This is a genomic window from Streptomyces sp. NPDC055632 (assembly GCF_053618675.1).
In genome coordinates this window covers 1-55,301 of the sequence record NZ_JBSHHY010000031.1, presented here as the reverse complement: position 1 = coordinate 55,301, position 55,301 = coordinate 1, and the positions used below count along the sequence as shown (strand labels likewise).

The 55,301-nt window shown below is 73.9% G+C and carries 51 protein-coding genes and 1 riboswitch (1 of these 52 running past the window's edge); of the genes, 18 read left to right on the top strand and 33 right to left on the bottom strand.

From position 1 onward, the window contains the following. Positions 1–1,602, top strand: the 3' portion of a protein-coding gene (locus tag ACWGSR_RS29690) for a hypothetical protein (protein WP_453570927.1). Its footprint begins 51 nt before the window's first position; the window shows 1,602 of its 1,653 coding nt (coding positions 52–1,653); its start codon lies beyond the left edge, outside the window; the stop codon is at positions 1,600–1,602. 84 nt (positions 1,603–1,686) lie between these two features. On the opposite strand, the gene ACWGSR_RS29685 is transcribed toward ACWGSR_RS29690, so the two are convergent. Next, positions 1,687–3,189 (bottom strand): SCO1417 family MocR-like transcription factor, encoded by a 1,503-nt coding sequence (locus ACWGSR_RS29685; RefSeq protein ID WP_376240934.1) that lies wholly within the window; start codon positions 3,187–3,189, stop codon positions 1,687–1,689. A gap of 103 nt (positions 3,190–3,292) precedes the next feature. On the opposite strand from ACWGSR_RS29685, the gene yczE reads away from it, so the two are divergent. The 4 genes from yczE (at position 3,293) to ACWGSR_RS29665 (ending at position 6,895) form a co-directional block, all read left to right on the top strand. After that, entirely contained in the window at positions 3,293–4,060 is a 768-nt protein-coding gene (yczE, locus tag ACWGSR_RS29680) for a membrane protein YczE (RefSeq protein WP_453570925.1), read from the top strand. Continuing rightward, positions 4,057–4,821: a glycerophosphodiester phosphodiesterase gene (locus tag ACWGSR_RS29675; RefSeq protein ID WP_376240930.1), complete on the top strand. Its 765-nt coding sequence runs from the start codon at positions 4,057–4,059 to the stop codon at positions 4,819–4,821. Before yczE ends, ACWGSR_RS29675 begins: the two co-directional genes overlap by 4 nt. 73 nt (positions 4,822–4,894) lie before the next feature. Then, on the top strand, positions 4,895–6,265 hold the full coding sequence (locus tag ACWGSR_RS29670; RefSeq protein WP_432127610.1) for an MFS transporter: 1,371 nt from the start codon (positions 4,895–4,897) through the stop codon (positions 6,263–6,265). A 255-nt stretch (positions 6,266–6,520) separates the two neighbouring features. Then, positions 6,521–6,895, top strand: coding sequence for an RNA polymerase-binding protein RbpA (locus tag ACWGSR_RS29665; protein WP_026278069.1), 375 nt, complete (start codon positions 6,521–6,523; stop codon positions 6,893–6,895). A 93-nt stretch (positions 6,896–6,988) separates the two neighbouring features. Here ACWGSR_RS29665 and fxsA read toward each other — a convergent pair whose 3' ends face one another. The 4 genes from fxsA to ACWGSR_RS29645 all read right to left on the bottom strand — a co-directional run bounded on the left by fxsA (position 6,989) and on the right by ACWGSR_RS29645 (position 11,113). Then, complete coding sequence (gene fxsA / locus ACWGSR_RS29660; protein ID WP_453570920.1) at positions 6,989–7,585, bottom strand: FxsA family membrane protein; 597 nt, start codon at positions 7,583–7,585, stop codon at positions 6,989–6,991. A 127-nt stretch (positions 7,586–7,712) separates the two neighbouring features. Next, the gene (locus ACWGSR_RS29655; RefSeq protein WP_366378855.1) at positions 7,713–8,489 is read right to left on the bottom strand and encodes a polyprenol monophosphomannose synthase; all 777 of its coding nucleotides are present in this window, start codon (positions 8,487–8,489) and stop codon (positions 7,713–7,715) included. A gap of 426 nt (positions 8,490–8,915) precedes the next feature. After that, complete coding sequence (locus ACWGSR_RS29650) at positions 8,916–10,559, bottom strand: amidohydrolase (RefSeq protein WP_453570917.1); 1,644 nt, start codon at positions 10,557–10,559, stop codon at positions 8,916–8,918. Positions 10,560–10,672: 113 nt separating this feature from the next. Continuing rightward, positions 10,673–11,113: an Lrp/AsnC family transcriptional regulator gene (locus ACWGSR_RS29645; protein WP_030691308.1), complete on the bottom strand. Its 441-nt coding sequence runs from the start codon at positions 11,111–11,113 to the stop codon at positions 10,673–10,675. A 226-nt stretch (positions 11,114–11,339) separates the two neighbouring features. On the opposite strand from ACWGSR_RS29645, the gene ACWGSR_RS29640 reads away from it, so the two are divergent. Further along, on the top strand, positions 11,340–11,708 hold the full coding sequence (locus tag ACWGSR_RS29640; RefSeq protein ID WP_376240920.1) for a hypothetical protein: 369 nt from the start codon (positions 11,340–11,342) through the stop codon (positions 11,706–11,708). Positions 11,709–12,140: 432 nt separating this feature from the next. Further along, entirely contained in the window at positions 12,141–12,386 is a 246-nt protein-coding gene (locus ACWGSR_RS29635; RefSeq protein WP_453570914.1) for a hypothetical protein, read from the top strand. On the opposite strand, the gene ACWGSR_RS29630 is transcribed toward ACWGSR_RS29635, so the two are convergent. The 5 genes from ACWGSR_RS29630 to ACWGSR_RS29610 form a co-directional block, all read right to left on the bottom strand. Then, on the bottom strand, positions 12,349–13,521 hold the full coding sequence (locus ACWGSR_RS29630; RefSeq protein WP_453570911.1) for an acyl-CoA dehydrogenase family protein: 1,173 nt from the start codon (positions 13,519–13,521) through the stop codon (positions 12,349–12,351). The two genes, ACWGSR_RS29635 and ACWGSR_RS29630, sit on opposite strands and share 38 nt — an antisense overlap. A gap of 120 nt (positions 13,522–13,641) precedes the next feature. Continuing rightward, positions 13,642–13,791, bottom strand: coding sequence for an SCO1431 family membrane protein (locus tag ACWGSR_RS29625; protein ID WP_376240914.1), 150 nt, complete (start codon positions 13,789–13,791; stop codon positions 13,642–13,644). Between the two features lie 384 nt (positions 13,792–14,175). Further along, a complete protein-coding gene (locus tag ACWGSR_RS29620) occupies positions 14,176–14,958 on the bottom strand; it encodes an SAM-dependent methyltransferase (RefSeq protein ID WP_376240912.1) in 783 nt (260 codons plus the stop codon). 76 nt (positions 14,959–15,034) lie between these two features. Continuing rightward, positions 15,035–15,448 (bottom strand): cytidine/deoxycytidylate deaminase family protein, encoded by a 414-nt coding sequence (locus ACWGSR_RS29615; RefSeq protein WP_376240910.1) that lies wholly within the window; start codon positions 15,446–15,448, stop codon positions 15,035–15,037. A 143-nt stretch (positions 15,449–15,591) separates the two neighbouring features. Then, positions 15,592–16,956, bottom strand: coding sequence for a peptidase C39 family protein (locus ACWGSR_RS29610; protein WP_453570906.1), 1,365 nt, complete (start codon positions 16,954–16,956; stop codon positions 15,592–15,594). Between the two features lie 393 nt (positions 16,957–17,349). Between ACWGSR_RS29610 and ACWGSR_RS29605 the strand changes: the two genes are divergently transcribed. Then, positions 17,350–17,979, top strand: coding sequence for a uridine kinase family protein (locus ACWGSR_RS29605; protein WP_453570903.1), 630 nt, complete (start codon positions 17,350–17,352; stop codon positions 17,977–17,979). 320 nt (positions 17,980–18,299) lie between these two features. Further along, entirely contained in the window at positions 18,300–20,219 is a 1,920-nt protein-coding gene (locus ACWGSR_RS29600) for an AAA family ATPase (protein ID WP_453570980.1), read from the top strand. Positions 20,220–20,291: 72 nt separating this feature from the next. Here ACWGSR_RS29600 and ACWGSR_RS29595 read toward each other — a convergent pair whose 3' ends face one another. The 10 genes from ACWGSR_RS29595 to ribD all read right to left on the bottom strand — a co-directional run bounded on the left by ACWGSR_RS29595 (position 20,292) and on the right by ribD (position 28,967). After that, positions 20,292–21,434: a hemolysin family protein gene (locus ACWGSR_RS29595; RefSeq protein ID WP_453570900.1), complete on the bottom strand. Its 1,143-nt coding sequence runs from the start codon at positions 21,432–21,434 to the stop codon at positions 20,292–20,294. Further along, complete coding sequence (locus tag ACWGSR_RS29590; RefSeq protein WP_376240902.1) at positions 21,431–22,819, bottom strand: hemolysin family protein; 1,389 nt, start codon at positions 22,817–22,819, stop codon at positions 21,431–21,433. The genes ACWGSR_RS29595 and ACWGSR_RS29590 overlap by 4 nt, the downstream gene beginning before the upstream one ends. A gap of 288 nt (positions 22,820–23,107) precedes the next feature. Beyond that, positions 23,108–23,560, bottom strand: a complete 453-nt coding sequence (locus tag ACWGSR_RS29585) for a PH domain-containing protein (protein ID WP_376240900.1) — start codon at positions 23,558–23,560, stop codon at positions 23,108–23,110. Positions 23,561–23,610: 50 nt separating this feature from the next. Continuing rightward, positions 23,611–24,459, bottom strand: coding sequence for an ATP phosphoribosyltransferase (gene hisG, locus ACWGSR_RS29580; RefSeq protein WP_121828835.1), 849 nt, complete (start codon positions 24,457–24,459; stop codon positions 23,611–23,613). Positions 24,460–24,510: 51 nt separating this feature from the next. Beyond that, entirely contained in the window at positions 24,511–24,783 is a 273-nt protein-coding gene (locus ACWGSR_RS29575) for a phosphoribosyl-ATP diphosphatase (RefSeq protein ID WP_053643769.1), read from the bottom strand. 35 nt (positions 24,784–24,818) lie between these two features. Next, a complete protein-coding gene (gene ribH, locus ACWGSR_RS29570; RefSeq protein WP_030691287.1) occupies positions 24,819–25,304 on the bottom strand; it encodes a 6,7-dimethyl-8-ribityllumazine synthase in 486 nt (161 codons plus the stop codon). Positions 25,305–25,370: 66 nt separating this feature from the next. Beyond that, positions 25,371–26,648, bottom strand: coding sequence for a bifunctional 3,4-dihydroxy-2-butanone-4-phosphate synthase/GTP cyclohydrolase II (locus ACWGSR_RS29565; protein WP_376240896.1), 1,278 nt, complete (start codon positions 26,646–26,648; stop codon positions 25,371–25,373). Then, positions 26,645–27,280, bottom strand: a complete 636-nt coding sequence (locus ACWGSR_RS29560) for a nicotinamide mononucleotide transporter family protein (protein ID WP_376240894.1) — start codon at positions 27,278–27,280, stop codon at positions 26,645–26,647. The genes ACWGSR_RS29565 and ACWGSR_RS29560 overlap by 4 nt, the downstream gene beginning before the upstream one ends. Next, entirely contained in the window at positions 27,277–27,885 is a 609-nt protein-coding gene (locus tag ACWGSR_RS29555) for a riboflavin synthase (protein ID WP_453570894.1), read from the bottom strand. Before ACWGSR_RS29555 ends, ACWGSR_RS29560 begins: the two co-directional genes overlap by 4 nt. A 2-nt stretch (positions 27,886–27,887) precedes the next feature. Next, positions 27,888–28,967, bottom strand: coding sequence for a bifunctional diaminohydroxyphosphoribosylaminopyrimidine deaminase/5-amino-6-(5-phosphoribosylamino)uracil reductase RibD (ribD, locus tag ACWGSR_RS29550; RefSeq protein ID WP_453570891.1), 1,080 nt, complete (start codon positions 28,965–28,967; stop codon positions 27,888–27,890). A gap of 167 nt (positions 28,968–29,134) precedes the next feature. After that, a riboswitch (FMN riboswitch) is annotated at positions 29,135–29,264 on the bottom strand. A 242-nt stretch (positions 29,265–29,506) separates the two neighbouring features. Here ribD and ACWGSR_RS29545 point away from each other — a divergent pair. Continuing rightward, positions 29,507–31,831 (top strand): chitinase C-terminal domain-containing protein, encoded by a 2,325-nt coding sequence (locus ACWGSR_RS29545; RefSeq protein WP_376240888.1) that lies wholly within the window; start codon positions 29,507–29,509, stop codon positions 31,829–31,831. Positions 31,832–31,999: 168 nt separating this feature from the next. Here ACWGSR_RS29545 and ACWGSR_RS29540 read toward each other — a convergent pair whose 3' ends face one another. Then, complete coding sequence (locus ACWGSR_RS29540; RefSeq protein WP_376240886.1) at positions 32,000–33,124, bottom strand: ROK family transcriptional regulator; 1,125 nt, start codon at positions 33,122–33,124, stop codon at positions 32,000–32,002. Positions 33,125–33,263: 139 nt separating this feature from the next. Here ACWGSR_RS29540 and ACWGSR_RS29535 point away from each other — a divergent pair, with 139 nt between their 5' ends. From ACWGSR_RS29535 to ACWGSR_RS29525, 3 genes are all read left to right on the top strand, one after another. Then, on the top strand, positions 33,264–34,487 hold the full coding sequence (locus tag ACWGSR_RS29535) for an MFS transporter (RefSeq protein ID WP_453570887.1): 1,224 nt from the start codon (positions 33,264–33,266) through the stop codon (positions 34,485–34,487). Between the two features lie 122 nt (positions 34,488–34,609). Further along, on the top strand, positions 34,610–36,004 hold the full coding sequence (locus tag ACWGSR_RS29530) for a uracil-xanthine permease family protein (RefSeq protein WP_453570884.1): 1,395 nt from the start codon (positions 34,610–34,612) through the stop codon (positions 36,002–36,004). Between the two features lie 73 nt (positions 36,005–36,077). Further along, positions 36,078–36,785: a DUF5995 family protein gene (locus tag ACWGSR_RS29525; RefSeq protein ID WP_376240880.1), complete on the top strand. Its 708-nt coding sequence runs from the start codon at positions 36,078–36,080 to the stop codon at positions 36,783–36,785. 33 nt (positions 36,786–36,818) lie between these two features. On the opposite strand, the gene ACWGSR_RS29520 is transcribed toward ACWGSR_RS29525, so the two are convergent. Both ACWGSR_RS29520 and ACWGSR_RS29515 read right to left on the bottom strand, forming a co-directional pair. Next, the gene (locus ACWGSR_RS29520; protein ID WP_453570881.1) at positions 36,819–38,510 is read right to left on the bottom strand and encodes a flavin monoamine oxidase family protein; all 1,692 of its coding nucleotides are present in this window, start codon (positions 38,508–38,510) and stop codon (positions 36,819–36,821) included. 56 nt (positions 38,511–38,566) lie between these two features. Continuing rightward, positions 38,567–39,373, bottom strand: a complete 807-nt coding sequence (locus ACWGSR_RS29515; RefSeq protein ID WP_053643746.1) for a carbon-nitrogen hydrolase family protein — start codon at positions 39,371–39,373, stop codon at positions 38,567–38,569. A gap of 313 nt (positions 39,374–39,686) precedes the next feature. On the opposite strand from ACWGSR_RS29515, the gene ACWGSR_RS29510 reads away from it, so the two are divergent. Next, a complete protein-coding gene (locus tag ACWGSR_RS29510) occupies positions 39,687–40,244 on the top strand; it encodes a Repetin (RefSeq protein ID WP_453570877.1) in 558 nt (185 codons plus the stop codon). 3 nt (positions 40,245–40,247) lie between these two features. On the opposite strand, the gene ACWGSR_RS29505 is transcribed toward ACWGSR_RS29510, so the two are convergent. After that, positions 40,248–40,703 (bottom strand): Lrp/AsnC family transcriptional regulator, encoded by a 456-nt coding sequence (locus ACWGSR_RS29505; RefSeq protein ID WP_376240873.1) that lies wholly within the window; start codon positions 40,701–40,703, stop codon positions 40,248–40,250. A 10-nt stretch (positions 40,704–40,713) separates the two neighbouring features. Then, positions 40,714–42,189, bottom strand: coding sequence for an amino acid permease (locus tag ACWGSR_RS29500; protein ID WP_376240871.1), 1,476 nt, complete (start codon positions 42,187–42,189; stop codon positions 40,714–40,716). A gap of 341 nt (positions 42,190–42,530) precedes the next feature. Here ACWGSR_RS29500 and ACWGSR_RS29495 point away from each other — a divergent pair, with 341 nt between their 5' ends. Next, the gene (locus ACWGSR_RS29495) at positions 42,531–43,541 is read left to right on the top strand and encodes a GDSL-type esterase/lipase family protein (protein ID WP_376240869.1); all 1,011 of its coding nucleotides are present in this window, start codon (positions 42,531–42,533) and stop codon (positions 43,539–43,541) included. Positions 43,542–43,647: 106 nt separating this feature from the next. Here the strand turns inward: ACWGSR_RS29495 and ACWGSR_RS29490 are convergent, their stop codons facing one another. From ACWGSR_RS29490 to ACWGSR_RS29465, 6 genes are all read right to left on the bottom strand, one after another. Next, positions 43,648–45,090: a GuaB1 family IMP dehydrogenase-related protein gene (locus ACWGSR_RS29490; RefSeq protein ID WP_376243740.1), complete on the bottom strand. Its 1,443-nt coding sequence runs from the start codon at positions 45,088–45,090 to the stop codon at positions 43,648–43,650. 129 nt (positions 45,091–45,219) lie between these two features. After that, on the bottom strand, positions 45,220–45,528 hold the full coding sequence (locus ACWGSR_RS29485; protein ID WP_376243737.1) for a barstar family protein: 309 nt from the start codon (positions 45,526–45,528) through the stop codon (positions 45,220–45,222). Then, entirely contained in the window at positions 45,518–45,955 is a 438-nt protein-coding gene (locus ACWGSR_RS29480) for a ribonuclease domain-containing protein (protein ID WP_453570873.1), read from the bottom strand. The genes ACWGSR_RS29485 and ACWGSR_RS29480 overlap by 11 nt, the downstream gene beginning before the upstream one ends. Before the next feature lie 52 nt (positions 45,956–46,007). Continuing rightward, the gene (locus ACWGSR_RS29475) at positions 46,008–47,024 is read right to left on the bottom strand and encodes a sugar-binding transcriptional regulator (RefSeq protein ID WP_033209824.1); all 1,017 of its coding nucleotides are present in this window, start codon (positions 47,022–47,024) and stop codon (positions 46,008–46,010) included. A gap of 168 nt (positions 47,025–47,192) precedes the next feature. Further along, positions 47,193–47,876 (bottom strand): ribulose-phosphate 3-epimerase, encoded by a 684-nt coding sequence (rpe, locus tag ACWGSR_RS29470; protein WP_453570870.1) that lies wholly within the window; start codon positions 47,874–47,876, stop codon positions 47,193–47,195. Positions 47,877–48,026: 150 nt separating this feature from the next. Further along, entirely contained in the window at positions 48,027–49,439 is a 1,413-nt protein-coding gene (locus tag ACWGSR_RS29465; protein WP_453570867.1) for an RsmB/NOP family class I SAM-dependent RNA methyltransferase, read from the bottom strand. Between the two features lie 247 nt (positions 49,440–49,686). Here ACWGSR_RS29465 and ACWGSR_RS29460 point away from each other — a divergent pair, with 247 nt between their 5' ends. Together ACWGSR_RS29460 and ACWGSR_RS29455 are read left to right on the top strand one after the other, a co-directional pair. Then, the gene (locus ACWGSR_RS29460) at positions 49,687–50,301 is read left to right on the top strand and encodes an HdeD family acid-resistance protein (RefSeq protein ID WP_376243724.1); all 615 of its coding nucleotides are present in this window, start codon (positions 49,687–49,689) and stop codon (positions 50,299–50,301) included. 2 nt (positions 50,302–50,303) lie between these two features. Next, positions 50,304–50,693: an amphi-Trp domain-containing protein gene (locus ACWGSR_RS29455; RefSeq protein WP_376243721.1), complete on the top strand. Its 390-nt coding sequence runs from the start codon at positions 50,304–50,306 to the stop codon at positions 50,691–50,693. Between the two features lie 53 nt (positions 50,694–50,746). Here ACWGSR_RS29455 and fmt read toward each other — a convergent pair whose 3' ends face one another. Next, positions 50,747–51,679: a methionyl-tRNA formyltransferase gene (fmt, locus tag ACWGSR_RS29450; RefSeq protein WP_376243718.1), complete on the bottom strand. Its 933-nt coding sequence runs from the start codon at positions 51,677–51,679 to the stop codon at positions 50,747–50,749. Between the two features lie 324 nt (positions 51,680–52,003). Between fmt and ACWGSR_RS29445 the strand changes: the two genes are divergently transcribed. Then, positions 52,004–52,522 (top strand): hypothetical protein, encoded by a 519-nt coding sequence (locus ACWGSR_RS29445; protein ID WP_366378817.1) that lies wholly within the window; start codon positions 52,004–52,006, stop codon positions 52,520–52,522. A 435-nt stretch (positions 52,523–52,957) separates the two neighbouring features. Here the strand turns inward: ACWGSR_RS29445 and ACWGSR_RS29440 are convergent, their stop codons facing one another. Then, positions 52,958–55,090: a primosomal protein N' gene (locus tag ACWGSR_RS29440; protein WP_453570862.1), complete on the bottom strand. Its 2,133-nt coding sequence runs from the start codon at positions 55,088–55,090 to the stop codon at positions 52,958–52,960. Between the last annotated feature and the right edge of the window lie 211 nt (positions 55,091–55,301).

Here is a 55,301-nt window from a genome sequence, read left to right as displayed (position 1 = left end):
GCCCGCAGTCGAGAGATCGCGCGCACGGCCGCCGACAGCGCCACCGACGTGCTCCATCCGCTGATCACGGTCTCCCGCGGTCTGCGGAAGCTGGCCGCGTCCGCGCGCGCCAGGTGGGCCGCGACCCCCAAGGAACGGCGTGGTCCCACGCTGTTCCTGGTCGCGGCCTGCGTCCTGGTCGTCGCCCTCCTGCCGTACGGGCCGCTCCTCGCGCTCGTCACGCTGATGGGCGCCGCCGCGTGGAAGGGGCGCGAGCGTCCGGTCGTCAAGACCGGGCCCGACGAGGCGGAGACCGCCCGCCTCAAGGGCCTGTACGAGGCGCTCGTACCGCACTTCTCCGTCCCCGAGGACCCCTCCCCGCTCTTCTCCCACGGGGGCGACTGGAGCGAGGCCTTCGGGGAGCACGCCTTCGACGCGGACGGGCGTCTCACCCGGCTGCGGATCGCGTACCCCCCGTACTTCGCCGACGGCGAGCCGGCCGCGCGCGCCCGCGTCGAGCAGGTGCTGCACGCCAAGTCGGGGCGCGGCCGCGAGTACCGCTTCGACTGGGACGAGGAGGACAACACGCTCGTCCTGAGCGTGCTGCCCGCCCTGCCCACCACCATCGCCGCCCAGCGCTTCGTCACCGTGCCGGGCGAGACCGTCCTCGGCTTCACCGACGCCGACGCCGTGCAGCGGACCGTGCCGGTGGTCGCGGCGGACGGCACGGAGGACGCCCCGGCCGTGGTCTGGCGCACCGGTCCCCGCTCCACCGAGCCGCACCTGCTGGCCGTGGGCCGGCCGGGCAGCGGCACCACCTCCCTGCTGCGCTCGATCGCGCTCCAGGCGCTCCCCCACGGCGACGTCCTGATCGTCGAGGGCGGCGGCACCGGCGAGTACGCGTGCCTGACCGGCCGCGCCGGGGTCCTCGCCGTCGAGTGCGGGCTCTCCGGGGCCCTGGCGAGCCTGGAGTGGGCGGCGCACGAGACCGAGCGGCGCCTGATCGCCGCGAACCGGGCCCGGCAGTCCGGTCTGCCCGCCCCGGAGGACACCCGGCGGCCGCTGTGGATCCTGCTCGACCGGCCGAGCGTCCTCGGCCACCTGGCCGCCGCCGACGGCCGCCCCGACCCGCAGGAGCTGCTCCAGGTGCCGCTGCGGCACGGGCGGGCGGCGCAGGTCACGGTGGTGGTGGCCGAGCAGTTCGACGACATGGACACGCTGAGCGAGGCGGTACGGACCCACACCAGGGCCCGGATCGCCCTCGGCCCCGCCGCACCCGGACAGATCGCGGCCGTCCTCGGCGCCGAGCCGCACACCACGCCGACGCCCGACGTCCCCGCGGGCCGCGGCTACGCGCGCCTGGGCACCGGCCCGGTCCTGCGGCTCCAGGTGCCGGCGACGCCCGACCCGTACGACGACGCGACGAGCGACGCGCACCGCCGGGCGGTCCTGGACCTCCTGCCGGAGCGGGGCCCGGGCGCGCCGGCGACGGCACCCGCGCCGACGGTGGTGATCGAGAAGATCCCCGTCACCGCCCCCGACCCGGCCCCGGTGCCCCGCGCCGAGCCGGCCCCGGCACCCGGCCCGGCGCCGCTCCACGCCCCGGTCCCGGCGGAGGGCTGAGCATCCGGGAAGCGCCGAGGGGCGGGTACGGACACCACGGTCCGTACCCGCCCCTCGGCACGTTCACGGGAGACACCGGCGGAACTACGCCACGAACGACCGCGGCGGCTCCGTCCCGCCGCCCGCCGCGCCCGACTCGACCAGGCGGGCCGCGGCGGCGAGGCGGGCGGCCGCCTCGTCCGCGACCGGGCCGCCGACCGTGAAGGGCAGCCGGACGAAGCCCTCGAAGGCCCCGTCGACGCCGAAGCGCGGGCCGGACGGCACCCGGACGCCGACCCGCTCGCCCGCCTCGGCGAGCCGGGAGCCGGAGAGGCCGCCGGTGCGCACCCAGAGGGTCAGGCCGCCGCGCGGGACCGTGAACTCCCACTCCGGGAGCTCCCTGCGGACCGCGGTCACCAGCGCGTCCCGGTTCTCCCTGGCCTGGGCGCGCCGCAGGCTCACGGCCTCCTCCCAGCCGCCCGTCCGCATGAGCCAGTTCACGCCGAGCTGCTCCAGGACGGGGGTGCCGAGGTCCGCGTAGGCGCGGGCGGCCACCAGGGAGCGGATGACGTCGGGCGCGGCCCGGACCCAGCCGATGCGCATGCCCGCCCAGAAGGCCTTGCTGGCCGAGCCGACGGTCAGGACGGTGGAGCCGGCCGGGTCGAAGGCGCAGACCGGGCGGGGCATCTCCAGGTCGTCCTCGAGGTGCAGCTCGGTCATGGTCTCGTCGACGACGAGCACCGTGCCGGCCGAGCGGGCCGCCTCCACGAGCTGCCGCCGCTGGTCCTCGTCCGCGAGCGCGCCGGTCGGGTTGTGGAAGTCGGCGACGACGTACGCGAGGCGGGGCGCCGCGTCCCGCAGGACCTGGCGCCAGCGGCCCAGGTCCCAGCTGCCGAGCCCCTCGGACATGGCGACGGGCACGAGCCGGGCCCCGGCCTCGCGCATCAGCTGGAGGATGTTGGCGTACGAGGGGGACTCGACGGCGATGCGCTCGCCGCGCCCGGCGAAGAGGTGGCAGATCGCGTCCATGGCGCCCATCGCGCCGGTCGTGACCATGATCTGCTCGGGCATGGTGGGGATGCCGCGGGCGGTGTACCGGTCGGCGAGCATCTGCCGCAGCGCGGGCAGGCCCGCCGGGTAGTCCCCGTGCGTGTGGGCGTACGGCGGCAGCTCCTCCAGGGCGCCCTGGAAGCCCCGGGACAGCCAGGGCTCGGGGGCGGGGAGGGCGGCGCAGCCGAGGTCGATCATCGAGCCGAGGGACTCGGGCGGCAGCGGTTCGAGGCCGCGCGCGGGCAGCGGGTTCCCGGCGGGGACGGCGGTCCAGCTCCCGGCGCCGCGCCGGGACTCCAGGAAGCCCTCGGTGCGGAGGGCCTCGTAGGCGGCGGCCACCGTCGTCCGGCTGACGGCGAGCGCGAGGGCGAGCTCCCGCTCGGCGGGCAGGCGGGCGGCGACCGGGACGCGTCCCTCCAGGACGAGCAGCCGGATGCCGTCGGCGAGGGCGCGGTAGGCGGGCGGCTTGCGGGCGCCGGACACGGCGGGCCGGGGCTGTTGCGCCCCGAGCTGCCGGGCGAGCTGTGCCGGTCCCACCGCCGAGGTCCACTGAGCCATGGAAATCAGTCCACCTTCCTCGAATTGGCCATGGTTGGCCTTCGATCCCCTGCCACAGAGTGGCACGAGTCAGTCCACTACCACCACCCTGGGGGGCAGCACCTTGTCCATCGCCTCCGGCCTCCGCGGCCGGCACCTCACCCGTCGACTGGTCCAGCTCTACGTGGGGCTGACGCTGTACGGCGTCAGCTCGGCACTGCTCGTGCGCAGCGCGCTCGGCCTGGAGCCCTGGGGCGTCCTCCACCAGGGCCTCGCCGGGAAGACCGGGCTGACGATCGGCGTGGTGTCGATCGTGGTGGGGGCGGTGGTGCTGCTGCTGTGGATCCCGATCCGGCAGCGGCCCGGACTCGGCACGGTCTCCAACGTCTTCGTGATCGGCCTGGCGATGGACGGCACCCTGGCCCTGGTCCCGGAGTCCGACGGCCTGGCCGTGCGGGTGCCGCTGCTCGCGCTGGGGATCGTCCTCAACGGGGTCGCGACCGGCCTGTACATCGCGGCGCGGTTCGGCCCCGGCCCGCGCGACGGCCTGATGACCGGTCTGCACCGGCTCACCGGCCGCTCCCTCCGCCTGGTGCGGACGTTCCTCGAAGTGGCCGTGGTGGCGACCGGCTTCCTGCTCGGCGGCTCGGTGGGCATCGGCACGGTCCTGTACGCGCTCTCGATCGGCCCGCTGGCCCAGTTCTTCCTGCGCCGGTTCGCGGTCCCGGAGCGGGAGGGCGCCATCACCATGGCCTCCTCGGGCCCCGCCCCGGCGGAGGACGCCGGCCCGGCCGGGGACCCCGCTCCGGCGGAGGACGCCGGCCCCGCGACGGCCGCCCGTCCCCCGGCGGTCGCCCCCGGGACACCGGAACAGGCCATACTGCGGCGGTGACTCGCGTACGCCACCCCTACCTCGACCACCCCTCCCCCCTCCCGTTCGCCCACCGCGGCGGCACGGCGAACGGCCTGGAGAACACCGCGGCCGCCTTCCGCCGGGCCGCCGCGGCGGGCTACCGCTACTTCGAGACCGACGTCCACACCACCTCCGACGGGGTGCTCGTGGCCTTCCACGACGCGACCCTGGACCGGGTGACGGACGCCTCGGGCCGGATCCGCGACCTGCCCTGGGAGGCGGTGCGCGAGGCCCGGGTGGCGGGCCGGGAGCCGCTGCCGCTCTTCGCCGACCTCCTGGAGGAGTTCCCGGAGGCCCGCTGGAACGTGGACCTCAAGACGGAGTCCGCCCTCGCCCCGCTGGTCGACCTGATCCGCAGGACCGGCGCCTGGGACCGGGTCTGCGTGGGCTCCTTCACCGAGGCCCGGGTGGCCCGGGCGCAGCGCCTGGCCGGTCCGCGGCTCGCCACCTCGTACGGGGTGCGCGGGGTGGTCGGGCTGCGGCTGCGCTCCCTGGGCGTCCCGGCGGCGCTGCGGGCCGGGGCGGTGGCGGCGCAGGTCCCGGAGCGCCAGGGCGGGGTCACGGTGGTCGACCGGCGGTTCGTCCGGGAAGCGCACGCGCGCGGGCTCCAGGTCCACGTGTGGACCGTGAACGATCCGGCCCGGATGAACTCCCTCCTCGACCTGGGGGTGGATGGCATCATGACCGATCACCTGGAGACGCTGCGCTCGGTGCTGACCGAGCGGGGCGCGTGGAACTGAGCGCGCGCCCGGGCGGCACGGGGACGGGACACCAGGGGCACGGGCCCACGGGGACGAACGAGGGGGCGCGGCCGTGACCGCTGACACCACCGAGCCGGAGGAGTACGCCACCGGCCCCGCCGAGCGGCGGCGCGAGCAGCGGGGCTGGTACTTCTACGACTTCGCGTGCTCGGTGTACTCGACGAGCGTGCTCACCGTCTTCCTCGGCCCCTATCTGACCTCGGTGGCGCGGGCGGCGGCCGACCCGGAGGGGTTCGTCCACCCGCTGGGCATACCCGTGCGGGCGGGCTCGCTCTTCGCGTACGCCGTGTCGGCCTCGATCGTGGTCGCGGTGATCGTGATGCCGCTGGTGGGGGCGGCGGCCGACCGGACGGGCCGGAAGAAGCCGCTGCTCGCGGCGACGGCGTACCTGGGGGCGACGGCCACGGCCGGGATGTTCTTCCTGGACGGCGACCGCTACCTCCTGGGCGCCTTCCTGCTGATCGTGGCGAACGCCTCGCTCTCGGTCTCGATGGTGCTCTACAACGCCTATCTGCCGCAGATCTCGGAGCCGGAGGAGCGGGACGCGGTCTCCTCGCGCGGCTGGGCCTTCGGCTACACGTCCGGCGCGCTGGTCCTCGTCCTGAACCTGGTCCTCTACTCGGGCCACGACTCCTTCGGCCTGACCGAGGGGGAGGCGGTCCGGATCTGTCTGGCCTCGGCCGGCGTGTGGTGGGGCGCGTTCACCCTCGTGCCGCTGCGGCGGCTGCGCGACCGGCGGCTCCCCCCGGAGGACCGGGAGCGGGCCGGCGGGGGCGCGGTCGGCAGCGGCTGGCGCCAGCTGCGCGCGACCCTGAAGGACATGCGCCGCCACCCGCTGACGCTCTCCTTCCTCCTCGCGTACCTGGTCTACAACGACGGCGTGCAGACGGTGATCTCGCAGGCCTCCCTGTACGGCTCGGAGGAGCTGGGCCTGGACCAGACGACGCTCATCACGGCGGTCCTGCTCGTCCAGGTGCTCGCGGTGGCGGGGGCCCTCGGCATGGGGCGGCTCGCCCGGTCGTACGGCGCCAAGCGGACGATCCTGGCCTCGCTGGCGGTCTGGACCCTGATCCTGGCGGCGGCCTACGTCCTGCCGGCCGACGCGCCGGTGTTCTTCTACTCCCTGGCGGCGGCGATCGGCCTGGTCCTGGGCGGCAGCCAGGCCCTGTCGCGCTCGCTGTTCTCGCACCTGGTGCCGCGCGGCAAGGAGGCGGAGTACTTCTCGGCGTACGAGATGAGCGACCGGGGGCTGAGCTGGCTGGGTCCGCTGGTGTTCGGTCTCGCGTATCAGCTGACCGGAAGCTATCGGGATGCCATCATCTCCCTGTTGATCTTCTTCGCCGCGGGCTTCGTCCTGCTCGCCAGGGTGCCGGTGCGACGCGCGGCCGAGGCCGCGGGGAACCCCGTGCCGGAGCGCATTTAGACGTGGCGGGGAAAGGGCGGTAGTGTACGCGTTTGGCCTGCCAGGCGGACCGTTACTGCGTGCTGCTTTGGTGAAGACACCACGTCACACCTGCCGTCAGATGTGACAAAACGGGCACTGGTGGGTACAACAAGGGGCGGCACGACGGGCGACGCATGACCCGGCACGGGAATCTTTACCGCCGACCGGACGTTGACCGGATAACGACGACAGCGACATCTGTCCTGTGGGCGACAAGCCCGGGAGGCACGATTCATGAGTGAGCGAGCTCTTCGCGGCACGCGCCTCGTGGTGACGAGCTACGAGACCGACCGCGGCATCGATCTGGCCCCGCGCCAGGCGGTGGAGTACGCATGCGAGAAGGGACATCGCTTTGAGATGCCCTTCTCGGTAGAGGCGGAGATTCCGCCGGAGTGGGAGTGCAAGGTCTGCGGAAGCCAGGCACTCCTGGTGGACGGGGACGGTCCCGAGGAGAAGAAGGGCAAGCCTGCGCGTACGCACTGGGACATGCTCATGGAGCGGCGCACCCGCGAGGAGCTGGAGGAGGTCCTCGCCGAGAGGCTGGCCGTCCTGCGCTCCGGCGCCATGAACATCGCCGTGCATCCGCGCGACAGCCGCAAGTCCGCCTAGCGGACCGCCGGACGATCAACGCCGCGGGGCCCGGTACACGAAGGTGTGTACCGGGCCCCGCGGCGTTTCCGCGTGCGCTCCGGGCCGGGCGCGTCAGGGGGTCAGGGGCGGGCGGGGGTCTCCGGCCCCGCGCGGGCCCGGAGCGGCGTCCTCGCGGACGACCTCGCCCTGGACCACCTTCCCGTCCGGGCGGCGCATGCGGGCCTGCTGGAAGGCGTCCTGGAGGCTGCCGGGGGTCGTGGCGGCCATCCGGCGCTCGACCGCCTTCTCCGCGGACCGTCCGAGGAAGGAGCGGACCGGCGGGATCAGCAGGAGCAGGCCGGCCGCGTCGGAGATCAGGCCGGGGAGCATCAGGAGCAGGCCGCCGAGCATCAGGAAGCCGTTGCGGTCCTCCGTGCCGGTCCGCTCCGGCGCGGCGGGCGTCCCGCCGGTCCGCGCGGCCTCCTGGGCCTGCTGGAAGGTCGAGGTGAGGTTCCGGAAGGCGCGCCGGCCGGCCCGCTTGACGACGACGGTGCCGAGTACGGCTCCGCCCACGAGCAGGGCGAGGACGGTGAGCCCGCCCGCCGCGTCCGCCACCACCGTGAGCAGCCAGATCTCCAGGACCAGCCAGGCGGCGAGGCCGAGCGGGAGGAACGTACGCGCGCGGGAGCGCTTCTTGGGTGCGGAAGAGGGCGGTACGCCGGTCGTCATGGTCCCCAGTGTGCCTGGAGCCCCGCCGGAACGGCGTAAAGGGAAGATCAGCGCGTACGGATCGCGGGCCGGTGCTCGCCGCGGCCCGTACGGGCCGGTGACCGGACCGTACGGATCCGGGAAGGGGTCAGGAGGGCTTGCGGCCGAGCCGCTTGCCGACCTTCTCCGCGCGCGCCGTCAGGCCCCAGCCGGTGACCCGCCACAGCGCCTCGACGAGGATGTCGCGGCTCATCTTCGAGTCGCCGACCTCCCGCTCCACGAAGGTGATCGGGACCTCGACGACGTGGTAGCCCGCGGCGACCGCGCGGCGGGCCAGGTCGACCTGGAAGCAGTATCCGGCCGAGGCCACGTCCTCCAGGCCCAGGCCCTCCAGGGTCTCCTTGCGGAAGGCCCGGTAGCCGCCGGTGACGTCGCGGATCGGCACGTCGAGCATCACGCGCGAGTAGAGGCTGCCGCCCCGGGAGATGAACTCGCGGGACTTCGGCCAGTTCACGATCCGGCCGCCCGGCACCCAGCGGGAGCCGAGCACCAGGTCCGCGCCCTTGAGGGCGGTGAGCAGCCGCGGGAGCTCCTCGGGCTGGTGGGAGCCGTCGGCGTCCATCTCGACGAGGACGCCGTAGCCGTGCTCGATGCCCCACCGGAAGCCGGCGAGGTAGGCGGCGCCGAGCCCCTCCTTGCCCTTGCGGTGCAGGACGTGCACGTGGTCGTCCTCGGAGGCGATCTCGTCCGCGAACTTGCCCGTGCCGTCGGGGCTGTTGTCGTCGGCGACGAGAACGTGCGCGTCGGGTACGGCTTCCCGCACCCGCGCGACGATCGGCTTGATGTTGTCCGCCTCGTTGTAGGTCGGAATGATCACCAAGGCCTTGCCGAGCGGGCCGTAACGCCTCTGGCCACCGTCGTTCACTACTGCCCCTTCGGATGCATACACAGGCCCCCACCATAGCGAGGTCCCCGGGATGCTCCGGCGCGGCGGGTCGGGCGGGACGGGTGACGTGCGGTGCGGGGCCCGTCGTCCTTCGGTCCGGCCCGGGATCCGCCGGCTGCGGGTCGACCGGGAGCCGTTGTCTACTGAACGTCCGGGCCCCACCCGGGTCGCACCTTCCGCCGGGACCCTCCCCCGCGGCCGAGGCGCGGGAGGCGTTCGGTCACCGGCGGGCACGGTCCGGTCGGACGTCCTGTGGTGGACGCGGAGAACCTACCCGCCCCCGGCGGGCGACTGTCAATACCCGCCCGACCTGCCGGTTCTTCCCGAAAGGCCAGGTCGGAGGGGAAGATCCGCAGGTCGGGGACAAGCGTGCGGAGCGGTGCCCGAAGGGGGAACGACCCTCCGTCACACGTCCGGCTGCACGAACACCGTCCGTCCGTGCACGACCGTGCGCAGGCAGACCGGGAGGTCGTTGCCGGGCGTCAGGTCGGGCAGGCCGGGCGTGCCGGAGCGCGGGTCGGTGGACCAGCGGGCGACCCGGTCGTCGGGCGCCTGGACGACGAGTTCCTCGGTGCGCCAGACCGCGTAGTCGGCGGGGGCGCCGGGGACGAGCGTCCCGGCGTCGTCGCGGCCGACGGCGCGCCAGCCGCCCCGGGTGTGGGCGGTGAAGGCGGCGCGGGCGGAGATCCGGTGCTCGGGGGTGCGGTGGAAGGCGGCGGCCCGGACGGTGCCCCAGGGGTCGAGCGGGGTGACGGGGCTGTCGGAGCCGAAGGCCAGCGGCACGCCGGAGCGCAGCAGGGCCGCGTACGGGTTGAGGGTGCGGGCCCGCTCGGCGCCGAGCCGGTCGGCGTACATGCCCTCCTCGCCGCCCCAGAGCGCGTCGAAGGCGGGCTGGACGGAGGCGGTGAGGCCCAGTTCGGCGAAGGCGGCGATCGTCTCGGGGGTGAGCATCTCGACGTGCTCGACGCGGTGCCGGGCGGCCCGGACGCGGGCGAGGCCGAGCTTCTCGGCGGCGGCCCTGAAGCCCTCGACGACCGCGGTGACGGCGGCGTCCCCGATGGCGTGGAAGCCGGCCTGGAGCCCCGCCTCGGTGCAGGCGACGACGTGGAGGGCGACGGTGGCCGCGTCCAGGTGGGCGGCGCCGGTGTGGCCGGTGTCGGCGTGGTCGGCGTAGGGCTCGTGGAGGCAGGCCGTGTGGGAGCCGAGGGAGCCGTCGGCGAACAGGTCGCCGGCGGCGCCGAGCGCGCCGAGGTCCCGCGCCCGCTCCACGTCGAGGTCGGCCCAGTAGCCGACGACCCGGGGACCGGCCTCCTCGCGGGCGAGGTCGAGCAGTCCGGTGAAGTCCTCCTCGGAGGAGATCCGCGGGCCGCCGCACTCGTGCAGGGTGCCGACGCCGAGGGAGGCGGCCCGGGCGCGGGCGGCGCGCTGGGCCTCGGTGCGCTGGCGCGCGGACACGGCGCCGAAGGCGGCGGCGCGCACGGCGTGGTGGGCGTCGCCGGTGAGCGGCCGCAGGCCGTCGTGGAAGCCGTCCAGGTCCCGGACGCCGGGCACCAGGTCGAGCATGGCGGTGGTGACGACGGCCGAGTGGACGTCGATCCGCGTCAGGTAGAGCGGGCGGCCGCCGGTGAGGCCGTCGAGCTCGTCGCGGGTGAGCGGGCGGCGCTCGGGCCAGCGGGAGGCGTCCCAGCCGTGGCCGAGGAGGACGCGGTCGCCGGGGCGGGCGGCGGCGTGGGCCCGGATCCGCTCCGCCGCCTCGGCGAGCGAGGCGGCGGAGGAGAGGTCGAGGCCGGTGAGGGCGAAGCCGGTGGCGGTGGTGTGCACGTGCGCGTCGACGAACGCCGGGGTGACGAGCGCGCCCTCCAGGTCGACCACCTCGTCCACGCCGGACGCGAAGGCGTCGGCCGCGCCCTCCGAGCCCACCCAGGCGACGTGCCCGCGCTCCACCACCATGGCGGTGGCGAAGGGGTCGGCGGGGCTGTGGACTTCTCCGCCGCGCAGGAGCACGGTGCGGTGTTCGCCGGGAGACGCGGGGGGCATGGACTCGCTCATGGCACCAGGCTAGGACCTGCGCGGACCCGGCCCGTCCGGCAGGTCCCCCGGCGGGTGCCGGTGGGTACCGGCAGGCGGGGGCCGGCGGATGTCGGCAAGGCGGGGCCGGTGGGTCAGATGCGCGGGGGCCGGGCCTCGTACGGGGTGGACAGGACGACCGTCGTACGGCTGGACACGCCGGCCTGGGAGCGGATGCGGGTGAGCAGGTGCTCCAGCTCCAGCGGGGTGGCGACCCGGACCTTGAGGATGTAGTTCTCGTCGCCCGCGACGCTGTGGCAGGCCTCGATCTCGGGGATGTCGGCGAGCCGGTCGGGGGTGTCGTCGGGGGCGCTGGGGTCGAAGGGTTTGACCGAGATGAAGGCGGTCAGCGGCAGGCCCACGGCCTCCGGGTCGACGACGGCGGCGTAGCCGCGGATGACACCGCGCTGCTCCAGGCGGCGGACGCGCTGATGCACGGCCGACGTGGACAGGCCGGTGGCCTTGCCCAGGTCGGTGTAGCTCATGCGCCCGTCCTTGACGAGCAACTCCACGATCTGACGATCCAGCTCCTCCATGCGGTGACCCTAGTGCTCCGGAAGGACCGGGGCACGGCCCGGGGCGCCCCGTATGGGCCGCTATGCGCCGTCACGAGGCACCTGCGACGGGCATGTGACGAACACCACATGTTTGGGCCGGGCTCGGGGCGCCGCCTCACGGTTATGCGGAGTTCCGTATGGGAAGTGCTTGCTGTGGTCGAAGGCCGCACAGATCCGGCCGACCCAGCCGAGGGGGAGATTCTCCATGCAGGAGCCTGTTGATTCGGTCGACACGTCCGACGAGCTCGACGCGTACGACACCTTTGAGATGTTCCGGGTGGTCTGCCCGGAGTGCGTGCAGCCCATCGCGCTGCTCGCGGACGAGGACGTGCTGCCGGAGCACGCGCTCTGCCCCACGCCGTGGAACCCCTTCGTCCTCACGGTCTGCCGGGGCACGGGTCTCGCGGCCTCCGAGGCGCGCCCGGCCGACGACACCCTGGAGGTCCAGGAGCAGGACACCGCGCTGCTCCTGACGCTCCCCCAGGGACTCGACTGGCGCACGCAGCCCTTCTCGCACGTCGGCGGCCCGGGCTCGCGCCCGATCCGGGTGCCGCAGATGCGCCGCGCGGCCTGAGGCCGCACACCGCCGGACGTCTTCCCGTGCCGCGCCGCGGTACGGGAAACCCGATGGTCCGGCGGTACGCCGCCCCCGCCCGGGTACCGGGCGAACTGCCGCTCGAATCCGCTCGGCGGTGACCCCTGGCCACCGGAGCGCGTTGGTCCGGGCATGACCACGCTGCACACGACTCCCAGCGGTTACGGTCGGCACCGGCAGGCCGAGCCGCGCATTGAAGAATCGGTTCCTCACCCGGCTGCGGCGCCGGCACCCGCGGCCGTGTCCGCGCCCGCCCCAGCACCCGTCCCCGTGCCCGCGTCCGTGGCCGTTTCAGCGCCCGCGCCCGCGCCGCCCGTGCCCGTACCGGCGCAGGCGCAGCCCCCGGCCACCGCTCCGGCTCCCGTCCGCCCTCCCCTTCCGGCCAGCCCTCCGGTCACGATCACCGCTCCCGTGCCGGTCGCCGCCCCGGTCCCGCTCTCCGCGCAGGCCCCGGTCCCCGCCGCCCTTCCCGCCCCCGCTCCCGTCCCGGCGCACCCGCCCATCTACCAGGACGTGCTCTCCCTCTGGGCGAGCCAGGGCCGCACCCTGCCCGGCCACCGCGACCAGGAGTGGACCCGGCTCGCCGCGGGGCCCGTCTGGGCGGACCGGACCGTCCGGGTCAGCGGGACTCTGGTCCGACCAGGTGACGGGCGATGACCACCCGCTGGATCTGATTGGTCCCCTCGACGATCTGGAGCATCTTGGCCTCGCGCAGGAAGCGCTCCACCGGGAAGTCCGCGGTGTAGCCGTACCCGCCGAGCACCTGCACCGCGTCCGTCGTGACCCGCATCGCGGCGTCCGTGCAGAAGAGCTTGGCCATCGCCGCGCACCGGCCGAAGGGCCGCCCCTCGTCCCGCAGCCGCGCCGCCTCCAGGTACAGCGCCCGGCCCGCCTCGACCTGGGTCGCCATGTCGGCGAGGAGGAAGCGGAGTCCCTGGAAGTCGGCGATCGGCCGGCCGAACTGGCGGCGCTCCCGGGCGTACCCGACGGCCGCGTCCAGGGCCGCCTGCGCGAGCCCCACGGCGCAGGCGGCGATGCCGAGCCGCCCCGAGTCCAGGGCGTCGAGCGCGATCGCGAAGCCCTGTCCCTCCCCGCCGAGCCGCCGCGCGTCGGGGACCCGTACGCCGTCGAAGTGGAGTTGCGCGGTGGGCGAGCCGCCCATGCCCATCTTCCGCTCGGGCGGGTCCGCGCCCAGGCCCGGCGCGTCCCCCGGGACCAGGAAGGCCGTGATGCCGCGCGCGCCGGGGCCGCCGGTGCGGGCCATGACCGTGCAGAAGTCGGCGATCCCGCCGTGCGTGATCCACGCCTTGGTGCCGTCGATCGTCCACGTGTCGCCGTCGCGGACGGCCCGGGTCCGCAGCGCCGCCGCGTCCGACCCGGCGGAGGGTTCGGAGAGGCAGTACGCGCCGAGGAGGCCGCCGCCCAGCATGGCGGGCAGGTGCGCGGCCCGCTGCTCCTCGGTGCCGAAGCCGGCGAGCGCGTGGCAGGAGAGGGTGTGGACGCTGACGCCGAGGCCGACGGTGAGCCGGGCCGCGGCGAGCTCCTCCAGGACCTGGAGGTACACCTCGTACGGCTGGCCTCCCCCGCCGTGAGCGGGGTCGTAGGGCAGTCCGAGGAGTCCGGAGCGGGAGAGCAGCGCGAACAGCTCGCGGGGGAAGCGTCCGGCGGACTCCTCGGCCGCGGCGGACGGGACGATCTCCCGCCGGGCGATGTCGCGCACCAGGGCGATCAGCTCGCGGGCCTCGTCGGTGGGCAGCCGGCGCTCCACGCCGTCCGCGGGGGTGTCGGGCACGGCCGGATGCTCCTCCCTGCCGGGCGCGGGCGGACCGCGCGCGGGATGCCGGGGTCGCGGGGAGTATGCCCGCCCCGGGGGCCCGGATCACACGGCCGCCGGGGGATCACACCGACGCCGTCACATGAGGCCCGCCCGGGTGACGAGCACGGCGAGCAGCACGACCAGGGTCCAGCCGAGGACGTTCTCCAGGAGCTTGGGGCCGTCGTCGTCCCGGGGGCCGCCCGTGCGGGCGCGGAGGAGGGCGGGGCTGTGGGTGGTGGAGGTCATGGCGACCACCATGCGCCACGGGGGCGGCCCGGGGGTAGAGATGTCCGTCACGTCCCCCGGGACCGCACCGCCGTGCCGGAGGGGGCCGAGGGCCCCGGGGGCCTTGTGCCGGGCGGCCGGGAGCCGGCCGGCGGGGAGGCGCGGCGGGCCCCTTCTGTGCCGGAGACCACTTCGCCGCCCGCGCACCCGGAGCGGCCGCCCGCGCTCGGGCTCCCGGTCCGGTGGCACCCGGTCACTGCCCGCGCCCGGGATGGCCGCCCTCCCCCGGACTCCCGGTCCGGTGGCACCCGGTCACTGCCCGCGCCCGGGGTGGCCGCCCTCCCCCGGACTCCCGGACCGGTGGCACCCGGTCGCCGCCCGCGTGCCCCGGACGGCCGCCCGGCCCTACTTGCGGCCGATGCCCCCGTACATCGCGACGTCCGGCATCGGTCGCTCCGGCCGCCAGGCGGAACAGGACACCACGCCGGGTTCCAGCAGCTCCAGGCCGTCGAAGTAGCGCGCGACGGCGGCGGGGGTCCGCTGGGTGAGCTTCGGGGTGCCGTGCTCGTTCCAGAACGCCACCGCCGCGTCGACGTCCGGCATGTCGGGGTGGGTGACCGTGTGGGACAGGACGAGGTGGCTGCCGGGCGCGAGCGCGTCCATGAGCCTGCGGACGACTCCGTACGACTCCTCGTCGTCCTCGACGAAGATGACGACCCCGAGCAGCATCAGCGCGACCGGCCGCGAGAGGTCGAGCGTCTTCGCCGCGGCGGCGAGGATCGTGTCGACGTCCCGCAGGTCGGCGTCCAGGTAGTCGGTGGCGCCCTCGGGCGTCCCGACGAGCAGGGCGCGGGCGTGCGTGAGGACGAGCGGGTCGTTGTCCACGTACACGACCCGCGCGTCGGGGGCGACGCGCTGGGCGACCTCGTGGGTGTTGTCGGCGCTCGGCAGCCCCGTCCCGATGTCCAGGAACTGCCGGACGCCCTCCTGCCCCGCCAGGTGCCGCACCGCCCGCCCCAGGAACAGCCGGTCCGCCTTCGCGTAGTCCCCGATCCCCGGGTGCAGTTCCCGGATCCGGTCGCCGGCCTCCCGGTCGACCGGGTAGTTGTCCTTGCCGCCGGTCCAGTAGTTCCATATCCGGGCGGTGTGCGGCCGGGACGTGTCGATGCGCGATTCGATGTCGGTCACGCCCTCAACGTAGCGCAGCCCCCCGCCAACTCCCTTGCCCCGCAGCGCATGTGGCAACGCATGAGGCGGCGGGGCGTCACTCGTCGTCGAGCTGGTGGTCGGCCCAGACGTAGCTTTCGGGGAGCAGGTCGGCGACGGGGACGGACCTGAGGCGGTCGCCGCTGCCGACGACGACCTCGACGGCCGGGAAGTAGTCGAGGAGGACCTGCCGGCACCGGCCGCACGGCGGGACGACCCCCCGGTCGCGGTCGCCCACCGCGACGATCGTGTCCAACTCGTAGGCGCCCTGGGCCGCCGCCGTCCCGATGAGGACCAGCTCGGCGCAGGGCCCTCCCGTGAAGTGGTAGGCGTTCACCGCCGTGACGATCCGTCCGTCCCGGGCACGGGCCGCGGCCGCCATGGTGTGGTTGTCGCCCCGGCAGCGCGTCCGGGCGACGTGCGCCGCCGCCCGGACGAGTTCGTGGTCGACGGGACGGGTCTGCGGGGCCATTTCCTCTGCCTTCCTCGGGTGTCATGCGACGCCGACCCGAACGGCGTGGATGCGCAAGCCGGTATCGGCGGCGTGCTCGTCTCCACCGGGAGGCGCGGCGGAGCGGTGCGGCGGAGACGGCACGACGGCGGGGCCCCACGCGCTCACACCAGGCCGAGCGCCCTCAGCACGCGGTCCTGACCCGGTGTCGGCCCGGTCGGCCAGTAGACGTAGCAGACCCCGCCCGTGCCGCTCCTGACCTTGCCGTTCGCGTCGTACCGCTTCGTACGGAGCCAGATGTTCTCCCACTCGCGCCGTCGGTAGACCCGGCGGACCGCCTCGTTGCCGGGCGAGGCGGGGTCGTTGGCGACGACGTCGCCGGCCGGGGTGAAGCCGATGACCGTCATCAGGTGGCCCGCGGTGCCGTAACCGGCGCCGGTCAGCTCCTCCTTGAGGAAGGACTGCGACGTTATGGCCGGGATGCCGACGCGGACCAGGCTCTCCAGTTCGGTGAGCGAGCGCAGCCGGGTGACCACGGCGTTCATGCCGGGGTACGTGGCGGCGTAGGCGGCGTTGAAGGGCCAGTTGCCGCAGCCCTCGTACTGGTTGTCGTAGGTGAAGCGGGCCGCGTGGCAGACCTGCGGGTCGGCGAAGGCCGGGTCCACCCAGGCCAGGTCCTCCGCCGAGGGCCTGCGCCCCCAGTACTCGACGATCATCTGGGAGGAGGTCGGGCTGCACCAGGCCTCGCCGCCGTTGTCGTACTCGGGGTACTGCCCGACGTGGGTGTTCTGCGAGTAGCGCGGCACGGCCAGTTCGCGGGCGGGGCCGGGCACGGAGGCCGGGACGGTGAAGCGGTCCGGGACGTCCGAGGCCATGGCGCCGATCCGCCACACCGTCGGGGTGAGGCCGCTGCCCGGCGCCCGGTACAGGGTCAGCCGCAGCCGGTACGAGCGCAGCCGCAGCCCGCTCGCCGGGTCGTCGATCGCGAAGGTGTCGGTCCAGACGCTGCTCCTGCCGTCGGTCTGGTCGTCGACCGAGGTGCGCCGGATGTCCCCCTCCCCGTCTCCGGAGGTCCAGCGGCCCAGGACGTACCAGGGGACGGCCGTGGAGTCGGAGTACGTGCCGGACAGCTCGACCTGGATCCAGGTGCCCGGGGGCGTGCGGGCGTTCCAGGAGGCGATGACCTCGGTGGCGGGCACGGCCGGGGTGTACTCGGGCGAGGTCCAGCTCGCGTGCTCCCAGGCCGAGGTCCGCCCGGTGTGCGGGTCGGTGTAGTCGGTGCGGCCGGCGGGCCGGGCGAGGACCAGGCCCGGACGGCTGCCGGGGACCGCCTGCGTACCGGCGGCGGTGCCGCGCCGCCAGTCCGCGTACGAGGACCAGAAGCGGTTGTCGACCGTGCCGGGCGCGGGGACGCGTCCCCGGCGGGCGGGGAGGGCGGAGGCGACGGCGGGGACGGCGGAGGCGGCCGTTCCCGCGGCGGCCGCGAGCGCCGCGGCGAGGACGGTTCTGCGCGGGGTGGAGCTGGTCATGGGCGGTGACCCCCAGTCGAGAACGGTGGACGTGCGTGGGTGCCGGCGTGCGGAGGTGCCGATGTACGGATGCGGTGCCGTGGTGCCGTGGTGTCGTGCGGACGTGTCGGTGTACGGGTGCGGTGCTGTACGGACGTGTCGGTGTACGGATGCGGTGCTGTACGGACCTGTCGGTGTGCCGATGTGTCGACACGCGGGCGTGCGGAGATCCCGCCCGCCGTCCGCGCACCCCCGGACCACGGGCGCACGGACGGGTCGCGCGGGCCCACTATCCCGGCCCCGGCGGGCCTCCGCCAGCACTTCGCCCCGCGTCGCCGCACCAATATTGGTCTCGTCCACTGACGGCGGTACCTCCCTGACCTGGGGCGGTCCCCGCTCCCCTACTCTGGGGCCATGGACGACCTCGACCGCGCGGCGCACGCGCTGCTCCGGCTGCCGCCCTCCTGCGGGCCGGTCCGGCTGGTCGCTGTCGACGGCCACGCGGGCTCCGGCAAGTCCACCCTCGCGGCCCGCCTCTCCGCCGCCCTCGGCGACGCCCCCGTCCTCCACCTCGACGACCTCGCCACCCACGAGGAGCTCTTCGCGTGGACCGGCCGGCTGCGGGAGCAGGTCCTGGAGCCCCTCGCGCGGGGCGCGGCCGCGGCCTACCGTCCGTACGACTGGCGGCTGCGGCGCTTCGGCGAGCCGCGCGCGCTGCCCCCGGCGCCGGTGGTCCTCGTCGAGGGCGTCGGCGCGGGCCGGCGGGCCGTGCGCCCCCACCTGGCGCGCCTGCTCTGGATGGAGCGCGGTGCGGAGGAGTCCTGGGCGCGGGGCCGGCGCCGGGACGGCCCGGAGCAGGCCGCGTTCTGGGACGGCTGGACCGTGGCGGAGACTCGCCATTTCTCCGAGGACCCCTCCCGGCCCTTCGCCGACGCCCTGGTACAGGAGTGCCGGAAGGGGTACGAGTGGCTTCCCGGGCCCCGCGTGACAGCGGGCACGGACCAGATCATCACCCACCGTGACGGCTTTCCGTCCGTGAACTGAGGGGTCCGGAGTCCACTTGCGCAAGTGCTCCAACTCCGCTTGACCCAAGGGCCGTACAGGTCTTACGTTCTGAATGTGCGGCTTTTCGGAGCCGCCGCGGACGCGAAGCCCCCGGTTGTTCCCCCGTGATCGGGGGCTTCGTTCTGCCCCCGGGACCCCTTCCGGAGCCCTCGCCGGGGCCCTTTGCGTCCCCCGGCGCTCACCCAGGGTCACCGCTTCCGGATCATGCGCTTCTCCTTAAGCGCCCGCCCCCTGCGCAGGTACGATGCCCGCAGGTGCGGTCAAATCCCGTCCATGCGATGACGGTTGTGGGGGACCCGATGGACATCGGCACACAGGGCTCGCAGCCCCCGGCCGAGCTCGCGTGGCTGCGCGGAGTCGACGCCTACACGATGGGCGCCTATCCGCAGGCGGAGGACGAGTTCCGGGCGGCGGTACGGATCGACCCCGGCATGGCGGACGCCTGGCTCGGGCTGCACGCGCTCCGGGTCGACACCACGACCGCGCTGCTGCGCATGTACCGCCACCGCGAGCGCTTCGGCGAGCAGCGGACCCGCTACCGGCGCACCCTGAACTCCTGGTACTGGCTCGGCTGGTGGGTGCAGCCGGTCCTGGAGAGCCCGCGCGACCTGCTGCTCGCGCACGCCTCCCACTGGCTCGACGGGCGCCACGTGCCCGAGCTGGACCGGGCCCTGGCGGGACTCCCCCCGGTCGACACCGACCCCCAGGTGCGCTTCCTGCACGCCTGTCGGGCCTATCTCGTCAAGGACTGGGACCAGCTCGTGCGGCACACCGAGCCCCTCGTCGACGACCCGCTGCTCGGCATCGAGGCCGGGCTCTTCGGCGGCATGGCCCGGGTGCGCCTGGAGATGTACGGCCAGGCCGAGCCGCTGCTCTCGGCCTCCCTGATGCGGTGCCGCAGCGAGCAGCCGCAGCGCAAGGAGCTGCGGTACTGGCTCGCCCGCGCCCACGAGGGCACCGGGCGCAGCGCCGCCGCCCTGCCGCTCTACCGGGCCGTGCACCGGATCGACCCCTCCTTCATGGACACGGCGGCGCGGCTCGCGGCGATCACCGAGTACGACGGTTTCGAGGGGTACGACGGTCCGGAGGATCCGGCCGGGCTCGCGACGGTCGCCCTGGGCACGGTCGGCGGCGGTCTCGGCCAGGACGCGGTGGACGCCGTGCCGGGCGCCGAGCCCGACACCGGCGGACTCGGCGACGGGCTGCGGCTCGCGCCCGATCCGGCGCCGCCGGTCGCACCGGCCCCGCCCCCGGAGGTCGTACGGCAGAAGGTCCGGGTCCCCCGGCAGCCCGAGCCGCCGCGCTTCCCGGCCGGTCCCACCGATCCGGCGCTGCTCGCGGAGGCGCTGGCCGAGCTGGAGGGCATGGTCGGCCTCGAACCGGTGAAGCGCCAGGTCAAGGCGCTCTCGGCGCAGCTGGAGATGGCGCGGCTGCGGGCCGACCAGGGGCTGCCGGTCCAGCCGCCGAAGCGGCACTTCGTCTTCTCCGGTCCCTCCGGCACCGGCAAGACCACGGTCGCCCGGATCCTGGGCCGGGTCTTCTACGCCCTCGGGCTGCTCGGCGGGGACCACCTCGTGGAGGCCCAGCGGGCCGATCTGGTCGGCGAGTTCCTGGGCCAGACGGCGGTCAAGGCCAACGAGCTGATCGACTCGGCGGTCGGCGGGGTGCTCTTCGTGGACGAGGCCTATGCGCTCTCCAACACCGGATACAGCAAGGGCGACGCGTACGGCGACGAGGCGCTCCAGGTGCTCCTGAAGCGGGCCGAGGACAACCGCGACCACCTGGTGGTCATCCTGGCCGGCTACCCCGAGGGCATGGACCGGCTGCTCTCCACCAACCCCGGCCTGTCCTCCCGGTTCACCACCCGGGTCGACTTCCCCTCGTACCGGCCGCTCGAACTCACCGCCATCGGCGAGGTCCTCGCGGCGGCCGACGGGGACGGCTGGGACGACGAGGCCCGCGACGAGCTGCGCTCGATCAGCGGGCACGTCGTCGAGCAGGGCTGGATCGACGAGCTGGGCAACGGGCGCTTCCTGCGCACCCTGTACGAGAAGTCCTGCGCCTACCGGGACCTGCGGCTCTCCGGCTATCCAGGCAGTCCGACCCGGGAGGACCTCGCCACCCTCCGGCTCGCGGACCTCATGCAGGCGTACGGCGAGGTGCTGTCGGGCCGCGGTCCGGTCGACCGCGGCCCTCAGCAGGAACCGCCGGGATACTAGCCCGGCACCCCAGGGGGTGTCTCGCCGATCATGCCGGGCTCGCGGCGTCCGGCCTGATCGACAAGACACCCCCTAGCTCTGCGCGGAAGCCGGGGACGGGGCCGTTCCCGGCACCGGGGACGGGGCCGTGGTCGCGCCCGGGGCCGTGACCGGGATCGTGACCGAGGCCGCGACCGTGGCGGTCCGGGGGCGCACCCGGTGCGCGGGGTCGCGGACCTCGCCCACCAGCATCTCCAGGACGTCCTCCAGGGCGACGAGTCCGAGGACCCGGCCCGAGCCGTCCGCGACCTGCGCCAGATGGGTCGCGGCGCGGCGCATCACGGTGAGGGCGTCGTCGAGCGGCAGCTCCGCCCGGAGCGTCGCCATCGGCCGCCACAGCCGCTGCGGCACCGCCCGCTCCCGCTCCTCCAGGTCGAGGACGTCCTTCACGTGCACGAAGCCCATGAAGGCGGCGCCCGCCTCGGCGCGGACCGGGAAGCGCGAGTACCCGGTCCGCACGGTCAGCTCCTCGATCTCTCGCGGGGTGACGGACGGCGGGACCGTGACCAGGGAGGCGGAGGTGATGAGGACGTCCGTCACCGGGCGGGAGCCCAGTTCCAGCGCGTCCTCCAGGCGCTCCTGCTCGGCCGGGTCGAGCAGACCGGCCTGTCCGGCGTCCTCGACGAGCCGGCCGAGCTGGGCGCTGGTGAAGACGGCCTCCACCTCGTCCTTCGGCTCGACCTTGAACGCCCGCAGGACCAGCCCGGCACAGGCGCCGAGGGCGGTCGTCACGGGGCGGCAGAGCCGGGCGAAGCCGACGAGGGCCGGGGCCAGCCACAGCGCGGTCCGTTCGGGCGCGGCCATCGCCAGGTTCTTCGGGACCATCTCGCCGATGACGAGGTGGAGGAAGACGACGGCGGCGAGGGCGATGACGTAGCCGAGCGGATGGATCAGGCCCTCGGGGACCCCGACCGCGTGGAAGACGGGTTCGAGGAGCCGGGCGACGGTCGGCTCGGCGACGGCGCCGAGCGTCAGCGAGCAGACGGTGATGCCGAACTGCGCGGCCGCCATCATCCGCGGCAGGTTCTCCAGGCCGTACAGGACCTGCTTGGCCCGGGCGCCGCCGAGCGGCTCGATCTGGCTGCGCCGGACGGAGACGAGCGCGAACTCGGCCCCGACGAAGAAGCCGTTGGCGAGGACCAGGAGGAGGGCGAAGAGGAGTTGCAGGGTGTTCATCGGGCGCCCTCCGCGACCAGCGGGCCGACGGGAGCCGTCGACACCGGCACCGGGTCCGGATCCGGGCCCGGCTCGGGGTCCGCCCGGACGATCCGGACGGATTCGGCGCGGTAGCGGTCGACCCGGCGGACCGTGAGGTGCCAGCCGGGCAGTTCGACCCGGTCCCCGGCGACGGGGATGCGCCCGAGGAGGTCGGCGACGAGCCCGGCGACGGTCTCGTACGGCCCGTCGGGCGCGTCGAGGCCCATCCGGCGCAGGGTGTGGACCCGGCAGGAGCCGTCGGCCTCCCAGGCGGGGCGTCCGTCCTCGGCGGGGACGGCGACCAGCTCGGGCCGTCCGTCGGCCGCGGTGTCGTGCTCGTCGCGGACCTCGCCGACGAGCTCCTCGACGATGTCCTCCAGGGTGACGACGCCGGCGGTGCCGCCGTACTCGTCGACGACCACCGCGATCGGCTGTTCCCGGCGCAGCCGCTCCAGGAGCGTCTGGGCGGGCAGCGACTCGGGGACGAGGAGCGGCGGGACCGCGATCCGGCCGACGGGGGTGCGCAGCCGGGCGTGCGGGGCGACGGCGAGCGCGTCCTTGAGGTGGACCATGCCGACGATCTCGTCGATCCGGTCGCGGTAGACCGGGAAGCGCGAGAGGCCGGTGGCCCGGGTGAGGTTGAGGACGTCGGCCGCGGTGGCGTCCCACTGGAGGGCGCTGACCTTCACGCGCGGGGTCATGACCTGCTCGGCGGTGAGGCCGCCGAGGGACAGGGTCCGTACGAAGAGGTCGGCGGTGTCCTGTTCGAGGGCGCCGGCCAGGGCCGAGTGCCGGGCCAGGGAGACCAGCTCGCCGGGGGTGCGGACGGAGTCCAGCTCCTCGGTGGGCTCGACGCCCAGGAGCCGGACGAGCCGGTTGGCGACCCGGTTGAGCAGGGAGATCACCGGCCGGAAGAGGGCGGAGAAGCGGCGCTGCGGGGTGGCGACGAAGCGGGCCACCTGGAGCGGCCGGGAGACGGCCCAGTTCTTGGGCACCAGCTCGCCGACCACCATCTGGACGGCGGACGCGAGCAGCATTCCGATCACCACGGACACCCCGGAGACGGCCCCTTCGGGCAGTCCGGTCGCGGTGAGCGGCCCGTGCAGCAGCCCGGCGAGCGCGGGCTCGGCGAGCATGCCGACGACGAGCGAGGTGAGGGTGATGCCGAGCTGGGTGCCGGAGAGCTGGAAGGACAGCTCGCGCAGCGCGGTGACGACGGTGCGGGCGCGCCGGTCGCCGGCGGCCGCGGCCCGCTCGGCCTCGGCGCGCTCGACGGTCACGAGACCGAACTCGGCGGCCACGAAGAAGCCGTTGGCGAGGATCAGGAGGAAGGCCGCGACGAGCAGCAGAAGGGAGATGATCATGCCGCCGCCTCCTGGGAGGGGGCGGCGCGGGTACTACCGGACGATCCGTCCATTGCTGGAGGGAGTCACTCCTCGGGTCGAAGGAAAGGCCTCGCGGGCCGCTGCGGCGGCCCTGCACACGCGAGGCGGTGGTGCGCTCGGCACCACCGCCTCCAGATTAGTCACGCGAACGCCCCGAGGGGCAGGGGGTCGGCTCCGGATGGGGGACGGACCGGGGTTCTCCCGGACGTTCCGCCCGGTGGAGACCCCGGGGCGGCCCTGGTGCCGTCTTGGTGCCGGCCCCGGGGTTCAGGCGCCCTCCGCGCCCGTCCCGCGGCTCTCCGCCAGGTCCCGCAGGGCGCGGGCGTCGCGGACGGCCGCCTTCCTGGCGATGCCGGGCTGGATGCCGAGCACGGGCAGGCTGGTGCCGTCGCTCAGGTCCAGGAAGACCCACGGGTCGCCGGAGCGGAGGTTGACGCGGAGGATCTCCGCCCAGGCGAGGCGCCGGGAGCGGGTGATGTTGACGACCGTGACGCCCTCGTCGTCGGCGACGACCTTGGGACGGCTCAGCAGGACGAGGACCCCGAGGAAGAGCGCGGCCGTGAAGACGAAGCTGGCGCGCTCCCCCGGTCCGAGCCGCTCCAGCAGCATCGCCACCAGGGTGACTGTGGCGAACATCGCGATCCCCACGGTCAGCAGGACGGCCCGGGTGCGGCCGGGGCGGAAGGTGACCGGGAGGGCGGGCGTCGTGGGCTCGGACATGGGGTTCCTCGGTGCCTGGTGGTGCTGGTGGGACGGGCGGCGTCCGGCCGTCAGAGGCGGCAGGCGTGGATCGCGGTGGTGAGGATGGCGCGGGCGCCCAGCTCGTACAGGTCGTCCATGATCCGCTGCGCCTCCTTGGCGGGGACCATCGCGCGGACGGCGACCCAGCCCTCGTTGTGCAGCGGGGAGATGGTGGGCGACTCCAGGCCGGGGGTGAGGGCGACGGCCTGCTCCAGGTGCTCGGCGCGGCAGTCGTAGTCCATCATCACGTACGAGCGGGCGACGAGGACGCCCTGGAGGCGGCGCAGGAACTGCTGGACCTGCGGGTGGTCGTCCGTGGCGCCCTGGCGGCGGACGACGACGGCCTCGGAGGTGAGGATCGGCTCGCCGATGACCTCCAGACCGGCGTTGCGCAGGCTGGTGCCGGTCTCCACGACGTCCGCGATGACCTGGGCGACGCCGAGCTGGATCGCGGTCTCGACCGCGCCGTCCAGGTGCACGACGGAGGCGTCGATCCCCTGGTCGGCGAGGTGCTTGGCGACGATGCCCTCGTAGGAGGTGGCGATCGTCATGCCGCCGAAGTCCTCGGGGCCGTTCGCGGTGCCCGGCCGGGTGGCGTACCGGAAGGTGGAGCGGCCGAAGTTCAGCGGGAGGATCTCCTCGGCGCTGGCGCCGGAGTCCAGGAGCAGGTCGCGGCCGGTGATGCCGATGTCCAGCTTCCCGGAGGCGACGTAGATCGCGATGTCCTTCGGGCGCAGGTAGAAGAACTCGACCTCGTTGTCGGGGTCGATGACCACCAGTTCCTTGGACTCCTTGCGCTGGCGGTACCCGGCCTCATGGAGCATGGCCGACGCAGGTCCGGAGAGGGAACCCTTGTTGGGGACGGCGATGCGCAGCATGGGGCGGCTTCCTTTGCCTGGGGAGTCGTGTGACGGGGGGAACGGGCTGGTTCAGAGGTGGGCGTAGACGTCGTCGAGCGAGATCCCGCGGGCGACCATCATCACCTGGACGTGGTACAGCAGCTGCGAGATCTCCTCGGCGGCGGCTTCCTTGCCCTCGTACTCGGCGGCCATCCAGACCTCGGCGGCCTCCTCGACGACCTTCTTGCCGATGGCATGGACGCCCTTGTCCACCAGTTCCGCGGTGCGGGAGGTGGCCGGGTCGCCGTTCTCGGCCTTGAGCTTCAGCTCGGCGAAGAGCTCTTCGAAGGTTTTGTTCGCCATGATGGTCCTAAGAGTACGGGGTGAGCGTGCGCGACTCAGCGCCAGGGTTCGCTGACCGTGCGCAGTGTGGTGGCGGTGGCGACGGCGGCGGTGACGGCCTCGTGGCCCTTGTCCTCGGAGGAGCCCTCCAGGCCGGCCCGGTCGAGCGCCTGCTCCTCGTCGTCGACGGTGAGGACGCCGAATCCGACGGGTACGCCGGTGTCGATCGAGACCTGGGTGAGGCCGTGGGTGACGCCCTGGCACACGTACTCGAAGTGCGGCGTTCCGCCGCGGATGACGACGCCGAGCGCCACGATGGCATCGTAGCCGCGCCCGGCGAGGACCTTCGCCACGACCGGGAGCTCGAAGCTGCCGGGGACGCGCAGCAGGGTCGGTTCGTCGATGCCGAGCTCGCTCAGGGCGCGCAGGGCGCCGTCGACGAGGCCGTCCATGATCTTCTCGTGCCACTGGGCAGCGATGACCGCGACCCGGAGGTCGCCGCAGTTCTTCACGCTGAGGACGGGTGCGCCCTTGCCGCTCATGTTTCTCCTTGCCGATGGTGCCGAAGGTGCTGGTCGTGTCGGTGGTGCCGGTGGATCCGTACGTGGTTACTGGTTGCCGCAGGTGGAGGCCGGGGAACCGTCCAGCCAGGGGAGGTCGTGGCCCATCCGGTCCCGCTTGGTGCGCAGGTAGCCGAGGTTGTGCTCGCCGGCCTGGACCGGCATGGGCTCGCGGCCCCGGACGACGAGGCCGTACCGGGTGAGGGCGTCGACCTTGTCGGGGTTGTTGGTCATCAGGCGCAGGCTGCGGACGCCGAGGTCGACGAGGATCTGCGCGCCGGCCGCGTAGTCGCGGGCGTCGGCGGGCAGTCCGAGCTCCAGGTTGGCGTCGAGGGTGTCGCGGCCGCGCTCCTGGAGCTCGTACGCGCGCAGCTTGGACAGCAGGCCGATGCCGCGGCCCTCGTGGCCGCGCAGGTAGACGACGACGCCCCGGCCGGCCTCGGTGATCCGGTCCATGGAGGCCCGGAGCTGGGGGCCGCAGTCGCAGCGCAGCGAGTGGAAGACGTCGCCGGTCAGGCACTCGGAGTGGACCCGGACGAGGACGTCCTCGCCGTCGCCGACCTCGCCGTGGACGAGGGCGACGTGCTCGACGCCGTCGACGGTGGAGCGGTAGCCGTACGCGGTGAAGTCGCCGTGCGCGGTGGGGAGGCTGACCTCGGCCTCGCGGCGGACGGTCGGCTCGGCGGAGCGGCGGTAGGCGATCAGGTCCTCGATGGAGATGATCGTGAGGCCGTGCTTGCGGGCGAAGGGGACGAGCTCGGGCAGGCGCAGCATGACGCCGTCCTCGCCGGCGATCTCGACGATGGCGCCGGCCGGGCGCAGGCCCGCGAGGCGGGCGAGGTCGACGGCGGCCTCGGTGTGCCCGTTGCGGACGAGGACGCCGCCGGCCTTGGCGCGCAGCGGGAAGACGTGGCCGGGGCGGACGAAGTCGGAGGGCTCGTGGCGTCCGCTCGCCAGCATCCGCAGGGTGGTGGCGCGGTCGGCGGCGGAGATGCCGGTGGTGACGCCGTGGGCGGGGGACGCGTCGACGGAGACGGTGAAGGCCGTGCGCATCGACTCGGTGTTGTGCTCGACCATCTGCGGGAGTTCGAGGCGCTCCAGCTCCTCGTCCTCCATGGGGGCGCAGATCAGGCCGCGGCACTCGCTCATCATGAAGGCGACGATCTCGGGGGTGGCCTTCTCGGCGGCGATGACGAGGTCGCCCTCGTTCTCGCGGTCCTCGTCGTCGACGACGACGACGGGGCGGCCGGCGGCGATGTCCCGGATCGCCTGCTCGACGGGGTCGAGGGCGAGGTCGGCGGCGTCCCAGGAGGGGAGGGAACTCATGCGTGGGCTCCTTCCGGAGCGGGGGCGGTGCGGGAGCGGAGCCACCAGTCGCGCATGCCCCACAGGACGAGCGCGCCGTAGATGACGTAGACGAAGCCGGAGAAGGCGTAGCCGTTGGCGAAGTTCAGCGGGACGCCGACCAGGTCGACGAGCAGCCAGGCGAACCAGAACTCGACCATGCCCCGGGCCTGGGCGTACATGGCGACGACGGTGCCGACGAAGATGTAGGCGTCCGGCCAGGGGTCCCAGGACAGGGTCGGGAAGGCCTTGAAGAGCAGGGCCACCGCGACGGTGCCGGCGGCGGCCGCGGCGATCATGGCGCCGCGCTCGCGCCAGGTGGCGAAGCGCACGGCGATGTGGCCGTCCGTTCCCCGGCCCGTTCCGCGCTGCCACTGCCACCAGCCGTAGAGCGCCACGAGCACGACGACGACCTGCTTGCCCGCGCTGCCGGCGAGGTGGCCGTAGAAGGCGGTGAAGAGGATGAGGCCGGCGAGGAACTGCACGGGCCAGGTCCAGACGGAGCGGCGCCAGCCGAGCGCGAGGGCGGCGAGCCCGAAGAGGTTGCCGACCATGTCGGACCAGATGATGCGCTGGCCGAGGAGGGTGAAGGCCTCGGAGCCTAGCCAGTTCACTTGACGTTCTCCCCGGCGTTCGGGCCGAGCAGCCGCTCGACGTACTTGGCGATGACGTCCACTTCCAGGTTGACCGGGTCGCCGCTCTTCTTGATGCCGAGCGTGGTCAGGTCGAGGGTGGTGGGGATGAGGCTGACGGTGAACCAGTCGTCGCCGACCTCGACGACGGTGAGGCTGACGCCGTCGACCGTGATCGAGCCCTTCTCGACGACGTAGCGGGCGAGGGGGGCGGGGAGGCCGACCTTGACCAGCTCCCAGTGTTCGGACGGGGTGCGCTCCAGGACGGTGCCGGTGCCGTCGACGTGGCCCTGGACGATGTGGCCGCCGAGGCGGCCGCCGACGGCCATGGGCCGTTCCAGGTTGACGCGGGAGCCGACGCCGAGGGCGCCGAGGCTGGACCGCTTGAGGGTCTCGGCCATGACGTCGGCGGTGAACTCGCCGTCGCCGTGCTCGACGACCGTGAGACAGACACCGTTGACGGCGATGGAGTCGCCGTGCTGGGCGCCTTCCGTGACCAGGGGGCCGCGCAGTCGGAAGCGGGAGGCGTCCTCCAGCCGCTCGACGGCGACGACCTCGCCCAGTTCTTCGACGATTCCGGTGAACACGGTCAGGCTCCCTTGAGGGTGGCGGTGATGCGGAGGTCGGGGCCGATGCGGACGGTCTCGGTGACGTCGAGCCGCAACGCTTCGGTGATGGTGCGGATTCCCGCCCCGGCGAGGGCCTGCGGGCCGTCGCCGAGGAGGACGGGGGCGAGGTAGCCGACGACCTGGTCGACGGCGCCCGCGGCGACGAAGGAGCCCGCGAGGGTGGGGCCGCCTTCGAGGAGGACGGAGCGGACACCCCGGGCGTGGAGCGCGTCGAGCAGGTCGTGCACGCCGATCCGGCCGTCGCGCAGGGGCAGCCGGAGCGGTTCGGCGTCGGGCAGGTGCCGGGTGTCGGCGTCCTGCCCGACGACGACCAGGGTGGGCGCGGCGTCGTCGAGGACGCGGGCGGTCGGCCGGATCCCGGCGCGGGTGTCGAGGACGACCCGCAGCGGCTGGACCGCGCCCTCGATCCCCCGGACGGCGAGGTGGGGGTCGTCGGCGCGCAGGGTGCCGCCGCCGACCAGGACGGCGTCGGACTCGGCGCGCAGCCGGTGGACGTCGGCGCGGGCCTCGGGCGAGGTGATCCAGCGGGAGGTGCCGTCGGCGGCGGCGATCCGGCCGTCGAGGGTGGCGGCGTACTTCCAGCGGACGAAGGGGCGGCCGCGGCGCACGGAGGTGAGCCAGGCGATGTTGCCGGCCTCGGCCTCGTCCTCCAGGAGTCCCCGCTCGACCTCGACGCCGGCGGCGCGCAGGGTGTCGGCACCGCCGGTGGCCTGCGGGTTCGGGTCGCCGACCGCGTAGACGACGCGGCTGATCCCGGCCTCGATCAGGGCGCGGGAACAGGGTCCGGTGCGGCCGGTGTGGTCGCAGGGTTCGAGGGTGACGTAGGCGGTGCCGCCACGGGCGAGGACGCCGGCCTCGCGCAGGGCGTGGACCTCGGCGTGCGGGCCGCCGGCGCGCCGGTGGTGGCCCTCTCCGACCCGGTGTCCGGAGGCGTCGGTGATGACGCAGCCGACGACGGGGTTGGGGCTGGTGGCGCCGAGTGCGCGGGCGGCGAGCTCGACGGCGCGCCGCATGGCTGTGGTGTCGGCCTGCCGGTCCACCGGGTCCTCCTGCCTCTTCGGGCACGGACTCCGGGGCTGTCGGTGACGACAGGGAGCGGGAAGGACGCCTCGCGCAGGGTGCGCCGGGGCCGAGGGTCCGCGGGACCGCCGGTGGAACGGCGGACAGCGGACGTACGGCCGGCACACCCCTGGAGAGGGGTCACCCGCCGCGCACTGCCTCCCATCCGGACTTTCACCGTCGGTCCAGGAATCTCACCTGGTCAACCGGCCGCTGGCTGCGGACGGGTCGCGGACTATACCGCCGGTTCGGAATTACACCGACCCCGGAGTGCGCTGCTGCTGATACAGGGCCAGTGTGCCACGGCCGGTGAACGCGGTGCGGTCACGAGCCTGTGGGCTGGCTCACAGGGTCCCATATTCACCTTCTTTGGTCCAGACCTATTGACGCACTGGTCTAGTCCTCTTAATCTCCGTGTCACCTCCGAGGTAACGGTCCGTCGGGGTGCGCACTCCACGGGCCCAACACGACCCACCCCCTTGTTCGTTGTGTTCCATCACCTCCCCAGGAGGAACCGATCGTGTTGTCCCCCACGACGAAGAGAGCCTCGCTGCTCGCGTCCGGCGCGGCCGTCGCCGGGCTGCTGCTCAGCTCGCTCTCCGGCGGCGTCTCGTACGCGGCCGACAACGAGTCCTGTCGCCCCGACGGCCTCTACAAGACGCCCGGCGTCGACGTCCCGTACTGCTCGGTCTACGACGCCGAGGGCCGCGAGAAGATGGGCGCGGACCACCAGCGCCGGGTCATCGGCTACTTCACCGGCTGGCGCACCGGCAAGAACGGCCAGGACGCCTACCTCGCCGACGACATCCCGTGGGACAAGATCACCCACATCAACTACGCCTTCGCGCACGTGGACGCGGCCAACAAGGTGTCCGTGGGCACCGACGGCCCGAACAACGCGGCGACCGGCATGACCTGGCCCGGCGTGGCCGGCGCCGAGATGGACCCGTCGCTCCCGTACAAGGGGCACTTCAACCAGCTCAACAAGTTCAAGAAGCAGCATCCGGACGTCAAGACGCTCATCTCCGTGGGCGGCTGGGCCGAGACCGGCGGCTACTTCGACGACAGCGGCAAGCGGGTCGGCTCCGGCGGCTTCTACACGATGGCCACCAACGCGGACGGCTCCGTGAACCAGACGGGCATCAACACCTTCGCCGACTCCGCCGTGGCGTTCATCAAGAAGTACGGCTTCAACGGCGTCGACATCGACTACGAGTACCCGACGTCGATGAAGGACGCCGGTCACCCGGCCGACTTCCCGATCTCCAACGCCCGCCGCGCCGGGCTCAACAAGGGCTACGCGGCCCTGATGAAGACCCTGCGCGAGAAGCTGGACCGGGCCGGCGCCGCCGACGGCAAGCACTACCTGCTGACCGTCGCCGCCCCCTCCTCCGGCTACCTGCTGCGCGGCATGGAGACCTTCCAGGTCCAGAAGTACCTGGACTACGTCAACATCATGTCGTACGACCTGCACGGCGCCTGGAACGAGTACGTCGGCCCGAACGCCTCCCTGTTCGACGACGGCAAGGACGCCGAGCTGGCCTCCGCGAACGTCTACGGCAGCGCGCAGTACGGCGGCATCGGCTACCTGAACACCGACTGGGCGTACCACTACTTCCGCGGCTCCATGCCGGCCGGCCGCATCAACATCGGCCTGCCGTACTACACCCGCGGCCACAAGAACGTGCAGGGCGGCACGGACGGACTGTGGGGCAAGGCCGCCGCGTCCTCCTGCCCGGCGGGCTCCGGCCTGACCAAGTGCGGTGACGGCGCCGTCGGCATCGACAACCTCTGGCACGACAAGGACGACAACGGCGTCGAGTCCCCGGCGGGCTCGAACCCGATGTGGCACGCCAAGAACCTGGAGAAGGGGATCGTCGGCGACTACGTCACCCAGTACGGCTTCCCCGCCAACACCCAGCTGACCGGCACCTACGCCCGCAAGTACGACTCGGCCCTGGTCGCGCCGTGGCTGTGGAACGCGCAGAAGAAGGTCTTCCTCTCCACCGAGGACGAGCAGTCGGTGGCCAAGAAGGCGGACTACGTGGTCGACCGCGGCATCGGCGGCACCATGGTCTGGGAGATGGCCGGCGACTACGCCTGGAACGCGGCCAAGGGCCAGTACGAGGCGGGCTCCACCCTCACCTCGCTGATGTACGACAAGTTCAAGACGGCCGCCCCGTACGGCGCGAAGAAGTCCAACAAGGCGCTGCCCGCCAAGGCGGTCGACATCGCGGTGGACTTCACCGAGTTCAAGCTGGGCGACTCCAACTACCCGATCACGCCCAAGCTGAAGATCACCAACAACACCGCGACCACCCTCCCCGGCGGCACGGAGTTCCAGTTCGACTACTCCACCGCGGCCCCGGCCAACGCCTCCGACCAGTCGGGCTTCGGCACCAAGGTGATCAGCAGCGACCACACCGGCGGCAACGTCGGCGGTCTGAAGGGCGACTTCCACCGCGTCTCGCTGAAGCTCCCGGCCTGGCAGACGCTGGCCCCGGGCGCGACGGTCGACCTGTCGTTCAACTACTACCTGCCGGTGTCCACCCCCTCCAACTGGACGGTGAACATCAGCGGCACGACGTACGCACTCGCCGGTGACCTGGCGCGCGGCACGACGGTCGTGGAGCCGGGCTCCGGCACCACGCCCCCGACCACCCCGCCGACCACGGAGCCGCCCACCGGCTGCACCGCCCCGGCCTACGTGGCGGGCACGGTCTACAACGCGGGCAACGAGGTCGCCCACAAGGGCCGCAAGTGGAAGGCCCAGTGGTGGACCCAGAACCAGGAGCCGGGCACGACCGGCGAGTGGGGCGTCTGGAAGGACCTCGGCGCCTGCTGATCCCCACCTCCTGAAGGGGCCCTCACCGGAGGACCCTCGTCGAAGGACTCCCGGCGGCGGAAACTCACGGCCCTTGCCGCCGCCGGGCACCCTCCGCGCCGCGCTTCCCTGTCCGGGGCGCGGCGCGGTGGCGTTTCCGGAGCCGTACGCGACGGCGGGATCCCGCCCCTACGGGAACAGGTCCTCCTGGGCCGCGTCCCGGGCCGTCAGGAGGGCGCCGCGCAGGACGGCCGCGTCGCCGAGGGCGGTGGCCCGGACCTCGGTGCGCAGCGGCGAGAGGGCGGCGAGCTCCGCCTCCACCCGGGCCGCCAGGGCCGCGCCGCCGCTGTGGCCGGTCTCGCCGCCCAGGACCACGCAGCCGGGGTCGAGGACCGAGACCACGGCCGCCGCGCCGACGGCGAGCCGGCGGGCGACGGCGTCCAGGAAGGGCTCGTGCCCGGAGGCGAGCGCGGTCCCCGGGTCCAGGCCGTGCTCCCGGGCGAGCGCCTCCACGGCCGCGGTGCAGGCCAGTTCGTGGAAGCCGCCGTCGCAGCCGGTGGCCGAGGGGAGCCCGGTGGTGCCGGGCACCGGCAGGAAGCCGATCTCGCCCGCCCCGCCCGAGGCGCCCCGGCGCAGCCGCCCGTCGAGGACGACGGCGGCGCCCACGCCCTGGCCGAGCCAGAGCAGGACGAAGTCCTCGCGGTCGCGGGCCGCGCCCTCGCGCAGCTCCGCGACGGCGGCGAGGTTGGTCTCGTTCTCGACGAGCACGCGCGCGGGGAGCCGTTCCTGGAGGACGGCGACGAGCCGCCGGTGCCAGGCGGGCAGCCCCGTGGAGTCGCGCAGCTCGCCGGTGACCGGCTCGATGAGTCCGGGGGCGCCGACCGCGACGCTGTGCGGCACGTCGACGCCGGCCTCCTTCACCGTCCGCTCCAGGAGGGCGACGGCCTTCTCCACGGCCGGTCCGGTGCCGCCGTCGTCGCCGACGGGCGCGGAGGCCTCGGCCAGCGTGGTGCCGAGCAGGTCGGCGACGGTGACGGAGACGGAGCGGGTGCGCACGTCGAGGGCGGCGAGGTGGGCACGGCCGGCGACGATCCCGTACAGCTTGGCGTTGGGGCCCCGGCGCTCGGCCCCGGCCTCGCCGACGACGTGGACGAGCCCGGAGCCCCGGAGCCGCTCGACGAGGTCGGCGACGGTGGGGCGGGAGAGTCCGGTGAGCGTCTTGAGCTGAGCGGCCGTCAACGGGCCCTCGTCCTGGAGCAGTCGCAGGGCGAGCCGGTCGTTGATGGCCCGCGCGGTGCTCGGGGATGCGGCCATGCGGCGATCCTCTCAGACGTTCCCGGGGCGGGACTCCTCCCCGTGGACTATTTATCAGGCAGGGTTCCTGATAGTTTACGCGGCGCATGACCACAGAGGTGCACCGAGGCAGTGGTGCGCCACGACACCGGGAGGGCCCATGGCGGCGGAGACCGTCACCACCACCGAACGCCTGCGGCGGGCGCGCTTCGCCGTCGCCGCCGTCTTCTGCGTCCACGGCGCGGTGACCGGCAGCTTCGCCACCCGCATCCCCTGGATCCAGGAGCACGCGGGCGTCAGCGCCGGACAGCTCGGGCTCGCGCTCGCCTTCCCCGCGCTCGGCGCCTCGCTCGCGATGCCGCTCGCCGGGGCGATCTCCCACCGCTTCGGCGCCCGCACCGCGCTGCGCGGCCTGCTCGCCCTGTGGACGCTCTCCCTGATCCTGCCCTCGCTCGCCCCGAACGTCTGGGGGCTGTGCGGCGCGCTCTTCGTGTACGGCGCGACCGCCGGCATGTCCGACGTGGCGATGAACGCGCTGGGCGTCGAGACCGAGACCCTGCTCGGCCGCTCCATCATGTCGAGCCTGCACGGCATGTGGAGCGTGGGCGCCCTGATCGGCTCCGCCGCCGGAACGGTCGCCGCCCACCTCGGCGGAGACGCCCGGATCCACCACCTGATCGCCGCCCTCGTCCTCACCGCGCTCGGCCTGGTCTTCTGCCAGGACGTCCTCGACGTGCGCAGCACCCCCGAGGAGGAGGCGCCGCCGCGCTTCGCGCTGCCGCCGAAGTCCGCGCTCGTCATCGGCGCCATCGGCTTCTGCGCGGTGTTCGCGGAGGGCGCCAGCCTCGACTGGTCGGCCGTCTACCTCCGGGACGAGCTGGGCACCTCGGCCGGGCTCGCGGCCGCCTCGACGACCGCCTTCGCCCTGACGATGGCCGTGGCCCGGCTGGTCGGCGACCGGGTCGTGGACCGCTTCGGCGCGGTCCGCACGGTACGGGCCGGGGGCGCCGTCGCCACCCTCGGCGGGCTCATGGTGGTCCTCGCCCCGCACGCCGCCGTCGCCCTGGCCGGATTCGGACTCATCGGGCTCGGGGTCGCGGTCGTCGTCCCGCTCGCCTTCGCGGCGGCCGGACGCAGCGGCCCGAACCCCAGCCAGGCCATCGCGGGCGTCGCCACCATCACGTACACCTCGGGCCTCATCGCCCCCTCAGCGATCGGCGGCATCGCCGACGCGACCTCGCTCGTCTTCTCCTTCGGCCTGGTCACGCTGCTGGCGTTCGGTCTGGTGGTGGGCGCGGGCGTGCTCCGGAGCGCCGACCGGAAGGTCCCGGCGGCCGCCCCGGCCGACGGCGTCCGCGCCAGGAGCGGGGGCCCGGCCGCGTAGCGGCGACCACCGGCCGGGGCGCCGTCCTCCCCGGCGTCCCCGGCCGGCGGTCGCGCATACCATGTGGCTGATCTTTTGCGGTCACGACGCGACCGCCGGAACCGGAGAACGGGAGCGACCTCATGAACCTCGGCGTGCGCTGGACCCTGCACGGGGACGGGAGAACACCCGCTCCGGGGGCCGTCGTCCGCCCGGACGAGCGGCTCTCCTGGCCCCGGACCGTCGGACTCGGCGCGCAGCACGTGGTCGCGATGTTCGGCGCGTCCTTCGTCGCCCCGGTGCTCATGGGCCTGGACCCGAACCTCGCGATCATGATGTCCGGCGTCGCGACCGCCATCTTCCTCCTGGCGACCCGGGGCACGGTCCCGTCCTACCTGGGCTGCTCGCTCTCCTTCGTCGGCGTCGCCGCCGCCATCCGGGCCTCCGGCGGCACCAGCGCCACCGTGACCGGCGCGGTCCTGGTCGTCGGCGCCGTGCTCTTCCTCGCGGGCCTCGCGGTGCGGAGGTTCGGCGCGCGGATCATCCACGCGGCGATGCCGCCGATCGTGACCGGCGCCGTCGTCATGCTGATCGGCTTCAACCTGGCCCCGGTCACCGCGGCCACCTACTGGCCGCAGGACCAGTGGACGGCGCTCCTGGTGATGCTGTTCACCGGTCTGGCCGTGGTCTGCCTGCGCGGTTTCTGGTCCCGGATCGCGATCTTCCTCGGCCTGGTCTTCGGCTACGCCCTGTCCTGGGTGCTCGACCTGGTCTTCGGCAAGATCCACTCGATGTCGCCGTCCGGCCAGGTCACCGACCACTGGCGGCTCGACCTCTCCGGCGTCTCGCAGGCCGACTGGATCGGTCTGCCCTCCTTCCACGGTCCCAGCTTCGAGTGGTCCGCGATCCTGGTCGCGCTGCCCGTGGTCATCGCCCTGATCGCCGAGAACGCCGGGCACGTGAAGGCCGTCGGCGAGATGACCGGGGACGACCTGGACGACAAGCTCGGCACCGCGATCGCCGCCGACGGCGCCGCCTCGATGCTGTCGACCGCCGTGGGCGGCCCGCCGAACACCACGTACTCCGAGAACATCGGCGTCATGGCCGCCACCCGCGTCTACTCGACCGCCGCCTACTGGGCCGCGGCCGGCTTCGCGCTGCTCTTCGGCCTCTGCCCGAAGTTCGGCGCGGTCGTCGCCGCCATCCCCGGCGGCGTCCTCGGCGGCATCACCGTCATCCTGTACGGCATGATCGGCCTGCTCGGCGCCCAGATCTGGATCAACGCCGAGGTCGACCTGCGCAACCCGCTCAACCTGGTCCCGGCCGCCGCCGGCATCATCATCGGCGTCGGCGGCGTGAAGCTGACCTTCACCGACACCTTCGAGCTGGGCGGCATCGCGCTCGGCACGATCGTCGTCATCACCGGCTACCACGTGCTGCGGGCCTTCGCCCCGGCCCACCTCAAGGAGCAGGAACCGCTCCTGGACTCCGGCACCAGTTCGTACGAGAGCGGCGCGGACGGCGGGGCGAAGAGCTGAGGGATTCGCCCGTTCTGGGGAAGCCGGGCCCGGAAGGCTCCCCTGCGGGCCCGGCGGCTGGGAGCCTGCCCCCATGGCGCAGACCCAGCAGCTCGGGCAGCAACTCGGACCCTTCGTCGCGGTCGACCCCGTGGTGGACCGGATGCGGTCGCTCCGCGCGGCCTGGCACCCGGCGGACGGGGTCGCCGTCTTCAACCGGGTCTACCTGACCGTCACGGAGGAGATCGGCCACGCCATCGAGGCGGGCGCCTTCGAGGACCGGCGGGCCGCCGCCACGCTCGACGTGCGGTTCGCCGAGCGGTACCTCGCGGCGGTCGACTCCCTCGTCGGCGGGGGCCCCGCGCCCGCCTGCTGGCGGCCCCTCTTCCACTACCGGCGCCATCCCGGCGTGCGTCCGCTGCAGTTCGCGCTCGCCGGGATCAACGCGCACATCGGCCACGACCTGGCGCTCGCCGTCGTGGACGCCTGCCGGGACCTGGAGTGCGGGCCGGCCGACCTGGAGGACGAGTTCGACCGGGTCGGGGACGTCCTCGTCCTCCTGGAGGAGCGCATCCGGGAGGAGCTGATGCCGGGCCCGGACCTCCTGGAGCTCGCGGACCCGCTCACCCATCTGCTCGGCTGCTGGTCCCTGGACCGGGCCAGGGACGGGGCCTGGCTGGCGGCCCGCTCGCTCTGGCAGCTGCGCGGGCTTCCCGAGCTGGCCGGGGAGTTCACCGAGCGCCTGGACCGGTCGGTGGGCCTGGTGGGGCGGATGCTGCTCACACCCCTGACCAGGCCCTGAACCTTCCCGACCGGGCCCCGACGGGTACGGGGGTCAGTCCTCCGGCAGCTCGACCGGGGCGATCTCGTCGTAGACGTCGCCCGGACCCGGGTTGGTGGCGTCGGTGGAACCGCCGAGGTGGTGCATCACGCCCCAGACCGCGTTGAGCGCCGTCTGCACCGCGCCCTCGGCCCAGCCGGCCGTCCAGGAGATGTCGTCGCCGGCGAGGAAGATGCCCCGCTTGTCCTCGGGCAGTCGGTCCTGCATGAAGTGGGTGAACAGGCGCCGCTGGTAGCGGTAGTGGCCCGGCAGGTTCGCCTTGAAGGCGCCCATGAAGTAGGGCTCGTTCTCCCAGGAGACCGTCACCGGGTTGCCGATGATGTGCTTCCGGATGTCGACCTTCGGGTAGATCTCGCCGAGCGACTTCAGCATGACCTCCATCCGCTCGTTCGCGGACAGCGGCAGCCACTTGAGGCTGTCGTCGCACCAGGTGTACGAGAGGCAGATCGTGGCCGGCTTGTCCGGGCCGTCGTCCAGGAGGTAGGTGCCGCGGGTCATCCGGTCGGTGAGCGTCATCGACATGACGTCACGCCCGGTGTCCTCGTCCTTGTCCAGCCAGAACGGCCGGTCGACCGGCACGAACAGCTTGGACGACTCCATGTAGTGGGTGCGCTCGATCGCCGTCCAGTGGTCGATCGGGAAGAGCGAGTCGTCGCAGGCGATCTTGGAGAGCAGCATCCAGGACTGGGCGGTGAAGACCGCCGCCCGGTACGTGCGGATGTCGCCGGAGGCGTCGGTGACCGTGATCCGGTTGCCCGCGGTCCGGTTCAGCCGGGTCACGGCCGGCTTCGGGTCGCCGCCGTGCAGGGAGGCGAGGGAGGTGCCCTGCGCCCAGTGCACGATCTTCGCCGGCTCGCGCTCCCACAGGCGCAGCGGGAGCTGCTGCGAGCCGCCGACGATGCCGCGGTGGTGGTCGTCGGCCTCGGTGTAGACGACGCGGAGGATCTCCAGGATGGAGTTGGGGAAGTCGGTGTCCCAGCCGCCGGTGCCGAAGCCGACCTGGCCGAAGATCTCGCGGTGCCGGAAGGACTTGAAGGCCTCGGACTCGCAGAGGAAGCCGTAGAAGGTCTGGTTGTCGAGCTTCTCGACGAGCTGCGCCCAGATCTCGCGGATGCGCGGGACGTCGCGCTCGCGCATGGCGGTGTTCATGTCGGAGAAGTCGGCGCCCTCTTCCAGGCACTTACCCCAGGCGGCGGCGACGTCACGGTAGACCTGCGGCAGGTCGTCGATGGTCTCGGCGTAGTGCGACTCGCCCTTGAGGTCGACCACGGTCGACGGGGTGGCCGGGGAGAGCGGGTTCGGGAAGGGCGTGGTCTCCAGGCCGACCAGGTCGATGTAGTGCTGGAGCGCGGTCGAGGAGGGCGGGAAGCGCATGGCGCCCATCTCGGCGGTCAGCGAGTCGTCGCAGCCCTCGAAGCCGACGGTCCGCAGCCGGCCGCCGATCTTGTCGGCCTCGTAGACGACGGGCTTGAGGCCCATCTTCATCAGCTCGTACGCGGCGATGATCCCGGACAGGCCACCGCCGATGACCGCGACCTCGGTGCCGTGCTCGGTCGCCGGTATCTGGCCGAGCCCGGCCGGGTGGGCCAGGAAGTCGTCGTAGGCGTACGGGAAGTCCGGACCGAACATGGTGATCGGCGGCTGCGCGTCGGTGTGCTGGACGGCGTTGGGCACCGTGGACGTCATGGGGTACGGACTCCTTGCACGGGAGAAGAAGGGTGGGGCGGGAGGGCGGAGGGGGCTCAGACCAGGGGGCCGTAGAGGTCCGGGCGCCGGTCGCGGAGGTAGGGGTTCAGCTCGCGGGAGGCCGCCAGGAAGGCGGGGTCGACGTCGCCGACGACGAGGTCCTCGCCGCGTCCGGCGCGGGCCCGGGCGGTGCCGTCGGGGGCGGCGAGCGCGGAGAGCCCGACGAACTCGAAGTCGCCCTCGGGGCCGGTCCGGTTGGCGTACGCGATGTAGAGCTGGTTCTCGAAGGCGCGCACGGGGACGACGGACTCGGCGACGACCTCGGCCGGGTGCATGAGCGCGGTCGGTACGAGGAGGAGGTCCGTGCCGGCCAGGGCCTGCGCCCGTACGTTCTCGGGGAACTCGACGTCGTAGCAGATCATCAGGCCGACGGTGAGGCCGCCGACCTCGGCCTGGACGACGCCGTCGTCGCCGGGTGTGAACCACTGGTTCTCGAAGGCGCCGTAGAGGTGGGTCTTGCGGTAGTTCGCGAGCGGGACGCCGTCGGCGCCGACGAGCCGCACGGAGTTGTGGAGGACGCCGTGCTCCTCGGTGTTGCGCTCCGGGTAGCCGTAGCCGACGGCCAGGCCGTGGCGGACGGCGACGGCCGCGACGGCGCGGGCGGAGGGGCCGTCGGCCGGTTCGGCCAGGCGGGCCATGTCGGCGCCGATGGCGTAGCCGGTCAGGAACAGCTCGGGGGCGAGCAGCAGGCCCGCTCCGGCGGCGGCGGCCCGGGCTGCGGCCTCGTCGAGGATCTTGAGGTTGGCGGCCACGTCACCGAGCTCGCCGGAGCTCTGGAGCAGGGCGGTGCGCAGCGCGGGCATGGCGATCCTCGGGGGGTCCGGAGTACAGGGGGAAGACGTCAAAAACGGTACGGTTCCGGACTCGGCCGGGACAAGGCGGGAGCGTTGCGGACCGACCGTCGAACCGTTGCGCGGTCCTCGCCCTCGGCGGCGATTCGTTGCGTACGGCTCCCGCCGTGGTCGTACGGCTCCCGCCCGTGGTCGTACGCCTCCCCCGCCGCGCGGCGGAGGCGAGGACCGTTCCACGGCGCGACGTCCCGGCGCGGTCCGCGCGGAAGAGTGGTGGGCGTCCGGTCGACCGGCCGGTGACCAGCCGAAAGGAACGGAACCACCCATGAACCGTCGTACGAAGTTCGCCGCCCTGGCCGCCGCCCTCCTGATCACGGCGGGGGCCGCGGGGTCCGCCGTCGCCTCGGCGGACGGCGGGGGCTCCGCCGCCCGGCACGGCGAGCGGGAGGCGGCCGCGCTGACCGGCACGGCCAAGCTGTACCGGCCGGCCGGGGACGACATCACGTTCTCCTTCGACGCGCACCTGGCGGCGAAGGACAACAAGGACCCGCAGGCCGCGACCGGCACCTTCCGGTTCAGCCACTACAAGGACGGCGAGGGGGGCTACGCGGTGGCGAAGGTCGACTGCCTCACCACGGGCGGCACGGTGGCCGTGGTGACGGGCGTCGTGACCGAGACCGACGTGGACGGCTTCCGGAACAAGCGGGTCGGGATCTCGGTGCACGACGACGGGCGGCGCGACCGCCTGGGCTACAGCTGGATGACGAAGGGGGACCACCAGGAGCTGCCGCCGTGCATGAGCGCGGCCCCCTTCGAGAAGGTGAAGGCCGGCACCGGCGACTTCACGGTGCTGCCCTGGCGGGTGGAGTACCCGACGGAGTAGCCCCTAGGCGGGCGAGCCCGAGGAGAAGCGCCGCAGCAGCGGCGAGAGCACCAGGACGGACTTGGTGCGCTCCACGAAGGGCTCGCCCGCGATCCGCTCCAGGACGCGCTCGAAGTGGCGCATGTCCGAGGCGAAGACCTGGACGACGGCGTCCGCGTCACCGGTGACGGTCGACGCGGACACCACCTCGGGGTACCGCTCCAGACCCCGCCGGATGTCGGCCGGCGAGGTGTTGTGGCGACAGTAGATCTCGACGAACCCCTCGGTCTCCCAGCCGAGCGCCGCCGGGTCCACCCGTACGGTGAAGCCGGTGATGGCGCCCTCGGCCCGGAGCCGGTCCACGCGCCGCTTCACGGCGGGCGCGGAGAGGCCGACGAGCGAGCCGATGTCGGCGTACGAGCGGCGGGCGTCCTCCGCGAGGGCGTGGACGATGCGTTCGTCGAGGTCGTTGAGTCGCACTACGGGTGGATCACTTCTCTGCTGAGGGCGCTGCGGTGGCCAGGCGGGAGCGGCGCATGCCGTACAGGAAGTAGAACACGAGCCCGGCGGCCATCCAGCAACCGAAGACGACCCAGGTGATCGCGTCCAGGCTGAACATGTTGTAGACGCAGAACAGGAAGCCGAGGATCGGGAAGGTCCAGCCGAGCGGGACGCGGAAGGTGCGGTCCATGGTCGGGCGGCTCTTCCGCAGCACGATCACCGCGACGTTGACCAGGGCGAAGGCGAAGAGGGTGCCGATGCTGGTGGCGTCGACGAGCTTGCCGAGCGGGATGACGGAGGCGAGGGCGCCGCAGAACAGGGACACGATGACCGTGTTCACGCGCGGGGTGCCGGTCTTGCCGCTGACCTTGCCGAAGACCTTGGGCACGAGGCCGTCGCGGGACATCGCGAAGAGCACCCGGGTCTGGCCGTAGAGGACGGTGAGCACGACGCTGGCGATCGAGATGACGGCGCCGGCGGCGAGCAGGGTGCCCCAGAACTTCTGGCCGCTGACGTCGTTCATGATCGCGGCGAGCGAGGCCTCGGAGCCCTCGAAGTCCTTCCAGTTCCACGCGCCGACGGCGACGGCGGCGACCAGGACGTAGAGCACGGTGACGATGAGCAGCGACAGCATGATCGCGCGCGGCAGGTCGCGCTTCGGGTCCTTCGCCTCCTCACCGGCGGTGGAGGCGGCGTCGAAGCCGATGTACGAGAAGAAGAGGCTGGCTCCGGCGGCGCTGACCCCGGCCATGCCGAGGGGCATGAAGTCGGCGTAGTTGCCGGACTTGAAGCCCATGAAGCCGATGGCGCAGAAGAGCACGAGCGCGGCGATCTTCACGAACACCATGACCGTGTTGACGACGGCGGACTCGCGGGCGCCGCCGAGCAGGAAGACCATCGCGAGCAGGACGACGATCAGACCGGGCAGGTTGATGAAGCCGCCCTCGCCGGGCGCGGAGGAGACCGCGGCGGGGAGGGTGACCCCGATGGTCCCGTCGAGCAGCTCGTTGAGGTACTCGCCCCAGCCGACGGCCACGGCGGCGACCGAGACGCCGTACTCCAGGACCAGGCACCAGCCGCAGACCCAGGCGACGAGTTCGCCCATCGTTGCGTACGCGTACGAGTAGGAGGAGCCGGCCACCGGTATGGAGCCGGCCAGCTCGGCGTACGAGAGGGCCGAGAAGAGCGCCGTGAGGCCGGCGATGACGAAGGCGACGGTGACGGCGGGGCCGGCCTTGGGGACGGCGTCGCCGAGGACGACGAAGATGCCCGTGCCGAGCGTGGCGCCGATGCTGATCATGGTCAGCTGCCACATCGAGAGGGAGCGGCGGAGGTTGCCGCCCTCGCCCTGCCCACCCTCCGCGACCAGGGCTTCCACCGGCTTGCGACGGCCGAGGGCGCGGAGAGCGGAGGGCTTGGGGACGGCCGTGTCGTCGACCGGTGGGGCTGCGCCGTGGTCCAGCACTGCGGAGGCTCCTTATCGCTGCCTGTGGGGGCGGAGCGGGGACCGCGGCGGTGTGCGGGCATGCCGGAGCAGGCCCACGGGGGACGGAACCGCCGAGCAGGCGGTCGCCGCCACTCCTGGTACGAGGCACGAGCCTAAGGGGAGAGGGTTCGCACTCGTAATGCAGGGTTGTTGCGCAATGACGGATGATCATTGCGCACTTACGGCACGGACGGGGGAAACATTGCGCTCCCCCGCATGAATCAGTACATCGGGGGCATGCAGCGATCCACGCACGCATGGGCCGTACGTGCCGGACGACCCGCTCCGCGAGGTCCGGCGGCCCGACGATCGGAGGCCCGGTGGACTGGCTCGACCCGGAAGCGTTTCTGCGCGGTACGGCCTGGCTGGACGGGAAACGGCCCGTGCGGGCCGATCCGGACGACCTGGCGCGGCTGCCCTGGGACGTGGCGGCGCGGGCCGAGCTGCCCATCGGGGTGCGGATCGAGTTCACGGCGGCGCCCGGCACGCGCGCGGTGGAGCTGCGCTACCGGGCGGCCGTGCCGGATCCGGACGACCCGCTGCGGGACCTGCGCCACTGCTTCGCGCTGTGGAGCGGGGCGCGGTTCGTCGGGGAGACCTGCGTCGCCCCGGCGGCCGAGGCCGTCGTGAAGCTCCCGCTGCCGCCGGGCGGCGGCGTCTTCAGCGTGTACCTGCCGGAGGGCCAGGCGCCCGTGCCGCTCGCCCTGCGGGCCGTCGGCGGCGCCCTCTCCCCCGCTCCCGTCCGGCCCCGCTGGCTCGTCCACGGCGACTCGATCACCGAGGGCTGGTGGTCGACCCGGCCGGCCCGCTCCTGGCCCGCCACGGCGGGCCGCCTCCTGGGCCTCGACCCGGTCAACCTGGGGTACGCGGGCGCGGCGCGCGGCGAGCTGCCCCTCGCCGAGCATCTGGCGCGGCTCCCGGGCGAGCTGATCACCCTCGCCTTCGGCACCAACTGCTGGTCCAAGGCGCCCGCGACGGCCGACTGGCTGTACGAGACCGTGCGCGCCTTCGTCGGGCTCGTCCGCAAGGGCCATCCCGAGACCCCGCTGCTGATCGTCTCGCCCGTGCTGCGCCCGGAGGCCGAGCACACCCGCAACGCCCTCGGCGCGACCCTCACGGAGCTGCGCCGGGCCATGGAGCGGGCGGGCCGGGACCTGGCGGCCGACGGCGACGGGCACCTCCTCGTCCTGCCCGGCGGCCCGCTGCTCGGCCCGGAGCACCTGGCGGACGGGCTGCACCCGAACGACCGGGGGCACGCCCGGATCGCGGCGGCGGTGGCGGAGGCCCTGAGCGGGGTCCCGGGCGTCCCGGTCGCCCCTTCTCCCGCGTGACGCACGAGAGACGGCCGTGGGCCCCCGGGAACGGCGTCCCGGGGGCCCACGGCCTTCGTGCGTGCGAGGACCAGGGCCTTTCCGGTCCTGATCCGCCGGACGGGCGCTAGCTCCAGCTGGCGTGCAGCGGCTTGCCCTCCGCGTAACCGGCGGCGGACTGGATGCCGACCACGGCCTTCTCCTCGAACTCGGCGAGCGAGCCGGCACCGGCATAGGTGCAGGAGGAGCGGACGCCCGCGATGATCGAGTCGATCAGGTCCTCGACGCCCGGACGCTGCGGGTCGAGGAACATGCGGGAGGTGGAGATGCCCTCCTCGAACAGCGCCTTGCGGGCGCGGTCGTAGGCGGACTCGTCGGAGGTGCGGTTCTTGACGGCGCGGGCCGAGGCCATGCCGAAGGACTCCTTGTAGAAGCGTCCCTTGGCGTCCTGCTGGAGGTCGCCCGGCGACTCGTACGTGCCGGCGAACCAGGAGCCGACCATCACGTTGGAGGCGCCGGCGGCGAGCGCCATGGCGACGTCGCGCGGGTGGCGGACACCGCCGTCGGCCCAGACGTGCTTGCCGTACTTGCGCGCCTCGGCGGCGCACTCCAGGACGGCCGAGAACTGCGGGCGGCCGACGCCGGTCATCATGCGGGTGGTGCACATGGCGCCGGGGCCGACGCCGACCTTGATGATGTCGGCGCCCGCCTCGATCAGGTCCTTGACGCCCTCGGCGGCGACGATGTTGCCCGCGACGATCGGGACCTGCGGGTCGAGCGCCCGGACGGTCCGGATGGCGGAGATCATCGACTCCTGGTGGCCGTGCGCGGTGTCGATGACGAGCGTGTCGACGCCCGCGTCGAGGAGCAGTTTGGCCTTGCCCGCCACGTCGCCGTTGATGCCGACGGCGGCGGCGATGCGCAGCCCGCCGTTCTTGTCGACGGCCGGGGTGTAGAGGGTGGCGCGCAGGGCGCCCTTGCGGGTCAGGATGCCGACCAGCCTGCCGTCCGCGTCGACGGCGGGGGCGTAGCGCCGGTTGGCGGCGTCGAGGGTGTTGAAGGCCTCGCGCGGGTCGATGTCCGCGTCCAGGAGGAGCAGGTCCTTGGACATGACCTCGGAGAGCTGCGTGAAGCGGTCCACGCCGGAGAGGTCGGCGTCGGTGACGACGCCCACCGGGCGCCGGTCCTCGTCGACGACGACGCCGGCGTCGTGGGCGCGCTTGGGCAGCAGGGCGAGCGCGTCGGCGACGGTCTGGTGCGGCTCCAGGACGATCGGGGTGTCGAGGACGTGGTGGCGGCTCTTCACCCACGAGACCACGTCGGTGACGACCTCGATCGGGATGTCCTGCGGGATGACGACCAGGCCGCCGCGGCGGGCGACGGTCTCGGCCATCCGGCGGCCGGCGATGGCGGTCATGTTGGCCACGACGAGCGGGATCGTCGTCCCGGTGCCGTCGGGCGAGGAGAGGTCCACGGCCTGGCGGGAGCCGACGGCCGAGCGGCTCGGCACCATGAACACATCGTCGTACGTCAGGTCGTAGGGCGGCTTGACGTCATTGAGGAAACGCACGTGCTGACATCCCAGTCGTTCGGATCGGCCCCTAGGCATTTCAGCCAGGGGAAAAAGCACGTAGTTCATTGTCCCACGGGTGTACGCATACCAGTCCCGGGCCGATCCTCCGAGGCTCGCGACAGGAGGTTAGGAGGATCCTCCGAAGGTCTCGCCCAGGGAGAGGAGGACGGAGAGGCGGGCGGGGCTCTCGTCGGCCGCCGTGGCGAAGACCTCCTGGGCGGTCCGCCACTCGCGCGGCCGGGCCTCGGCGTACCCCCGCCAGCCGGTGACGACGAGGACGACCGGCCGGGGCAGGTCGGTGAGGCAGTCGGCGAGGGCGTCCCAGTTGCGGCCGAACCAGTCGGGCAGCGCGAGGGCCTCGGCGCACCGGTCCATGAGGGCGGCCTTGTCGTCGACGCCGGTCAGGTCGAGGACGACGGGGTCGTCAAGGCCCATCCCTGACCACCTCCCGGAAGGTCTCGTAGTGGTCGTCGGTGTAGTACGTCTCGCCGTTCCGCCCGGTGACGAGGCGGCGCGCTCCCCGGTCGCGTTCGCCGGGGGTCCTCACGGTGTACTCGTGGTAGTAGCCGCGCTCCCGGCGGGGCAGGGCCCTCTCGAAGTCGGAGAAGACGGCGCCGTCCTTGGCGTACGGGTAGGGCCCGCCGCGTGCGATGAGGTCGAGCGTCCCGCGCGCCTCGGGCGGCAGGTCGGCGGCCCGCACGGTGGGCAGCCCGGAGGCGCCGGTGGGCGGGGCGGCCGTGGCCGTACGGGTCGGGGCGGCGGTTCCCGCGCCTCCGGTCGCCGGGGAGCATCCGGCGAGGAAGCCGCCCAGGAGGACGGCGAGGACGAGCGCGAGGAGCACGCGCGGGGGCCGGAGCAGCATGTCCCGAACATAGCGTCGCGGAACGGCTCCGGCCCCCGGGAACACCCGTGGTTCAGCTTCCGTCGGGGTCCGTCCGGTCGAGCGCCGGGTGGGTGCCCGGCCTGGACTCGGTGAGCAGGTAGTCCGCCGCGGCGCGGTCGGTCACCAGGCTGGTGACGAGCCCGGAGCGGAGCACCGCGCCGATCGCCGCCGCCTTGCGCTGACCGCCGGCGATGGCGACCACCTCGGGGATCCGGCGCAGCCGGTCCGCCTCGACGGTGATGCAGCGCTCGCCCAGGTCGCGGCCGACCCGGCGCCCCTCGGCGTCGAAGAGGTGCGCGGACATCTCGGCGGCGACGCCGAGCGAGGCGTAGTGGGCGCGCTCCTCGTCGGAGAGCATGTCGTGGACGGTGGAGATGCCCGGCTCCCAGGAGCCGATGGAGACACAGGCGACGGTCACCTTGTCGAAGTACTCGAAGGCGCGCGCGATGCCGGTCTGGCTGCGCAGGGCGGCGGCCGTCGCCGGGTCGGGCAGCAGCATGGGGGCGTAGATGGGGTGGGCCTCGCCGCCGGAGACCTGGGCGGCCCGGCGCACGGCCTCGACGGAGCCGCGCTCGGCGGTCCCGGCGTCGTACACGCCGGTGAGCTGGACGACCGTGCAGGGCGGCAGCCGGTCGAGCGCGGCCGCCATGTGGATGGTGGAGCGGCCCCAGGCCAGGCCGAGGACGTCGCCCTCGGTGACCAGCTCGCCGAGCAGGTCGGCGGCGACCTCGCCGAGGTTCTCCGGGTCGGGCGACTCGTCCTCGCCCTCCGCCGGGGACTCGACGACGACGGCGTGGCGGAGCCCGTAGCGGGCGCGGAGCGCGTCGGAGCGCTCGGCGTCCAGCTCGGCCGGCACGCGGATCTCGATCCGTACGAGGTCGCGCTCCAGGGCGGTCTCCAGGACCCGGGCCACCTTGAAGCGGCTCACGCCGAACTCCTCGGCGATCTGGATCTTGGACTTGCCCTCCAGGTAGAAGCGGCGGGCCATGGCCGCCGCCTGCACCAGCTCCGCGGGGCCCATCCGCAGGGCTGACCGTCCCGCCGACATACCCGCCACCGCGATCTCCTCACTGCCGTTCACGTACCGCTTGCCCCCGTCACGCCGTTCACGTGACGGGGTCGTTCACACTCCTGCTCGTCGTTCATCCTGTCAGAAACGACGGGCCTTGATCAGTCCTGTCGGCGGCCCGACGGACCGCGTTCATCCGGCGGAGGCTCAGTGGCCACACGCCCACGCGGCGGAGGCCGTCGCGGTCTCCGCGCGGGTCCGCAGCGCGGCGACGGCGGCGGCCGGATCGGCCGCTCCGTACACCGCGGAGCCCGCGACGAAGACGTCGGCGCCGGCCTCGGCGCACCGCTCGATCGTGGACTCCGCGACCCCGCCGTCGACCTGGAGCCACAGCTCGAGACCGTGCTTGGAGATCAGCTCACGGGTGCGGCGGATCTTGGGCAGCATGATGTCGAGGAAGGCCTGGCCGCCGAAGCCGGGCTCGACGGTCATGATCAGCAGCATGTCGAGCTCGGGGAGCAGGTCCTCGTACGGCTCGATGGGGGTGGCCGGCTTGAGCGCCATCGAGGCGCGGGCGCCCTTGGCCCGGATCTCCCGCGCGAGCCGCACAGGGGCGGCGGCGGCCTCGACGTGGAAGGTCACCGAACCGGCGCCGGCCTCCACGTACTGCGGGGCCCAGCGGTCGGGGTCCTCGATCATCAGGTGGCAGTCGAGCGGGGTCTCCGTCGCCCGGGCGAGGGACTCCACGATCGGCACGCCCAGCGTCAGGTTGGGGACGAAGTGGTTGTCCATCACGTCGACGTGCAGCCAGTCGGCACCCTCGACCGCCTTCGCCTCCTCGGCGAGCCGGGCGAAGTCCGCGGACAGGATGCTGGGGTTGATCTGCGCCATGCGCCAAGCCTCCCACGTTCTTGGGCACTTCTTTGCCGCTGGGCGGTTTCGATTCAGGTCCGGACCAGGTTCGGTACGAAACGACGAGCCCGGGACCTGTACAGACCGGGATATTGCGGTCGGATGATCGAAGGGTGGAGCGGTCCGGGGTCAGGCGGTCCGGCGCAGCAGCGCCAGGTACATGGCGTCCGTACCGTGCAGATGCGGCCAGAGCTGGACGTCCGGCCCTTCGCCGAGCGCGGGGACGCCGGGCAGCAGCGGGCGGGCGTCGATCAGCTCGGCGCCACCGGTCTTCTTCAGGACGTCGTCGACGACGATCCGGGTCTCGGCCAGGTGCGGCGAGCAGGTCGCGTACCCGACGACGCCGCCGACGCGCACCGCGCGCAGCGCCTCGGTGAGCAGCGCGCGCTGGAGCGGGGCGAAGCCGTCCAGGTCGTCGGGGCGGCGGCGCCAGCGGGCCTCGGGGCGGCGGCGCAGGGCGCCGAGGCCCGAGCACGGCACGTCCACCAGGACCCGGTCGAAGGAGCCGGGGCGCCACGGCGGGCGGGTGCCGTCGGCGGCGATCACCTGGTAGGGGCCGGGGTTGCCGGCGAGGGCGCGCTCGACCAGGCGGGCGCGGTGCGGCTGCTTCTCGGAGGCGAGGAGCGCGGCGCCCCGCTCGGAGGCGAGGGCGGCGAGGAGCGCGGCCTTGCCGCCGGGGCCCGCGCAGCCGTCGAGCCAGCGGGCGTCGGGTCCTTCGAGGGGGGCGTTCGCGAGGGCGAGGGCGACGAGCTGGCTCCCCTCGTCCTGGACGCCGGCCCGGCCCTCCTTCACGGCCTCGATGGCGCCGGGCTCGCCGCCCTCCGCCATCCGCAGGGCGTACGGGGACCAGCGGCCCGGCAGGGTCTCGGTGGCCGCGGCGAGCTCCTCGGTGGTGGAGCGGCCGGGGCGGGCGACGAGGGTGACCTCGGGGCGCTCGTTGTCCGCCTCCAGGAGGTCCTCGATCCCGGCGCGGCCGCCGCCGAGCGAGTCCCAGAGGGCCGAGACGACCCAGCGGGGGTGCGAGTGGACGACGGCGAGGTGGTCCTCGGGGTCCTCGTCGTACGGCGGGGCGACCTGCGCCACCCAGGCGTCCAGGTCCTGCTGCGCGATCTTCCGCAGCACGGCGTTCACGAACTTGGCCCGCCCGTCGCCGAGCACCACCCGCGCCAGTTCGACGCTGGCGGAGACGGCGGCGTGGGTGGGGATCCGGGTCCCGAGGAGCTGGTGCGCGCCGAGCGCGAGCACGTCGAGCACGGGCGGGTCGACCTCGCGCAGCGGGCGGTCGATGCAGGCGGAGATGATCGCGTCGTACGTGCCCTGGCGGCGCAGCGTCCCGTACACCAGCTCGGTCGCGAGGGCCGCGTCCCGGCCGTCGAAGTCCCCGCCCTCGCGGGCCTTCCGCAGCAGCGGCGGCAGCACCAGGTTCGCGTAGGCGTCCCGCTCGTCGACCGCCCTGAGCGCCTCGAAGGCGAGCATCCGGACCGGGTCCTTCTTCGGCTTCCGGTAGGGCTTGGGGGGACGGCGTCGTGCCTGCTCGCTCAAAAGGTGCTCCGCGTGACGAAATGACGAGGTCGAACGCCCCCCAGCGTAGTCCTTCCCGGTGATGGTCCCGGAGCGGCGTGGTCCCGCGGTCGACCCCGCGGTCGGCCCTGTGGCCGGCCCTGTGGCCGGCCATGCGGTCGGCCATGCGGTCGATCCTGCGGAAGACACCCCGCATACCGCGCGATACGGTCGATAAGCACATGAAGGGACACGGGATCCGGTGTGTCCCCGGCCGGGAGGAGGAGAGATGACCTCTCCCTTCGGGACCGCCCCCGCGGCCGGTCCGGCGGATCCGCTGGCGCGGCTGGGCAGCTCCTGGACCTGGTTCCTCGCCGCGGCGGTCGTGACGCTGGTGCCCGGCGTCACGGCCCTGGTCTGGCCGGACGCGACCCTCCACGTCCTGGGCGTGCTGATCGGCCTGTACCTGCTCGCGACCGGGGTCTTCCGCTTCGTCATGGTCTTCGGCCGCCGGAACGCCGGCGAACGGCTGCCGGGGCTGCTCGTGGCCGTCCTGTTCGTCCTGGGCGGGGTGCTGTGCCTGCGCCATCCGCTCCAGACGGTCGCCGCGCTCTCCCTCGTCGTGGGCGCCGTCTGGCTGGTCTCCGGGATCGTCACGCTGTACGGCGCCCTCGCCGCCGAGGACCTTCCGTACCGCGGCGCGGTCGCCGCGGTCGCCGCCCTCGGCATCGCCGCCGGCATCGTCGTGCTGGCCCTCCCGGCCGAGTCGGCCCGGGTCCTGACCCGGCTGCTCGGCCTCTGGCTCGTCCTCCTCGGCCTGGCCGAGGCCGCACTCGCCCTGGCATGGCGCTCGGCCCTGCGCGGGGCGGACGCCACCCACTCCCCGCACCCGAACCGGAAGTAGCCATGAAGGACATCAAGTTCGAACAGAAGCGCTCCGTCTCGCGCCTCGAAGCCGCGGAGCAGCTCATGGCGCTCGCGACCGCCCTGAAGGACGGCGGGGACGTCGAGTGGGACATCGGCCACGGCAGGCTCAGCCTGCACGTCCCGGACGAACTCAGGACCGAGATCGAGATCGAGATGGGAGAGGGCGAGGTGGAGCTGGAGATCGAGCTGAAGTGGCCGGTCGCGGGCCTCCGCCCGAAGCCGCGGACGAGGCCACGGGCGGACGGGAAGGAGGAGACGGAACGGGACGGGAGCGCCCCGCCCGAAACCAAGCCCAAGCCCAAGCCCAAGCGCTCCGGGACCGCCACCCGCAGGAGCGCGCCCGCGAAACGTTCCGCCGGATCGTCCTGACACCGGGACCGTACGCCCCGCTCCCCCTCCGCGCCCGGCCCTGATCCGCCGGACTAGGCGCCCAGGCGCTCCCCCGGAGCGATCCGCACCCCGCGGGCCCAGTCGGCGGCCTTCATCGGCTTCTTGCCCTGGGGCTGGACCCAGAGGAGTTCGACGGCGTACGAGCCGGTGCCCGCGTACACGTTGTTCTTGCCGACCGAGAGCTCGCCCGGGGCCAGGTCCGTGCGGTCCGGGAGGGGGACGGCCTGGATCAGCTTGAGGCGCTCGCCGCGGAAGACGGTCCAGGCGCCCGGGGCCGGGGTGCAGCCGCGCACCACGCGGTCCACCCGCAGCGCGGGGGCCGCGAAGTCGACGTGGGCGTCCTCGACCCGGATCTTCGGGGCGAGGGTGACGCCCTCGACGGGCTGCGGGACGGCGCGGAGCGTGCCGTCCTCGATGCCGTCCATGGTCGCGGCGAGCAGCCCGGCGCCGGCGAAGGCGAGCCGGGTGAGCAGGTCGCCGCTGGTGTCGGTCGGGCGCACGTCCTCGGTGACGACGCCGTAGACCGGCCCCGAGTCGAGGCCCTCCTCGATCAGGAAGGTGGAGGCGCCCGTCACCTGGTCGCCGGCCATCAGCGCGTGCTGCACGGGCGCCGCGCCGCGCCACGCGGGCAGCAGCGAGAAGTGCAGGTTGACCCAGCCGCGGGCCGGGACGTCGAGGGCGACCTTGGGCAGCAGGGCGCCGTACGCGACGACCGGGCAGCAGTCCGGCGCGATCTCCCGCAGCCGGGCGAGGAAGTCCTCGTCACGGGGCCTGGCCGGCTTGAGGACCTCGATCCCCGCCTCCTCCGCGCGCTGGGCCACCGGGCTGGCGACGAGCCGCCGGCCGCGTCCCGCCGGGGCGTCGGGCCGGGTGACCACGGCGGCCACCTCGTGCCGCCCGGAGGCGATCAGGGCGTCCAGGGCGGGAACGGCGACCTCGGGGGTGCCTGCGAAGACGAGCTTCATGGATGGCGACTGCCTGTCTCTCCGGGGGCGTTACGGGCAGCGCACCAGTCTAGGGCGTGCGTCGGGAGCGGCGCCGTCCGCCCTGAGGGCGGGCAGGGCTCGCGACACACGCCCCGGGGCGTACCCGGAAGGCTCCGGCCCGGCGCGCGGCGCCGGGGGCGGAGGGGGCGTACGCGAGGGCGGGCGCCCCGCGCATATGCGTGTACGCCCCCGCAGCGTGACCCAACTCCCGGTGACGCGTTGGTCAAGAGAGATTGACCGAATCGGGTCGCGCCGCTCCCTTCGCGACCCCGCCCCTTCATCGCCGGTTCGAGAGGCTTTCACATGGCCGACCACGCAACCCACGACGCCCAAGCCCGGGCGAGTCTGCACCTGCTCGTGCGGGACATCGAGCGGGTCCGGCGGCAGGTGGACGCGCTGCGCACGCTCACGGCCCAGCTGGGCAATGTCTACCGCCCTCGCCGCTCCGGCCCGTCGACGGGCTTCGTCGTCTACGGGCGCGCGCCCGCCCCGACCGTACGCCTCGCCCAGGAGCTGCGGGACAGCGTCGAGACCCTGGTGACCGCGGCGGTCGACTTCGACCGCTCGCTCGGTTTCTCGTGGGACGCGGTGGGTTCCGCGCTCGGGGTCACCAAGCAGGCCGTCCACCGCCGCTACGGCGCCCGCCGGGCGTCCCAGCAGAGCGCCGCCGTGGAGCAGGAGCACGGGATGGAGCCGGGCGGGATCCGCCCCGTCCCGTCGGTCCCCGCCGCCCGCTCGATGCCGCCGCAGCCCTCCGCGGGCGGCCCCGCCCTCCGCGAGGACGCCCGCCCGTCGGCCTTCCCCGCGCCCCGCAACGTCTGACGCCCGAGACGCCACGGCCGCCCGCCCCCGGGGGACGGGCGGCCGTCTCGTGCCCGGGGGGGAGGAGCCCTCCCGAGTCCGAGTGACGGAGGCCGTCCCCGGAGGTCAGGGGACGGGGTCCTCCCGAGTCCGCGTGACGGAGGCCGTCCCGGAAGGCCCGGGGCCGGGGGTGCTCCCGCCTCCCGGTGACGGAGGCCGTCCCGGGGGTCCGGGAACGGGGCCCTCCCGCCTCCAAGCGACGGAGGTCCGGGGACAGGGCCCTCCCGCCTCCGAATGACTGAGGCCGTCCCGGGCCCGGGGACGGAGGTCCTCCGGGTGACGGAGGCCGCCCCGAGCCCTGGGACGGGAACCCCCTTCGAGTCCGGGGTGAACGAGGGCCGCCCCACGTCCGGGTGACGCCGGGCCCCTCCCCCGTCCGTGCGGAGGGGCCCGGCGTCAGCCGATGTCCGGCGGGTCCACGCGGACGCGTACCGGGTCGCCGCCGCCGCGTGCGAGGCGGGCCGCCCGGGCCTGTTTGAGGGCGGCCGCCAGAGCAGCGCCGCTGCCCGGCGGGACCCGGACCAGGGCCCGCTCCCACTGCTCGCCCGGCGGCGGGTCGCCGGGCCGGCGGGTGCCGCCGGGACGCACCACGGGCAGCGGCACCGGCCCGAGGATCTCGGCGTCGGAGGGCAGCGCGGCCGCCGCCAGGAAGCCTTCGACGGCTTCCGGCGGGCCGGTCACCGCGGCCATCCGGGAGACCGGCGGGAAGCCCAGCTCGGCGCGCTCGGCCAGCTCGCGCCGGGCGTGCCCGACCGGGTCCCAGCGGACGAGCGCCTGCACCGGCCGCAGCGTCGGCTCGGCCACCACGACGACCGTGCCGCCCTCGGCCTGCCCCCGCACCAGGGAGGCCGCGTCGATCCAGCGGCGCAGCGCCTCCTCGCCCGCGCGCAGGTCGGGCCGGCCGAGCATGGCCCAGCCGTCGAGGAGCAGCGCGGCCGCGTAGCCGCCCTCGGCGACGGGCTCGGCGCCGGGGGTGGAGACGACGAGCGCGGGCCGCCCGGGCACGCTGTCCAGGACGTGGTCCCGGCCCGAGGTGCGGACCGGCACCGCCGGGAAGGCCCGGCCGAGCTCCTCGGCGGTCCGCCGCGCGCCGACCACCTGGGCGCGCAGCCGGGTCGAGCCGCACTCGACGCAGTGCCAGTCGGGGGCGCCGCGCCCGCACCAGCCGCAGCACAGCTCCCGCTGCTCGGGGGCCTCCAGGGGTCCGGCGCAGTGCCGGCAGCGGGCGGGCGTCCGGCACCGCTCGCAGGCCAGCCTCGGCACGTACCCCCGGCGGGGCACCTGGACGAGCACCGGACCGGTCTTCAAGCCCTCCCGTACGGCCTGCCAGGCGAGCGAGGGGAGCCGGGCCGCGCGCGCGGCCTCGTCCCGGGCGAGTTCGCCGTCGCCGACGGTGCGGATCAGGGGCGCGGCCGCGCGGACCCGGTCGCGGCCGGCGGTCAGCGCGCGGGCCCAGCCGGACTCGACGAGCTGGGCGGCCTCGACGGTGCAGCTCGTGCTGCCCAGGAGGAAGGCGCACCGGTCGTGGGCGGCGCGCAGCAGCAGCACCTCGCGCGCGTGGGGCTGGGGGGCGTGCGGCTCGCTGTGGCTGCCGTCGCCGTCGTCCCAGACGACGACGAGCCCCAGGTCCCGTACGGGGGCGAACATCGCCGCCCTGGTGCCGACGACGGCCCGCACGGACCCGCGCCGCACGGCGAGCCAGCGCGCGTACCGCTTCTCGGGGCCCGCCTCGGCGGTGAGCAGCGCGTGCCGCCCCTCCCCCAGGACCTCGGTCAGCGCCGCGTCGACCCGGTCGGCGGCCCGTCCGTCGGGGACGACGACGAGGGCGCCGCGCCCGGAGGCGAGGGTCGCGGCGACGGCCCGGGCGATCTCCTCGGCCCAGTGCGGCCCCGGCAGCGCGTTCCACACGGCCCGGGGCGCCCCGCCGTGCGCGAGGGAGTCCAGGAACGCGGGCCCCTGCTCGTACCGCGTCCAGCTCCCCGGCTCCGGGGCGCCCGGCGGCGGCAGCGGCTCCGGGGAGGGGCGGCGCTCGGCGGCGGCGCTGCGCGGCGGCACGGCGAGCTGGAGCACGTCGGCGAGGCTGCCGGCGTACCGGTCGGCGACGGCCCGGGCGAGGCCGAGCAGCTCGGGCCCGAGGACCGGTTCCGGGGAGACGACGTCGGCGAGGGCGGCGAGCGGTCCGGAGTAGTCGGACTCGGCCCGGCGCTCGACGAGGAAGCCGTCGATGAGCCGTCCGCCCTCCCGGCGCCCGTTCTTGACCTGGTGCGCCCCGGCCCCGAACCGCACCCGCACCCGCACTCCGGGCCGGGCGGCCCCGTCCAGCTCCTCGGGGACCGCGTAGTCGAAGAACTGGTCGAGGTGGAGCGCGCCCTTGTTGACGACGACCCGGGCGACGGGCAGCTCCTTGGCGAGGGCGGCCCCCCGCCACGTCCGCGGCTTGGCCCGCGGCACCTTCGCCTTCCGCACGGTCTCCCGAATGAGCGCGAGCTGCTCGGGTTCCTCGGAGGGCTTCTCGTTCTCGCTGCTCACGGCCCCATACCTACCAGATGCCACCGACAGCCCGGACACGGCGAAGCCCGGCGCCCCCGTGAGGGGTGCCGGGCTTCGCCGCGGGTGTCCGGGGGTCTACAGTCCGGCGGCCTTCTTGAGGGCGTCGACGCGGTCGGTGCGCTCCCAGGTGAAGTCGGGCAGCTCGCGGCCGAAGTGGCCGTAGGCGGCGGTCTGGGAGTAGATCGGGCGC

What these genes read in the sequence shown, in the direction of transcription:
- ACWGSR_RS29685 (WP_376240934.1), bottom strand. Translation starts at nt 3,189, where the DNA reads ATGGCTCAGTGGACCTCGGCGGTGGGACCGGCACAGCTCGCCCGGCAG.
- ACWGSR_RS29665 (WP_026278069.1), top strand. Translation starts at nt 6,521, where the DNA reads ATGAGTGAGCGAGCTCTTCGCGGCACGCGCCTCGTGGTGACGAGCTAC.
- fxsA (WP_453570920.1), bottom strand. Translation starts at nt 7,585, where the DNA reads ATGACGACCGGCGTACCGCCCTCTTCCGCACCCAAGAAGCGCTCCCGC.
- ACWGSR_RS29650 (WP_453570917.1), bottom strand. Translation starts at nt 10,559, where the DNA reads ATGAGCGAGTCCATGCCCCCCGCGTCTCCCGGCGAACACCGCACCGTG.
- ACWGSR_RS29645 (WP_030691308.1), bottom strand. Translation starts at nt 11,113, where the DNA reads ATGGAGGAGCTGGATCGTCAGATCGTGGAGTTGCTCGTCAAGGACGGG.
- ACWGSR_RS29640 (WP_376240920.1), top strand. Translation starts at nt 11,340, where the DNA reads ATGCAGGAGCCTGTTGATTCGGTCGACACGTCCGACGAGCTCGACGCG.
- ACWGSR_RS29625 (WP_376240914.1), bottom strand. Translation starts at nt 13,791, where the DNA reads ATGACCTCCACCACCCACAGCCCCGCCCTCCTCCGCGCCCGCACGGGC.
- ACWGSR_RS29615 (WP_376240910.1), bottom strand. Translation starts at nt 15,448, where the DNA reads ATGGCCCCGCAGACCCGTCCCGTCGACCACGAACTCGTCCGGGCGGCG.
- ACWGSR_RS29610 (WP_453570906.1), bottom strand. Translation starts at nt 16,956, where the DNA reads ATGACCAGCTCCACCCCGCGCAGAACCGTCCTCGCCGCGGCGCTCGCG.
- ACWGSR_RS29605 (WP_453570903.1), top strand. Translation starts at nt 17,350, where the DNA reads ATGGACGACCTCGACCGCGCGGCGCACGCGCTGCTCCGGCTGCCGCCC.
- ACWGSR_RS29600 (WP_453570980.1), top strand. Translation starts at nt 18,300, where the DNA reads ATGGACATCGGCACACAGGGCTCGCAGCCCCCGGCCGAGCTCGCGTGG.
- ACWGSR_RS29595 (WP_453570900.1), bottom strand. Translation starts at nt 21,434, where the DNA reads ATGAACACCCTGCAACTCCTCTTCGCCCTCCTCCTGGTCCTCGCCAAC.
- ACWGSR_RS29590 (WP_376240902.1), bottom strand. Translation starts at nt 22,819, where the DNA reads ATGATCATCTCCCTTCTGCTGCTCGTCGCGGCCTTCCTCCTGATCCTC.
- ACWGSR_RS29585 (WP_376240900.1), bottom strand. Translation starts at nt 23,560, where the DNA reads ATGTCCGAGCCCACGACGCCCGCCCTCCCGGTCACCTTCCGCCCCGGC.
- hisG (WP_121828835.1), bottom strand. Translation starts at nt 24,459, where the DNA reads ATGCTGCGCATCGCCGTCCCCAACAAGGGTTCCCTCTCCGGACCTGCG.
- ACWGSR_RS29575 (WP_053643769.1), bottom strand. Translation starts at nt 24,783, where the DNA reads ATGGCGAACAAAACCTTCGAAGAGCTCTTCGCCGAGCTGAAGCTCAAG.
- ribH (WP_030691287.1), bottom strand. Translation starts at nt 25,304, where the DNA reads ATGAGCGGCAAGGGCGCACCCGTCCTCAGCGTGAAGAACTGCGGCGAC.
- ACWGSR_RS29565 (WP_376240896.1), bottom strand. Translation starts at nt 26,648, where the DNA reads ATGAGTTCCCTCCCCTCCTGGGACGCCGCCGACCTCGCCCTCGACCCC.
- ACWGSR_RS29540 (WP_376240886.1), bottom strand. Translation starts at nt 33,124, where the DNA reads ATGGCCGCATCCCCGAGCACCGCGCGGGCCATCAACGACCGGCTCGCC.
- ACWGSR_RS29535 (WP_453570887.1), top strand. Translation starts at nt 33,264, where the DNA reads ATGGCGGCGGAGACCGTCACCACCACCGAACGCCTGCGGCGGGCGCGC.
- ACWGSR_RS29530 (WP_453570884.1), top strand. Translation starts at nt 34,610, where the DNA reads ATGAACCTCGGCGTGCGCTGGACCCTGCACGGGGACGGGAGAACACCC.
- ACWGSR_RS29525 (WP_376240880.1), top strand. Translation starts at nt 36,078, where the DNA reads ATGGCGCAGACCCAGCAGCTCGGGCAGCAACTCGGACCCTTCGTCGCG.
- ACWGSR_RS29520 (WP_453570881.1), bottom strand. Translation starts at nt 38,510, where the DNA reads ATGACGTCCACGGTGCCCAACGCCGTCCAGCACACCGACGCGCAGCCG.
- ACWGSR_RS29515 (WP_053643746.1), bottom strand. Translation starts at nt 39,373, where the DNA reads ATGCCCGCGCTGCGCACCGCCCTGCTCCAGAGCTCCGGCGAGCTCGGT.
- ACWGSR_RS29510 (WP_453570877.1), top strand. Translation starts at nt 39,687, where the DNA reads ATGAACCGTCGTACGAAGTTCGCCGCCCTGGCCGCCGCCCTCCTGATC.
- ACWGSR_RS29485 (WP_376243737.1), bottom strand. Translation starts at nt 45,528, where the DNA reads ATGGGCCTTGACGACCCCGTCGTCCTCGACCTGACCGGCGTCGACGAC.
- ACWGSR_RS29480 (WP_453570873.1), bottom strand. Translation starts at nt 45,955, where the DNA reads ATGCTGCTCCGGCCCCCGCGCGTGCTCCTCGCGCTCGTCCTCGCCGTC.
- ACWGSR_RS29475 (WP_033209824.1), bottom strand. Translation starts at nt 47,024, where the DNA reads ATGTCGGCGGGACGGTCAGCCCTGCGGATGGGCCCCGCGGAGCTGGTG.
- rpe (WP_453570870.1), bottom strand. Translation starts at nt 47,876, where the DNA reads ATGGCGCAGATCAACCCCAGCATCCTGTCCGCGGACTTCGCCCGGCTC.
- ACWGSR_RS29460 (WP_376243724.1), top strand. Translation starts at nt 49,687, where the DNA reads ATGACCTCTCCCTTCGGGACCGCCCCCGCGGCCGGTCCGGCGGATCCG.
- ACWGSR_RS29455 (WP_376243721.1), top strand. Translation starts at nt 50,304, where the DNA reads ATGAAGGACATCAAGTTCGAACAGAAGCGCTCCGTCTCGCGCCTCGAA.
- fmt (WP_376243718.1), bottom strand. Translation starts at nt 51,679, where the DNA reads ATGAAGCTCGTCTTCGCAGGCACCCCCGAGGTCGCCGTTCCCGCCCTG.
- ACWGSR_RS29445 (WP_366378817.1), top strand. Translation starts at nt 52,004, where the DNA reads ATGGCCGACCACGCAACCCACGACGCCCAAGCCCGGGCGAGTCTGCAC.